Source organism: Wenyingzhuangia gilva (assembly GCF_030519655.1).
Classification (GTDB): Bacteria; Bacteroidota; Bacteroidia; order Flavobacteriales; family Flavobacteriaceae; genus Wenyingzhuangia; species Wenyingzhuangia gilva.
The window spans coordinates 749,729-807,399 of record NZ_JAUMIT010000001.1 but is presented as its reverse complement, the minus strand read 5'-3'; the positions used below and the strand labels follow the sequence as shown (position 1 = coordinate 807,399).

The 57,671-nt window shown below is 32.1% G+C and carries 54 protein-coding genes and 1 tRNA gene (2 of these 55 running past the window's edge); 31 read left to right on the top strand and 24 right to left on the bottom strand.

Annotated elements, in window-relative coordinates:
* The 6 genes from QVZ41_RS03745 to QVZ41_RS03720 form a co-directional block, all read left to right on the top strand.
* Nucleotides 1-382: the end of an alpha/beta fold hydrolase gene (locus QVZ41_RS03745; protein WP_302883207.1), read on the top strand. 407 nt of this gene lie to the left of the window's left edge; 382 of the gene's 789 nt are visible here — the last part of the coding sequence; the start codon falls outside the window, past its left edge; the stop codon is at nucleotides 380-382.
* A 126-nt stretch (nucleotides 383-508) separates the two neighbouring features.
* Entirely contained in the window at nucleotides 509-1,774 is a 1,266-nt protein-coding gene (locus tag QVZ41_RS03740; protein ID WP_302883206.1) for an ATP-binding cassette domain-containing protein, read from the top strand.
* A gap of 129 nt (nucleotides 1,775-1,903) precedes the next feature.
* Nucleotides 1,904-3,559 carry a UxaA family hydrolase gene (locus QVZ41_RS03735; protein WP_302883205.1) on the top strand — a complete coding sequence of 552 codons (1,656 nt, stop codon included), beginning with the start codon at nucleotides 1,904-1,906 and terminating at the stop codon, nucleotides 3,557-3,559.
* A 12-nt stretch (nucleotides 3,560-3,571) separates the two neighbouring features.
* The gene (locus QVZ41_RS03730) at nucleotides 3,572-4,351 is read left to right on the top strand and encodes an SDR family NAD(P)-dependent oxidoreductase (protein ID WP_302883204.1); all 780 of its coding nucleotides are present in this window, start codon (nucleotides 3,572-3,574) and stop codon (nucleotides 4,349-4,351) included.
* 20 nt (nucleotides 4,352-4,371) lie between these two features.
* On the top strand, nucleotides 4,372-5,232 hold the full coding sequence (locus QVZ41_RS03725) for a fumarylacetoacetate hydrolase family protein (protein ID WP_302883203.1): 861 nt from the start codon (nucleotides 4,372-4,374) through the stop codon (nucleotides 5,230-5,232).
* A 35-nt stretch (nucleotides 5,233-5,267) separates the two neighbouring features.
* On the top strand, nucleotides 5,268-6,416 hold the full coding sequence (locus QVZ41_RS03720; protein WP_302883202.1) for an alpha-hydroxy acid oxidase: 1,149 nt from the start codon (nucleotides 5,268-5,270) through the stop codon (nucleotides 6,414-6,416).
* 48 nt (nucleotides 6,417-6,464) lie between these two features.
* On the opposite strand, the gene QVZ41_RS03715 is transcribed toward QVZ41_RS03720, so the two are convergent.
* Nucleotides 6,465-6,803, bottom strand: coding sequence for a single-stranded DNA-binding protein (locus QVZ41_RS03715; protein ID WP_302883201.1), 339 nt, complete (start codon nucleotides 6,801-6,803; stop codon nucleotides 6,465-6,467).
* Nucleotides 6,804-6,973: 170 nt separating this feature from the next.
* On the opposite strand from QVZ41_RS03715, the gene QVZ41_RS03710 reads away from it, so the two are divergent.
* Nucleotides 6,974-7,321 (top strand): hypothetical protein, encoded by a 348-nt coding sequence (locus QVZ41_RS03710; RefSeq protein ID WP_302883200.1) that lies wholly within the window; start codon nucleotides 6,974-6,976, stop codon nucleotides 7,319-7,321.
* A 2-nt stretch (nucleotides 7,322-7,323) separates the two neighbouring features.
* Here QVZ41_RS03710 and QVZ41_RS03705 read toward each other — a convergent pair whose 3' ends face one another.
* The 3 genes from QVZ41_RS03705 to QVZ41_RS03695 are packed head-to-tail and all read right to left on the bottom strand — an operon-like array spanning nucleotide 7,324 to nucleotide 9,945.
* Entirely contained in the window at nucleotides 7,324-7,803 is a 480-nt protein-coding gene (locus QVZ41_RS03705; RefSeq protein ID WP_302883199.1) for a threonine/serine exporter family protein, read from the bottom strand.
* A 3-nt stretch (nucleotides 7,804-7,806) separates the two neighbouring features.
* Nucleotides 7,807-8,583 carry a threonine/serine exporter family protein gene (locus tag QVZ41_RS03700; RefSeq protein WP_302883198.1) on the bottom strand — a complete coding sequence of 259 codons (777 nt, stop codon included), beginning with the start codon at nucleotides 8,581-8,583 and terminating at the stop codon, nucleotides 7,807-7,809.
* A 3-nt stretch (nucleotides 8,584-8,586) separates the two neighbouring features.
* On the bottom strand, nucleotides 8,587-9,945 hold the full coding sequence (locus tag QVZ41_RS03695; protein ID WP_302883197.1) for a serine hydrolase domain-containing protein: 1,359 nt from the start codon (nucleotides 9,943-9,945) through the stop codon (nucleotides 8,587-8,589).
* A 120-nt stretch (nucleotides 9,946-10,065) separates the two neighbouring features.
* On the opposite strand from QVZ41_RS03695, the gene QVZ41_RS03690 reads away from it, so the two are divergent.
* The 3 genes from QVZ41_RS03690 to QVZ41_RS03680 are packed head-to-tail and all read left to right on the top strand — an operon-like array spanning nucleotide 10,066 to nucleotide 12,753.
* Nucleotides 10,066-11,280: an aminotransferase class V-fold PLP-dependent enzyme gene (locus QVZ41_RS03690; RefSeq protein WP_302883196.1), complete on the top strand. Its 1,215-nt coding sequence runs from the start codon at nucleotides 10,066-10,068 to the stop codon at nucleotides 11,278-11,280.
* Between the two features lie 36 nt (nucleotides 11,281-11,316).
* Nucleotides 11,317-11,775, top strand: a complete 459-nt coding sequence (locus tag QVZ41_RS03685; protein ID WP_302883195.1) for a DUF1569 domain-containing protein — start codon at nucleotides 11,317-11,319, stop codon at nucleotides 11,773-11,775.
* Nucleotides 11,776-11,826: 51 nt separating this feature from the next.
* Nucleotides 11,827-12,753 carry a methylenetetrahydrofolate reductase gene (locus QVZ41_RS03680; protein WP_302883194.1) on the top strand — a complete coding sequence of 309 codons (927 nt, stop codon included), beginning with the start codon at nucleotides 11,827-11,829 and terminating at the stop codon, nucleotides 12,751-12,753.
* An 89-nt stretch (nucleotides 12,754-12,842) separates the two neighbouring features.
* On the opposite strand, the gene QVZ41_RS03675 is transcribed toward QVZ41_RS03680, so the two are convergent.
* On the bottom strand, nucleotides 12,843-13,838 hold the full coding sequence (locus QVZ41_RS03675) for an aspartate-semialdehyde dehydrogenase (protein WP_302883193.1): 996 nt from the start codon (nucleotides 13,836-13,838) through the stop codon (nucleotides 12,843-12,845).
* Between the two features lie 289 nt (nucleotides 13,839-14,127).
* Between QVZ41_RS03675 and QVZ41_RS03670 the strand changes: the two genes are divergently transcribed.
* The 6 genes from QVZ41_RS03670 (at nucleotide 14,128) to QVZ41_RS03645 (ending at nucleotide 19,921) form a co-directional block, all read left to right on the top strand.
* Complete coding sequence (locus QVZ41_RS03670) at nucleotides 14,128-14,988, top strand: AraC family transcriptional regulator (RefSeq protein WP_302883192.1); 861 nt, start codon at nucleotides 14,128-14,130, stop codon at nucleotides 14,986-14,988.
* 185 nt (nucleotides 14,989-15,173) lie between these two features.
* Entirely contained in the window at nucleotides 15,174-15,833 is a 660-nt protein-coding gene (locus QVZ41_RS03665) for a succinate dehydrogenase cytochrome b subunit (RefSeq protein ID WP_302883191.1), read from the top strand.
* A gap of 12 nt (nucleotides 15,834-15,845) precedes the next feature.
* Entirely contained in the window at nucleotides 15,846-17,861 is a 2,016-nt protein-coding gene (locus QVZ41_RS03660) for a fumarate reductase/succinate dehydrogenase flavoprotein subunit (protein WP_302883190.1), read from the top strand.
* An 8-nt stretch (nucleotides 17,862-17,869) separates the two neighbouring features.
* The gene (locus QVZ41_RS03655) at nucleotides 17,870-18,610 is read left to right on the top strand and encodes a succinate dehydrogenase/fumarate reductase iron-sulfur subunit (protein WP_302883189.1); all 741 of its coding nucleotides are present in this window, start codon (nucleotides 17,870-17,872) and stop codon (nucleotides 18,608-18,610) included.
* An 80-nt stretch (nucleotides 18,611-18,690) separates the two neighbouring features.
* Nucleotides 18,691-19,395 (top strand): 2-phosphosulfolactate phosphatase, encoded by a 705-nt coding sequence (locus QVZ41_RS03650; RefSeq protein WP_302883188.1) that lies wholly within the window; start codon nucleotides 18,691-18,693, stop codon nucleotides 19,393-19,395.
* A 19-nt stretch (nucleotides 19,396-19,414) separates the two neighbouring features.
* Nucleotides 19,415-19,921, top strand: coding sequence for a GNAT family N-acetyltransferase (locus tag QVZ41_RS03645; protein WP_302883187.1), 507 nt, complete (start codon nucleotides 19,415-19,417; stop codon nucleotides 19,919-19,921).
* Here QVZ41_RS03645 and QVZ41_RS03640 read toward each other — a convergent pair whose 3' ends face one another.
* On the bottom strand, nucleotides 19,922-20,689 hold the full coding sequence (locus QVZ41_RS03640) for a TatD family hydrolase (protein ID WP_302883186.1): 768 nt from the start codon (nucleotides 20,687-20,689) through the stop codon (nucleotides 19,922-19,924).
* A 104-nt stretch (nucleotides 20,690-20,793) separates the two neighbouring features.
* Between QVZ41_RS03640 and QVZ41_RS03635 the strand changes: the two genes are divergently transcribed.
* Together QVZ41_RS03635 and QVZ41_RS03630 are read left to right on the top strand one after the other, a co-directional pair.
* Nucleotides 20,794-22,707: a DUF3857 domain-containing protein gene (locus tag QVZ41_RS03635; protein ID WP_302883185.1), complete on the top strand. Its 1,914-nt coding sequence runs from the start codon at nucleotides 20,794-20,796 to the stop codon at nucleotides 22,705-22,707.
* On the top strand, nucleotides 22,704-24,680 hold the full coding sequence (locus QVZ41_RS03630) for a transglutaminase family protein (protein WP_302883184.1): 1,977 nt from the start codon (nucleotides 22,704-22,706) through the stop codon (nucleotides 24,678-24,680). The genes QVZ41_RS03635 and QVZ41_RS03630 overlap by 4 nt, the downstream gene beginning before the upstream one ends.
* A gap of 16 nt (nucleotides 24,681-24,696) precedes the next feature.
* Here the strand turns inward: QVZ41_RS03630 and QVZ41_RS03625 are convergent, their stop codons facing one another.
* The 7 genes from QVZ41_RS03625 to QVZ41_RS03595 form a co-directional block, all read right to left on the bottom strand.
* A complete protein-coding gene (locus QVZ41_RS03625) occupies nucleotides 24,697-25,989 on the bottom strand; it encodes a voltage-gated chloride channel family protein (RefSeq protein WP_302883183.1) in 1,293 nt (430 codons plus the stop codon).
* 6 nt (nucleotides 25,990-25,995) lie between these two features.
* Nucleotides 25,996-26,493, bottom strand: a complete 498-nt coding sequence (locus tag QVZ41_RS03620) for a DUF3575 domain-containing protein (protein ID WP_302883182.1) — start codon at nucleotides 26,491-26,493, stop codon at nucleotides 25,996-25,998.
* A 56-nt stretch (nucleotides 26,494-26,549) separates the two neighbouring features.
* The gene (locus QVZ41_RS03615) at nucleotides 26,550-29,861 is read right to left on the bottom strand and encodes a hypothetical protein (protein ID WP_302883181.1); all 3,312 of its coding nucleotides are present in this window, start codon (nucleotides 29,859-29,861) and stop codon (nucleotides 26,550-26,552) included.
* Nucleotides 29,862-30,017: 156 nt separating this feature from the next.
* Nucleotides 30,018-30,995 (bottom strand): polyprenyl synthetase family protein, encoded by a 978-nt coding sequence (locus tag QVZ41_RS03610; RefSeq protein WP_302883180.1) that lies wholly within the window; start codon nucleotides 30,993-30,995, stop codon nucleotides 30,018-30,020.
* Nucleotides 30,996-31,038: 43 nt separating this feature from the next.
* Complete coding sequence (gene purE / locus QVZ41_RS03605; protein WP_302883179.1) at nucleotides 31,039-31,536, bottom strand: 5-(carboxyamino)imidazole ribonucleotide mutase; 498 nt, start codon at nucleotides 31,534-31,536, stop codon at nucleotides 31,039-31,041.
* A gap of 151 nt (nucleotides 31,537-31,687) precedes the next feature.
* Nucleotides 31,688-32,836: a 5-(carboxyamino)imidazole ribonucleotide synthase gene (locus QVZ41_RS03600; RefSeq protein ID WP_302883178.1), complete on the bottom strand. Its 1,149-nt coding sequence runs from the start codon at nucleotides 32,834-32,836 to the stop codon at nucleotides 31,688-31,690.
* A gap of 47 nt (nucleotides 32,837-32,883) precedes the next feature.
* A complete protein-coding gene (locus QVZ41_RS03595; RefSeq protein ID WP_302883177.1) occupies nucleotides 32,884-33,327 on the bottom strand; it encodes a hypothetical protein in 444 nt (147 codons plus the stop codon).
* A gap of 119 nt (nucleotides 33,328-33,446) precedes the next feature.
* Between QVZ41_RS03595 and greA the strand changes: the two genes are divergently transcribed.
* Both greA and QVZ41_RS03585 read left to right on the top strand, forming a co-directional pair.
* Nucleotides 33,447-33,920 carry a transcription elongation factor GreA gene (gene greA, locus QVZ41_RS03590; protein ID WP_302883176.1) on the top strand — a complete coding sequence of 158 codons (474 nt, stop codon included), beginning with the start codon at nucleotides 33,447-33,449 and terminating at the stop codon, nucleotides 33,918-33,920.
* Between the two features lie 63 nt (nucleotides 33,921-33,983).
* Entirely contained in the window at nucleotides 33,984-34,370 is a 387-nt protein-coding gene (locus tag QVZ41_RS03585; protein ID WP_302883175.1) for an HIT family protein, read from the top strand.
* Between the two features lie 51 nt (nucleotides 34,371-34,421).
* Here the strand turns inward: QVZ41_RS03585 and QVZ41_RS03580 are convergent, their stop codons facing one another.
* Nucleotides 34,422-35,333, bottom strand: coding sequence for a hypothetical protein (locus QVZ41_RS03580; protein WP_302883174.1), 912 nt, complete (start codon nucleotides 35,331-35,333; stop codon nucleotides 34,422-34,424).
* Between the two features lie 346 nt (nucleotides 35,334-35,679).
* On the opposite strand from QVZ41_RS03580, the gene QVZ41_RS03575 reads away from it, so the two are divergent.
* Nucleotides 35,680-37,692, top strand: a complete 2,013-nt coding sequence (locus QVZ41_RS03575) for a beta-N-acetylhexosaminidase (protein ID WP_302883173.1) — start codon at nucleotides 35,680-35,682, stop codon at nucleotides 37,690-37,692.
* Between the two features lie 3 nt (nucleotides 37,693-37,695).
* Here QVZ41_RS03575 and QVZ41_RS03570 read toward each other — a convergent pair whose 3' ends face one another.
* Genes QVZ41_RS03570 through mutS form a run of 4 tightly spaced genes read right to left on the bottom strand, consistent with a single transcriptional unit; the run spans nucleotide 37,696 to nucleotide 42,509 of the window.
* Entirely contained in the window at nucleotides 37,696-38,841 is a 1,146-nt protein-coding gene (locus QVZ41_RS03570; RefSeq protein ID WP_302883172.1) for a sensor histidine kinase, read from the bottom strand.
* A 7-nt stretch (nucleotides 38,842-38,848) separates the two neighbouring features.
* Complete coding sequence (locus QVZ41_RS03565) at nucleotides 38,849-39,310, bottom strand: RNA methyltransferase (protein ID WP_302883171.1); 462 nt, start codon at nucleotides 39,308-39,310, stop codon at nucleotides 38,849-38,851.
* A 4-nt stretch (nucleotides 39,311-39,314) separates the two neighbouring features.
* Complete coding sequence (locus tag QVZ41_RS03560) at nucleotides 39,315-39,929, bottom strand: trimeric intracellular cation channel family protein (protein ID WP_302883170.1); 615 nt, start codon at nucleotides 39,927-39,929, stop codon at nucleotides 39,315-39,317.
* A 3-nt stretch (nucleotides 39,930-39,932) separates the two neighbouring features.
* Nucleotides 39,933-42,509, bottom strand: coding sequence for a DNA mismatch repair protein MutS (gene mutS, locus QVZ41_RS03555; RefSeq protein ID WP_420896120.1), 2,577 nt, complete (start codon nucleotides 42,507-42,509; stop codon nucleotides 39,933-39,935).
* 183 nt (nucleotides 42,510-42,692) lie between these two features.
* Here mutS and QVZ41_RS03550 point away from each other — a divergent pair, with 183 nt between their 5' ends.
* Together QVZ41_RS03550 and QVZ41_RS03545 are read left to right on the top strand one after the other, a co-directional pair.
* On the top strand, nucleotides 42,693-43,223 hold the full coding sequence (locus QVZ41_RS03550; protein ID WP_302883168.1) for an RNA methyltransferase: 531 nt from the start codon (nucleotides 42,693-42,695) through the stop codon (nucleotides 43,221-43,223).
* 32 nt (nucleotides 43,224-43,255) lie between these two features.
* Nucleotides 43,256-43,993: an SGNH/GDSL hydrolase family protein gene (locus tag QVZ41_RS03545; protein ID WP_302883167.1), complete on the top strand. Its 738-nt coding sequence runs from the start codon at nucleotides 43,256-43,258 to the stop codon at nucleotides 43,991-43,993.
* On the opposite strand, the gene QVZ41_RS03540 is transcribed toward QVZ41_RS03545, so the two are convergent.
* The 4 genes from QVZ41_RS03540 to QVZ41_RS03525 all read right to left on the bottom strand — a co-directional run bounded on the left by QVZ41_RS03540 (nucleotide 43,990) and on the right by QVZ41_RS03525 (nucleotide 46,997).
* Nucleotides 43,990-45,294: a porin family protein gene (locus tag QVZ41_RS03540; protein WP_302883166.1), complete on the bottom strand. Its 1,305-nt coding sequence runs from the start codon at nucleotides 45,292-45,294 to the stop codon at nucleotides 43,990-43,992. The two genes, QVZ41_RS03545 and QVZ41_RS03540, sit on opposite strands and share 4 nt — an antisense overlap.
* Nucleotides 45,295-45,296: 2 nt before the next feature.
* Nucleotides 45,297-45,836, bottom strand: coding sequence for an RNA polymerase sigma factor (locus QVZ41_RS03535; protein ID WP_302883165.1), 540 nt, complete (start codon nucleotides 45,834-45,836; stop codon nucleotides 45,297-45,299).
* 27 nt (nucleotides 45,837-45,863) lie between these two features.
* A complete protein-coding gene (locus tag QVZ41_RS03530; protein ID WP_302883164.1) occupies nucleotides 45,864-46,289 on the bottom strand; it encodes a hypothetical protein in 426 nt (141 codons plus the stop codon).
* Between the two features lie 231 nt (nucleotides 46,290-46,520).
* Nucleotides 46,521-46,997 (bottom strand): hypothetical protein, encoded by a 477-nt coding sequence (locus QVZ41_RS03525; RefSeq protein ID WP_302883163.1) that lies wholly within the window; start codon nucleotides 46,995-46,997, stop codon nucleotides 46,521-46,523.
* Nucleotides 46,998-47,073: 76 nt separating this feature from the next.
* Between QVZ41_RS03525 and QVZ41_RS03520 the strand changes: the two genes are divergently transcribed.
* The 3 genes from QVZ41_RS03520 (at nucleotide 47,074) to QVZ41_RS03510 (ending at nucleotide 52,279) form a co-directional block, all read left to right on the top strand.
* Nucleotides 47,074-47,571 carry a DUF456 domain-containing protein gene (locus tag QVZ41_RS03520; RefSeq protein ID WP_302883162.1) on the top strand — a complete coding sequence of 166 codons (498 nt, stop codon included), beginning with the start codon at nucleotides 47,074-47,076 and terminating at the stop codon, nucleotides 47,569-47,571.
* 273 nt (nucleotides 47,572-47,844) lie between these two features.
* Nucleotides 47,845-49,548 (top strand): lysine--tRNA ligase, encoded by a 1,704-nt coding sequence (lysS, locus tag QVZ41_RS03515; protein WP_302883161.1) that lies wholly within the window; start codon nucleotides 47,845-47,847, stop codon nucleotides 49,546-49,548.
* A 151-nt stretch (nucleotides 49,549-49,699) separates the two neighbouring features.
* A complete protein-coding gene (locus QVZ41_RS03510) occupies nucleotides 49,700-52,279 on the top strand; it encodes an AsmA family protein (RefSeq protein WP_302883160.1) in 2,580 nt (859 codons plus the stop codon).
* 74 nt (nucleotides 52,280-52,353) lie between these two features.
* Here the strand turns inward: QVZ41_RS03510 and trxA are convergent, their stop codons facing one another.
* Entirely contained in the window at nucleotides 52,354-52,713 is a 360-nt protein-coding gene (gene trxA, locus QVZ41_RS03505) for a thioredoxin (RefSeq protein ID WP_420896112.1), read from the bottom strand.
* A 225-nt stretch (nucleotides 52,714-52,938) separates the two neighbouring features.
* On the opposite strand from trxA, the gene QVZ41_RS03500 reads away from it, so the two are divergent.
* Nucleotides 52,939-53,337, top strand: a complete 399-nt coding sequence (locus tag QVZ41_RS03500; RefSeq protein ID WP_302883158.1) for a hypothetical protein — start codon at nucleotides 52,939-52,941, stop codon at nucleotides 53,335-53,337.
* Nucleotides 53,338-53,395: 58 nt separating this feature from the next.
* Here QVZ41_RS03500 and QVZ41_RS03495 read toward each other — a convergent pair whose 3' ends face one another.
* Nucleotides 53,396-55,486, bottom strand: coding sequence for a glutamine--tRNA ligase/YqeY domain fusion protein (locus QVZ41_RS03495; RefSeq protein ID WP_302883157.1), 2,091 nt, complete (start codon nucleotides 55,484-55,486; stop codon nucleotides 53,396-53,398).
* Nucleotides 55,487-55,686: 200 nt separating this feature from the next.
* On the opposite strand from QVZ41_RS03495, the gene folB reads away from it, so the two are divergent.
* From folB to QVZ41_RS03475, 4 genes are all read left to right on the top strand, one after another.
* A complete protein-coding gene (gene folB / locus QVZ41_RS03490; RefSeq protein ID WP_302883156.1) occupies nucleotides 55,687-56,052 on the top strand; it encodes a dihydroneopterin aldolase in 366 nt (121 codons plus the stop codon).
* Nucleotides 56,053-56,110: 58 nt separating this feature from the next.
* A tRNA-Cys gene (locus QVZ41_RS03485) sits at nucleotides 56,111-56,184 on the top strand.
* 404 nt (nucleotides 56,185-56,588) lie between these two features.
* The gene (locus QVZ41_RS03480) at nucleotides 56,589-57,383 is read left to right on the top strand and encodes an HAD-IIB family hydrolase (protein ID WP_302883155.1); all 795 of its coding nucleotides are present in this window, start codon (nucleotides 56,589-56,591) and stop codon (nucleotides 57,381-57,383) included.
* Nucleotides 57,376-57,671: the 5' end (the start) of a glycerate kinase type-2 family protein gene (locus QVZ41_RS03475; RefSeq protein ID WP_302883154.1), read on the top strand. 856 nt of this gene lie beyond the right edge of the window; 296 of the gene's 1,152 nt are visible here — the first part of the coding sequence; it begins with the start codon at nucleotides 57,376-57,378; the stop codon falls past the right edge of the window. The genes QVZ41_RS03480 and QVZ41_RS03475 overlap by 8 nt, the downstream gene beginning before the upstream one ends.

Here is a 57,671-nt window from a genome sequence, read left to right as displayed (position 1 = left end):
TGCTGTGGTAAAAGAAAATCATAAATCGTTTATCAGAACTTCTATTCCTATGTTGTTTCGTTCTAAGTGTAGAAAAATTTACGCTGATGATATTGCCAAGGTTAAAAAGGAAGCTTTAAAAACCCCAAGACAGGGAATTATTGCGGCTTTAGAGGGAATGAAAATTAGATTGGATAGAGAAGTATTGTTGCATTTTGGACCGTATCCATCTTTAATGATTTTAGGTAAAAAAGATCCTGTTCTAAAATATGAAGATTTAATAGAACAAACCAAAGATGCCAATACTGAGGTAGTAGAGCTTGAAAATGGTCACATGAGTTTGATTGAAGACAAAGAAGGAGCAGAACAAGCTATTTTAGCATTTGTGAAAAAACATACATAATAAAATCGGTTTTTGTGTGTGTAAATAATTTTCATGCACAAGTTTGTTAACATATTTGTGTACATTGTTAATAACGTATACAAAAAAATGTATTTTTAAGTGTACATAAAATTAAGATTTTAATTTATGAACCATATTGCCATTTTTAATAAATCAACAGCACAAACTAATTTTATCAATCATTTATTGGTAGGAAATGAACAAAATTTATTTCCTGAATTTAATGATAAAAAAGGAGCTTTGTTCAGTACTTCGGTGTTAGAAAAATTCATTACAGAAGAATTAAATCATGATGTTTTTACTTTAACAAAACATTGTGTTGATGGCAATGGAAATATCAGAAGTTTAACCTCTTATTCTAGCGGTCAACAAAAAAAGTTGTTGTTACAGTTTTTAGAAAAACAAAAGTTTGATTTTTTGATTTTAGACAAGCCCTATGATTGTTTGGATATTGCGATTCAGGAATCTTTGGCTAAAGATTTAATCGAAATAGCAAAACATACCATTCTGGTTCAGGTCTTTAAAATAAGAGATGAAGTCTTGCCTTTTATCAAAAAAATCTATTTGATTGAAAATGATAAAATTGAATTTTATGGATCTCCAAAAGAGTACGATAAGACATTTTATCAGCAGTTAAAACCTTATGAGTTTAAAGGGGATTTACCAGAAGCTTTTCAAAAAATAGAAGTAGAGAATCCGTTGGTGAAATTTACCGATGTCAATATTTTTTATGAAGAAACAAGACAGATTGTAAACAATATTAATTGGACCATAAACAAAGGAGAATTTTGGCATTTAAAAGGACCAAATGGAGCAGGTAAAACCAGCTTGTTAACCATGATTACTGGAGATAATGCCAAGGCTTTTGGTGAAGATATTATGCTGTTTGGTCGTAAAAAAGGAAGTGGTGAAACAGTTTGGGAACTCAAAAAAAAGATTGGTTATTTTTCGCCTAGTTTAACCCAATTTTTCGGCAAATTATTTACGGTGCAACACATGGTCTTGTCGGGGTTTTATGATTCTATTGGTTTATATGAAAATCCTACTGGACAACAAATTCATGAGGCTGATAAATGGCTAGATTTGGTAGGTTTAAAAGATAAAAAACAAATGTATTTTGTTCGTTTGTCACAAGAAATGCAACGAATTATACTAATTATTCGTGCCATGGTAAAACACCCTCCGTTGCTTATTTTAGATGAACCTACCAATGAATTGGATGATTATGCAACTTCTATGTTAACAGCTTTCATCAATAAAATTCATCAAGAAACAGATACAACTATTTTATATGTTTCTCATAGAATGTTACAGGGTTTACATCCCGATAAAGTATATCAACTAACGCCTACCAAAAATGGTTCTGTTGGTACTGTAGAATCGATTAAATAAAATACTTAAATTCTTTATTAAGGAGGTTTTCAAAGGATTTCTGCAAAAAAAGTATTGATTTTGGGCTTAATATTTGATTTTTAGCAAGTGGGGCTGCCCTAAATTTGTAACGATATTAAATCGTTAAATATGTCTCAAAAAAATTCGGTGTTAAGAATACACGCAAAAGACAATGTAATTGTTGCTTTAACTGACCTTGGTAAAGGGGATGTTATTTCTTATGAAGGAAATGAATATGTGTTAAAAACAGATGTTCCAGCAAAACATAAGTTTGTGTCTGTAGACTTAAAAAAAGGAGATTTAATTTATATGTATGGAGTGTTGGTTGGAGCGGCTACACAAACTATTTTAAAAGGAGAACTTATTCATACGCATAATGTAATCCATAAAGCGGAGGAATATTCGGTTCAAAAAAATGAGAAAGAAACTTGGAAAGCTCCAGATATTTCAAAATTTAAAGGCAAAACATTTCAAGGTTATCATAGAGCTGATGGTAAAGTAGGAACGCAAAACAATTGGTTGGTCATTCCTTTGGTTTTTTGTGAAAACAGAAATGTTACGGTGATAGAAAAAGCCATTGTTGATCAATTAGGATTTAATCAAAAAGAAGAATCAGGTTTTGCTGTTGATAAACTGGTAAATGTTTACAAGCAAGGAGCTTCTGAAGATGAAGTTTTGAGTACTTCTATTCAAACAAATAAAGAAGAAATCAAGACTAATAAATTATTTCCTAATGTAGATGGAATTCACTTCTTAAGACACGATGGTGGTTGTGGAGGATCAACTCCAGATTCAGTTGCGTTATGCCATTTATTAGCAGGTTACATCAACAATCCAAATGTAGCTGGAGCAACAGTATTGAGTTTAGGATGCCAACATGCACAAGCAAAAATTTTAGAAGATGCTTTAAATAGTTTTTCTAAAGAAAATAAAAAGCCTTTGTATGTGTTAACCCAGCAAGACAGTACTTCGGAAAGAGATTTTATTGAAGAAGCTATTAAAAAAACTTTTGTGGGTTTAATAAAAGCTAATAAATTTGAAAGAGAGCCTGCGGATTTAAGTAAGTTAACTATTGGTTTGGAATGTGGAGGATCTGATGGGTTTTCTGGTATTTCTGCCAATCCTACTCTAGGGTATGTGTCTGATTTAATTGTTGGTTTAGGAGGGACTACCGTGTTGGCCGAGTTTCCTGAATTAAATGGAGTAGAGCAAGAGTTAATTAATAGATGTAATTCTAAGGAAAATGCAGATAAATTTTCTAATATTATGTCTACCTATAATGCTAAGGCGGAATTGTTAGGAGGAGGTTTTCATGCCAATCCATCACCAGGAAATATTAAAGATGGTTTAATTACCGATGCTATTAAATCTGCTGGAGCAGCAAAAAAAGGAGGGAGTTCTCCTATAACTGATGTGCTAGATTATACAGAACAAATTACCAAAACAGGATTGAATTTGTTGTGTACTCCTGGAAATGATGTAGAATCTACCACTGGATTGGCGGGATCGGGATGTAATATTATTTTATTTACTACTGGGCTAGGAACCCCAACAGGAAACCCTGTAGTGCCAGTCATAAAAGTGTCTAGTAACACCAAACTTTTTAATAAGATGAATGATATCATCGATTTTAATACAGGTGGAGTGATTGAAGGAGATACTTTATCATCTAAAGGAGAAGAATTATTAGAATATGTAATTAAAGTGGCTAGTGGAGAAAAAACCAAAGCCATGAAATTAGGTCAAAACGATTTTATTCCTTGGAAAAGAGGGATGTCATTATAAAAAAAGAAAAATATGTCAGTATTTAATTTAACAGGAAAATGTGCTGTGGTTACTGGTGGAGGTAGCGGAATTGGTGAAGCGATCTCTAAAGCTTTGGCTGGAGCTGGAGCATTGGTAAATATTTTAGATTTAACTGTAGAAGGTGCTCAAAGAGTAGCCGATGAAATTATTGCCAAAGGAGGAAAAGCAACCGTTTATCAAGCAAATGTTGCCAATCACGAAGAGGTAAAAACCGTGATGAAATCTATCAATGAAAAACAGGTAATAAATATTTTAGTAAACAATGCAGGAATTGCACATGTGGGTAATATCGAAGCTTGTGGGCCTGAAGATTTAGATAGATTGTACAATGTAAATATCAAAGGTGTTTATAATTCTTTATATGCCGTAGTACCTTTTATGAAACAAAATGGAGGTGGAGCTATTATCAACATGGCTTCTATCGCTTCTTCTGTGGGAATTGATGATCGTTTTGCGTATTCTATGACCAAAGGAGCAGTTTTAACCATGACGTATTCTATTGCAAAAGATTATGTAAAAGATGGAATTCGTTGCAATTGTATTTCGCCAGCAAGAGTACATACACCTTTTGTTGATGGATTTATTTCTAAAAACTACCCAGGAAAAGAAGCGGAAATGTTTGAGAAATTATCGGCAACACAACCTATGGGTAGAATGGCTAAACCAGAAGAAATTGGTAATTTAGCATTGTATCTGGTTTCTGATGAGGCTTCTTTTATCACAGGAACAGATTACCCAATAGATGGAGGATTTATAAAATTAAACGGATAATATTTAAAAAATAATTTAAGATGAAATTAATAAGATTTGGAGCAGAAGGTGCTGAAAAACCAGGAGTCATTACTACATCAGGAAAAAAGATTGATGTTTCTGCTTTTGGAGATGATTATAACGAACAGTTTTTTGGAGGTGATGGAATAGAAAGATTATCAGCTTGGTTAAAAGAAAATGAAGCATCTTGCCCAGAAATTAGTGAAGACGTTCGTTTAGGAGCACCATTAACAAGACCATCAAAAATAGTTTGTGTAGGGTTAAACTACGCTAAACATGCAGAGGAGGCAGGAATGAAAGTACCAACTGAACCTGTATTGTTTTTTAAATCTACCACCGCAATGTGTGGTCCTAATGATGAGGTCATCATTCCTAAAAATTCTGAAAAAACAGATTGGGAAGTAGAGTTGGCTATTGTAATAGGAAAAAAAGCTTCTTATGTTGAGTTAGAAGATGCTGAAGACCATATTGCAGGATATGTATTGCACAATGATATTTCTGAAAGAGCTTTTCAAATTGAAAAAGAAGGTCAGTGGTGTAAAGGAAAAGGATGTGATACTTTTGCTCCTGTTGGGCCTTTTATTGCAACTAAAGATGAAATTAAAGATCCTAACAATTTAGAATTGTGGTTAGAAGTGAATGGAGAACGTTTACAACATTCATCTACCAACGATTTTATTTTTAATGTACAAGAAGTAGTGTCTTATATCAGTCAATATATGACGTTGTTACCTGGAGATATTATTTCTACAGGAACACCTTTTGGAGTAGGTTTAGGATTCAATCCACCAAAGTATTTAAAACCAGGTGATGTTATGGAATTAGGTATTGAAGGTTTGGGAACTTCTAAGCAGGTTTGTAAAGGATACTCAAAAAAATAAAGAGTGTTATATTTACCGCAAAATTTTAATTTAAGATGGAAATAAAAATCAATACCAAGTATCCTTCTATGGATGACTTAAGAAAAAGAGCGATGGTGAAAATGCCAAAATTCGCTTTTGAGTATTTAGATGGAGGATGTAATGAAGATATCAATCTTGATAAAAACAGAACGGATCTTCAAAAAATAGAGTTGATGCCTCAGTATTTATCTAAGTTTGATAAATCAAGCATGGAAACTGAGTTGTTTGGAAAAACATATTCAGCTCCTTTTGGTATTGCCCCGGTTGGATTGCAAGGATTGATGTGGCCAAACGCTCCAGAAATTTTAGCAAAGGCAGCAGTGGATCACAATATTCCTTTTATTTTAAGTACGGTAACCACCACCAGTATAGAACGTATTTCAGAAATTACCGAAGGAAACTTTTGGTTCCAATTGTATCATCCAACCAAAGAAGATATCAAACGTGATGTGATAGACAGAGCGGCAAAAGCAGGTTGTGATGTATTGGTTATTTTGGCAGATGTACCAACGTTTGGAGTAAGACCTAGAGATACTCGTAATGGTTTAGGAATGCCACCAAGAATGACTTTAAAGAACATTATTGAGGTGTTAAAGCACCCACATTGGGCAGCGTTAACATTAAAACATGGTCAACCAAACTTTGAAACCATGGCTCAGTACATGCCTAAAGGGATGAACTTACAACAACTTGCTCAGTTTATGGATGCTACTTTTACAGGTAGATTAAATGAAGAAAGAATTGCTTCTATCCGTGAACAATGGAAAGGAAAGTTGGTGATAAAAGGTGTGGTGAGTGAAGAAGATACTGAAAAAGCCATTAAATTAGGTGTTGATGGATTGATTGTTTCTAACCACGGTGGACGTCAATTAGATGCAGGACAGTCTTCTATTGTGCCAATGACCAATTTGGCTGAGAAATATGGAGATCAAATTAAAATTATGGTTGACTCTGGATTAAGAGGAGGTCCAGACATTGCTAGAGCCATGGCTAGTGGAGCAGAATTCACTTTTATGGGTCGTAGTTTTATGTATGGTGTTGGTGCTTTAGGAAAAGAAGGAGGAAATCATACCATTTCTTTAATGAAAAGAGAATTACAACAAGTAATGGAGCAAATCTGCTGTCAAAATACAGGAGCATTTAAACCACACTTGATTAAATAAATAAGAAAAAAACCTCAGCAATTGCTGAGGTTTTTTTATAAAGAGTTGTTAGGCTTTACTTCCTAACATCATCAATTCGTTTACTATAATTCGGGTGGTATATTTTTTATTTCCTTCTTTGTCTTCCCAACTATCGTTGGTTAATTTCCCTTCAATAGCAATATGACTCCCTTTGTCTAAATATTTTTCTACAATATCTGCTGTTTTGTTCCAGCAAACTAAATTGTGCCATTGTGTATCTGTAACTCTTTCACCCTCATTATTATAATAAGTGTCTGTAGTCGCAATAGAAAAATTAGCTACTTTTTTGTCTTTTCCAAATGCTTTAACAATTGGGGTTGCTCCTAAATGTCCGATTAACTGTACTTTGTTTCTTAAATTGTTCATAACGTAAATTTTTAAAGATGATTAATTTTTTGTTGTCGTTGTTTGACAAGGCAAAGATGCAATGCTTTAAAAGTTTTACTCGGTTGCTAAATATTTGCTTTCGTATATAAACGGTTGTAATCGTTTACAAACGTTTTTGTTATATTTGAATATCTTTAAAATAAAATGTGATGGAAGAAAAATTTTGTCAAGAATGTGGAGAAAAGGTCGTAGGAAGATCTGATAAAAAATTTTGTAACGATCAATGTAGAAATGCTTTTAACAATAAGTTAGAGGTTGGAAACAAAAGTTTGGTTAGAAATATTAATAACGCGCTAAAAAAGAATTACAAAATTTTGTGCGAGTTAAATACCACGGGAAAAACCAAAGTGCCTAAAAGTATGATGGAAGAAAAAGGGTTTAATTTTAACCTTTACACAAACATTTATGAAACCAAAACTGGAAATAGATATAATTACTGTTATGATGAGGGATATTTGTTGTTAGAAGCTGAGCAAGTGCTTTTGGTTAAAAAATAAGACTAGATTTTAATTTCTTTCGCCGATTCTTTCCTACTTATTAACATCGGAAATGAAACTCCAGCGGTTAAAGCAAAAATAATGAAAACAGCCTTTAGACCATTGTTTACTGTTTCGTCTAAGGCTATTTGGTATGATTCAAGAGAAATGTCTCCAGTTAGTTTTATAAATCCTAGCATGGCTTTATAAGCAAACGCTCCAGGAATCATAGGAATGACTGCTGGAATAGAAAAAACTAAAGGAGGAGCATGTTTTCCGTGTGCAGCGGGAATGCTTAACAATCCAATAAGTGTGGCTCCAACCATTGATCCTATAATAATATGACCGCCATAATGCATTAAAATCAGTTTAGAAGAACCTCCTAAGGCTGCAAGAATGGCAATAATAATTAAAGTACGTTTAGGCACGTTAAACAAAACAGCAAATCCTATAGCTGCTATGGCTAGCCAAAAAGCCAATTCTATATGTAGTAATATATCCATTTTTTAAAAGTTAAAAATTAGCATGGTAACCAACATTCCTAAAGAAATACAAAATGCAATCACCATGGCATGAGTTCCTCTTACCATTCCGTTCATTACATGTCCATCCATAATATCAGAAAAAGAATTGATGAGTGGAATTCCTGGAACTAAAAATAAAACCGCTGTTGCAAAAGCCAAATCAGGATGGTTTCCAATGCTGTACATTCTTGCAAAACTCGTAATAAAACAAGCGGTAAAAGAAGCGAAAATGACACTTAGATATCCGTTAAAATTTAGTTTAGTAGCGTAGTGTTTTACGGTAAATGCCGTAAAAGTAGCTACAAAAGCAGTACCTAAATCAATATATTCTCCGCCAAATAATCTACAAAAACCTGCATCAGCAAGGCTTACAAATATCATCGTAATAAGTAGTGGGTAGCGAGGGATTTTTTTTAATCTATCAATTTCTTCTTTTACTTGTTTTAAAGTCCAATTGTTTTCAAATGCATGCCAACTCATTTTACTAATTCCAGATACCAAGGTAAAATTAGCTCCATGAGGAGGTGTTTTTTTAAAACTATTGTATATTTCATTTGTTTGACTGTCTTTTACAATAACAAAAATTGTTCTATGTGTGGTTAACGTTTCTGTTTCGTAACCCAAACCATCGGCAATACGCTCCATAGTAACTCGTATTCTATTGGTACTTGCTCCAGATGCCATTAGTAAACAACCAATTTCTAATAGACAATCAGCTGTTTCTTGTAAAGAAGTATTAATGTGTGAAGATGTATTCATAAATTATTGGATGCTTTTGCAAATGGTTCCTAATAAATGATCAAACATACTGTAAAAACCAACTCTTTTTAATTCGGTTACGCCAAAACGAACCACTACCAAATCTTTAGATGGAATGACAAAAATTCGTTGACCTTGAAAACCATCCGCATAAAAACAATCTTTAGGAACGTTAGGCATGTAATTTCCGTCATTTAGCCACCAATGTCCACCGTATTCTCCCATAGAAGTTTTATTAGGTGTTTTAATGTAATCAACCCAATTTTTAGTAACTATTTGTTCGTTGTTCCACTTTCCGTTGTCTAGCATTAACTGTCCAAATTTAGCCCAGTCTCTTGTGGTCGCCCAACTATATGAGGAGGCTACATAATTACCCATAATATCGGTTTCCATAATCATAGAATGCATTCCAATTTTATCAATAAACTCTCTGTAAGGAAAATCTAAATACTCCTGATGCGTTTTAAATTGTTTTCTTAATAAGGCTGATAAAATATTACTGGTACCAGAAGAATAGTTGAATTCAGTTTCTGCGGGTTGACTTTGCTTTTTAGACAAAGGTCTTTTTGTTAAATCGCTATCTTCAAACAACATTCTTGTGGCATCACAAATGGTTGAATAGTTTTCCTCCCATTCTAATCCACTTTCCATTCTTAGTAAATGATTGGTGGTGATGTTTTTTCTATCATCTCTTAACCATTCTGGAAAAGCTGTGATGGGCTTATAAATATCAAATTTATTTTCTTTTTCTAAAACTCCAAAACAGGTGGTTAATAAACTTTTGGTGATGGACCAACCTTGTAATAATGAGTTTTCATCAAAACCATTGGCATATTTTTCTGCGATGATTTTTCCTTTGTATAATACCAATACAGAACGGGTGTTTTTAATATGATGATCGTGATTTTCGGTAAAACAGTTATCAATCACTTTGTTTATTAATTGATAATTAACATTATTAAAAACGGAATCTTTTGGAGCTAAGTTTCCATATGGATATGGAACTTTAATAGGGGTAAAATCTCTTTTGGGTCTTAAATAATTATCACCAAGAAGAGTGTCTTTGTTAATTAAAATAGCTCCAATCCCTTCACGATAAACAGCTGTTTCCTTAGCAAATCCAAAAACAGTAGAAAAAGCGGTTTTATTTTTTTTATCAATATTGCTGCTAGCAAGTTTTGTTAATGGACCATGATTATCTGTTTTATTAGTTACATCTACAGATCTGTGTGCGATAAAATAACTACTAGCAAGGTTTTTAGCTGCAAAACCAGAGATTAATTTTAGTTTGGGAGCGTTTAAAACAACCAATACAATTATGATAAAAAGTAGCGAGAAGCCTATCATTTTAAAGAGTTTCATGAGGTAAAATTTGTTTTTAACAAGGTACTAATTTTTTGATTGTAAAGATTGAAAAGAGTTTGGTTAAGCTTTTTAGATTTTAAGCTTAAAGAAGTACCTTTGTAACAAAGATTTATATCTATGATCAATATCGATAAAGTAAGAGCAGATTTCCCTATTTTAAAGCAACAAGTAAATGGAAAACCTTTGGTGTATTTTGACAATGCAGCCACAAGTCAAAAACCACAAGTGGTAATTGATGCGATTACAAATTACTATACTACTATAAATGCGAATGTTCACAGAGGAGTACATACTTTAAGTCAGGTTGCTACAGATGCGTTTGAAGCAACTAGGAAAAAATTAAAAGCTCACTTTAATCCTAAACACGAGCACGAAATTATTTTTACTCGTGGAACAACCGAATCCATCAATTTGGTAGCAACTACTTTAACTTCATTGATAAAAAGTACAGATGAAATTATTATTTCTGCCTTAGAACATCATTCTAATATTGTGCCTTGGCAAATGTTGTGCGAAAGAACGGGAGCTACGTTAAAAGTAATTCCAATGAATGATGAGGGAGAATTGTTGATGGAGGTATATGATGAGTTGTTAACAGAAAACACTAAAATAGTAGCTGTTAATCATATTTCTAATGCTTTAGGAACCATTAACCCTGTAGAAGAAATGATTGAAAAAGCACATAAAGTTGGTGCTTGGGTATTGATAGATGGAGCGCAATCTACGCCGCATATGAAGGTAGATTTACAAGCGTTAGATTGTGATTTTTATACTTGTTCTGCTCATAAAATGTTTGGTCCTACAGGGATTGGATTTTTATATGGAAAAGAAGCCATTTTAAATGAGTTACCACCGTATCATGGAGGAGGAGAAATGATTAAGGATTGTACGTTTGAAAAAACGACCTATGCTGAGTTGCCTCATAAGTTTGAAGCGGGAACACCAAATATTGCAGATGTGATTGCTTTTGGAACCGCGGTAGATTATATAAATTCCATTGGTATAGAAAATATAGAAGCTGCTGAACATGAGTTGTTGGTTTATGGAACAGCACAATTGAATAAAATTTCGGGATTAAAAATTTACGGAACGTCTAAAAATAAAGCGAGTGTTATTTCTTTTAACATTGGAGAAATTCATCCTTTTGACATAGGGACTATTGTGGATAAATTGGGGGTTGCAGTAAGAACCGGTCATCATTGTACACAGCCTATTATGGCTCGTTTTAACATTCCAGGAACGGTAAGGGCTTCTTTTGCGTTTTACAATACCAAAGAAGAAATTGATGTTTTGGTGGCTGCCTTAGAAAAAGCAACCATGATGTTGTCTTAAAGAAGGTTATATTTACAACAAAAAACAACTTCAGTCATGTCATATCCAAGTATTTTTGAAGCAGATACGCTTGTTCAAAACAAAGCTCGTTTAGATTTGTTAAGTAAAGAAAAACAACCTTTGTGGGGAAAAATGAATGTAGCTCAAATGATTGCTCATTTAAATGTTTCTTATGATGTTTCTCAGGGAAAAACAAAAGTAAATATCAATCCTGTGATGCGTTTCTTTTTAAAAACCTTTGTTAAAAAAGCTGTTGTTGGAGATAGACCTTATGCTAAAAATGGAAGAACAGCTCCTTATTTTTTAATGGTTGATGAAAAGGATTTTGAAAATGAAAAAAAACGATTGTTAGCCAATATGCAATGGGTTTTTGAGAAAGGAGAGACTTATTTTGAAGGTAGGCCAACCGGGTCTTTTGGAAAATTAACTTCAAAAGAATGGAGCAATTTATTTCAAAAACATTTAGATCATCATTTTAAACAATTTGGGGTTTAATATTGGGTGTTCGGGCGGAGCCGAAAACAAAGTAATTCGATAGAAGAAATTATGAATTCACAAGAATTAAAGAAAAAAATAGAAAATAAAGAAGGAGGGTATTTATTTTACGGGTTAACTCCTCCTAAAACTTCTACAGAGAAAGAGAAGATTCAAGGAATTGCACAACGTCAAATGGATCGTTTGGCAGGGTTAGATATTGATGGGTTGATTTTATACGACATACAAGATGAGTCCTCTAGAAATAACAATCCAAGACCTTTTCCTTTTATGTCTACTTGGGCACCTGATGAATATGCTAATACTTATTTAAAGGATTTAAAAGTTCCTAAAATTATTTATAAAAGTGTCGGAAAATTTACAGAAGAATCTTTAAAGCAATGGTTGATTGACAATGAAGATAAAATAGACTTAACCGTGTTTGTTGGAAATCCATCAAAAAATCAACCGGCTAATTTGTCTTTACAAGATGCTTATAGAATTAAAAAAGAATCGGCATCTACCATAAAGTTAGGAGGCGTAACCATTCCTGAGAGACATTTTGTAAAAGGAGATGAACATATCCGTTTGACCAATAAAATTGTAAATGGTTGTTCTTTTTTTGTGTCTCAGTGTGTGTATAATTTAGACAATGCAAAAGATATGTTGTCTGATTATTATTTTTATACTCAGGAAAAAAACATCAAACCGATGCCTATTATTTTTACACTAACCCCAATAGGATCTTTAAAAACTTTAGAGTTTACAAAATGGTTGGGAATTGATATTCAGAAGTGGTTAGAAAACGAATTAAAGGTGTCTCCAGATATTTTGAATGCTTCGATTGGAATTTGTAAGTATATTGCCAATGATTTGATAAAATTTGCAAAAGAAAAAAACATGCCTATTGGTTTTAATATAGAATCTGTAGCCATTAGAAAAGCAGAAATAGATGCTTCTATAGAATTGGTAAAAACCATTAAAGAAATGATGGATTAATTATGAAATCATATAAAATAAAAAAACCTCATCATTTGATGAGGTTTTTTTATGTAAAAATATTTGGTGGTTTTAACCAAAATTCATGATTATCCTAACAATCCTTGAGCTACTAAATACTCAGCAATTTGTACGGTATTAGTCGCGGCACCTTTACGTAAGTTATCGGCAACAATCCACATATTTAAAGTATTTGGTAAGGACTCATCTCTACGGATACGTCCAACAAAAACTTCATCTTTATCGTTTGCAAACATTGGCATCGGATATACGTTGTTGTCTAAATCATCTTGTACAATTACTCCAGGAGTTGCAGATAAGATAGCACGAACTTCAGTCAAATCAAAATCGTTAGCAAACTCTACGTTTACGGCTTCAGAGTGACCTCCTGCGGTTGGAATACGAACTGCTGTTGCAGTAACAGCAAAAGAATCATCACCTAAAATTTTCTTAGGCTCTTTCACCAATTTCATTTCCTCTTTGGTGTATCCATTTTCTAGAAAAACATCACAATGAGGAATTGCATTACGGTTAATTGGGTAATTGTACGCCATTTCTTCGTTGGTAATTCCGTTTTGTTCGTTTTCTAATTGTTGAACCGCTTTTACTCCTGTACCAGAAACAGATTGGTAAGTAGAAATAATTAAACGTTTCATTTTATATTTTTTGTGTAACGGAGCTAAAGCCATTACCAATTGAATAGTAGAACAGTTAGGGTTTGCAATAATTTTATCTTCAGCTGTTAATACACTTCCGTTGATTTCAGGAACTACTAATTTTTTAGTAGGATCCATTCTCCAAGCAGATGAGTTGTCTACTACAGTCGTTCCAACTTCAGCAAATTTAGGAGCCCATTCTAAAGAAGTGTCTCCTCCAGCTGAAAATAAAGCTACATCTGGAGCCATTTTAACAGCATCTTCTAAAGTAACTACAGTGTAGTTTTGTCCTTTATATTCTAATTGTTTCCCAGCAGAACGAGCCGATGCAACAGGAATTAATTCTGTTACAGGAAAATTTCTTTCTGCCAATACTTTTAACATTACCGTACCTACCATTCCGGTAGCTCCTACTACTGCTACTTTCATATGATTATTTTTTTAGTTTCTAGTTGTTTTGTTTTTTTTAAGAGTGCAAATATGCTAAAAATGTGTGTTGTAAAATAGTGCTACGGTTAAAATATACACGATTTGTTGAATTTTTATCTAATTTAAATGTTTTACATAATAATTAAACCTAAAATACTTTTTAATTATTTGTTTTATAGATGTTTACAAAGTCAGTAAAGATTAATCTTTTTAAATCTTTATTAGTACTATTTTTGCATTTTATTTGCTTATTAAAACCAATTTGTTAATTTTAATAAAAAATATTCTCTTGAAACCAAAGTACCTCGACAGAACCCCAGCCCACAGTTGTTTTAATGTTCAAACCAATAAAGAAAACCATTTTTTAAAAGTATGGCATTTTCATAAAGAATTAGAGTTAGACTTTATTAGTTCTAGTTCAGGAACCTTATTCGCAGGTGATTTTATTGGAAAGTTCTCTGAAGGAAATTTAGTGTTGCTAGGCAAAAATTTACCTCATATGTGGGTTAATAGTGAAGAGTATTTTGTTGAAGGTAATGATTTATTTGCCGAGGCATCCGTAGTTCATTTTACCGAAGAGTTTTTGGGAGAGGAGTTTTTAAAACAGCCAGAAATGGTAGAAATAAAAAACTTGTTTGTAAAAGCTAGAAGGGGAATTGTTTTTAAAGGAGATACTTCTCTCATTAATAAAAGAATCCAGTCTTTAAATAAATATGCTGGATTTAATAGAGTAATAGAATTACTAAAAATATTAAATCTTTTAGCCAAATGGGAAGCATATAGCTTATTGTCTAGTCAAGATTTTGTACAAAGTTTTTCTGATAACAAGCTTAAAAAATTAGAAGTGGTTTATGAATATATATACAATCATTTTAATACAGATATTTCTTTAGAAAAGGTGGCAGAAGTTGCTTGTATGAATCCCTCTGCGTTTAGTAGGTATTTTAAAAAAGCACATGGGAAAAATTTTATTAAATACGTAAATGAACTACGTGTTAATTATGCTTGTAAATTAATTTTAGACAATAAATACGCCATTATTGATGTTTGTTTTGAATGTGGATTTAACAACTTATCTAATTTTAATAGACAGTTTAAAATCATTACAGGGTCTGCTCCCTCAAATTACTTAAAAGAGCAAAAAAGATGATCAAATACGTAGAAAACCTTCTTTTTTCTTGTTAAAAATTTAAATCAAAAGCAAAGATTTGATAATTCTTTAAATTCTAGCTTGTAATCTATCTAAATAAAGAACGAAATAAGGGAATAGCACCTAATAATAAATCAAATCGTTTAAATTTGTATTCGGTTATTAACAAATTAATTTTAAAACTAATGAGTGGAGTTTTATCTTCTTCGATAGGAAGGAAAGTAGCGATGGCTGCTTCTGCTTTCTTCTTAATGTTTTTCTTGTTGCAACATTTTGCAATCAATTTAACATCAATTTTTAGTGCAGATGCATTTAACGAGTTGTCACATTTTATGGGAACCAACCCGGCAGTTCAGTTTGCGCTACAACCAATTTTAATTTTTGGAGTTGTTTTTCACTTCGTTATGGGGTTTGTTTTAGAAATTAGAAACAAAGCTGCTCGTAATGTTAAATACGTAAAAAACAATGGTGCTGCCAATGCTTCTTGGGCTAGTAGAAACATGATTTATTCAGGTTTGGCAATCTTAGCTTTTATTGTATTGCATTTTATTGATTTTTGGTTTCCAGAAATCAATCACAAATACATTGCGATGCTTCCAGAAGATCCAAATAGATATTATGGTGAGTTGGTACACAAGTTTCACAGTCCAGTAAGAACTGGTGCTTATGTAGCAGCATTTGCGTTTTTAGCATTGCACTTATTACACGGATTTAAATCTGCATTCCAATCTAGCGGAATGAGTGCTAAACGTGCTGCCAAATTAGAGACCATTTCAAAAATTTATGCAATTGGTATTCCTGTAGGATTTATCATCATTGCTTTGTTTCACCATTTCAATCAATAAAATATAAAGACTATGGCAGTTTTAGATTCTAAAGTACCAAAAGGTCCTATCGCAGAGAAATGGACTAGTTATAAAAATCATATCGACTTAGTAAACCCAGCAAACAAACGTAATATTGACGTTATTGTAGTTGGAACTGGTTTGGCAGGAGGTTCTGCAGCAGCAACTTTGGCTGAGTTAGGATATAATGTAAAAGCATTTGCTTATCAAGATTCACCTCGTAGAGCCCACTCAATTGCAGCTCAAGGGGGAATTAACGCAGCAAAAAATTACCAAGGAGATGGAGATTCTACTTACAGATTGTTTTATGATACTGTAAAAGGAGGAGATTACCGTGCTCGTGAAGCAAACGTATATCGTTTGGCAGAAGTATCGGCAAATATTATTGACCAATGTGTGGCTCAAGGAGTACCTTTTGCACGTGATTATGGTGGATTGCTAGATAACCGTTCTTTTGGAGGGGTATTAGTATCTCGTACTTTTTACGCTAAAGGACAAACAGGACAACAATTATTATTAGGAGCTTATTCTGCAATGAACCGTCAAATTGGACGTGGAAAAATACAAATGTACAACCGTCATGAAATGATGGATGTTGTTTTGGTTGACGGAAAAGCAAGAGGAATTATTACTCGTAACTTGGTTACAGGAGAAATAGAAAGACATTCAGCACATGCTGTAGTAATTGCATCAGGAGGTTACGGAAACGTATTTTTCTTATCAACAAATGCAATGGGTTCTAATGTTTCTGCTTCATGGAAAATCCATAAAAAAGGAGCTTTCTTTGCAAACCCATGTTACACGCAAATTCACCCAACATGTATTCCAGTTTCTGGAGATCATCAGTCTAAATTAACATTGATGTCTGAGTCTTTACGTAACGATGGACGTATTTGGGTTCCTGCAAAATTAGAAGATGCAAAAGCGATTAGAGAAGGAAAGAAAAAACCGACTGATTTGTCTGAAGCAGAAAGAGATTATTACTTAGAAAGAAGATATCCTGCTTTTGGAAACTTAGTACCACGTGATGTTGCATCGAGAGCTGCAAAAGAACGTTGTGATGCTGGTTTTGGAGTAAATGCAACAGGAGAGGCAGTTTATTTAGATTTTGCTGCTGCCATAGAGCGTTACGGAAGAGAACAAGCATTGATTCATGGAGATCACAATCCTAGTGCTGAAAAAATAGATAAATTAGGAAAAGAAATCGTAAAAGCTAAATACGGTAACTTATTCCAAATGTATGAGAAAATTGTAGACGAAGATCCTTACAATACACCAATGATGATATATCCTGCAGTACACTATACTATGGGAGGTGTTTGGGTTGATTATAACTTAATGACAACCATTCCTGGATGTTACTGTATTGGTGAGGCAAACTTCTCAGATCATGGAGCTAACCGTTTAGGAGCATCTGCATTAATGCAAGGATTGGCTGATGGATATTTTGTGTTACCATATACTATTGGAGATTATTTATCTAACGATATTAGAACAGGAAAAATATCAACAGACTTACCAGAGTTTGAAGAAGCTGAAAAATCTGTGAAAGAACAAATCAATTTCTTCGTTAACAACAATGGAACAAAATCTGTAGACCATTTCCACAAACGTTTAGGTAAAATTATGTGGAACAAAGTAGGTATGGCTCGTAATGCTAAAGGATTGACTGAGGCAATGGCTGAAATTAAAGCTTTACGTGAGGAGTTCTGGAAAGAAGTAAAAGTACCAGGATCTGCTGATACTTATAACGAAGAGTTAGCAAAAGCAGGACGTGTAGCAGATTTCTTAGAATTAGGAGAGTTGTTTGCAAAAGATGCTTTGGTAAGAGAAGAGTCCTGTGGAGGTCACTTCCGTGAAGAATCTGCTGAAACTGAAGGACCACAACAAGGAGAAGCAAAACGTGATGATGTAAACTTTGCATTTGTTTCGGCTTGGGAATATAAAGGAGAGCCTGCTGATGCAGTGCTACATAAAGAACAATTAGAGTTTAACGATATCGAGTTGAAAACGAGATCATACAAATAAGAAAGAATATGAAACTTACTTTAAAAATTTGGCGTCAAAAAGATGCTAACGATAAGGGTCAAATGGTTGATTATAAGATTAATGATGTTTCACCAGATATGTCTTTCTTAGAAATGTTAGATGTATTAAACGAACAAATTATCAATGAAGGTGGTGAGCCTGTAGCATTTGATCACGACTGTAGAGAAGGAATTTGTGGAATGTGTTCGTTATTTATTAATGGAGAAGCACATGGGCCAGATAGAGGAATTACTACTTGTCAGTTACACATGAGAAAGTTTAAGGATGGAGACACTATTTATATAGAGCCTTTCCGTGCAAAAGCATTCCCAGTAATTAAAGATTTAGTGGTAGACCGTTCTGCTTTTGATAGAATCCAACACCAAGGAGGATTTATTTCTGTAAATACTTCAGGAAATACTCAAGATGCAAACTCATTACCAATTTCTAAACATGCTGCTGATGAAGCGATGGATGCTGCAACTTGTATTGGTTGTGGTGCTTGTGTAGCTACTTGTAAAAACTCGTCTGCAATGTTATTTGTAGGAGCTAAAGTATCTCAATATGCATTGTTACCTCAAGGACAAGTAGAAGCTGCTGACCGTGTACGTAACATGGTTGCGCAAATGGATGCTGAAGGTTTTGGTAACTGTACAAACACAGGAGCTTGTGAGGTTGAATGTCCTAAAGGAATTTCTTTAGACAACATTGCTCGTATGAATCGTGAATTCTTTAAAGCAAATATTTAAGATTTAAAACCTTAGAATATATACAATCCCCTTTGATATTTTTCAAAGGGGATTTTTATTTTTGATAGATAAATAAAAAAATGAAAAACATAGAAGTAGTAGTAGCTCCAGAAATCACTCCAAATTATGAAGTGGAAGGTAAGTTGGTGGTGATCATAGATATTTTTAGAGCCACAACAACCATTGTTACTGCCATGGCAAATGGTGTAAAGGAAGTAAAAACTTGTTTAGAAGTAGAAGATTGCATTGCCTTAAAAAAGCAAGGTTTCATAGTGGGTGGTGAAAGAGATGGTGTAAAGGTTGATGGAATGGATGTAGACAATTCTCCCTTGTCTTTTTTAGATGGAACATATGCCCATCAAAAGTTTGCTATTTCTACAACCAACGGAACCAAAGCTATAGACATGTCTTTAAAGGCAAAAGAAATCATTATAGGAACGTTTGCTAATTTATCTGCCATAAATGAATATATCAACCTATCAGATTTAGATGTTTTATTGGTATGCGCTGGTTGGAAAGGCAAAATGAGTACAGAAGATTTCATGTTTGCTGGGGCTGTAATAGCAAGTTTGCCAGAGCAATATTGTTCCGCAGATAGTGCAGATATTGCTAAGAGTTATTTTTTAAAATATGTATCAAATTACAAAGAGAAATTAGATACTTGTGAGCATGCTTTCCGTTTAAAAAAATTAGGCAAACAGGATAATATAGATTTTTGCGTTCAGAAAGATTTATATAAAATTGTTCCAAAATACAATACAATCACTAAAACTTTTGTGCTGTAAAATTAAATGAGAATTATAAATGAAGAATCAGTTTAGAAAAGCTACGTTGGATGATGTGATTGCTATATGGGATATTTTAAAACAAGCCATAGAAAGAAGAAAGCAAGAAGGAAGTAATCAGTGGCAAGATGGATATCCAAATCTAGAAGTCATTAAAAAAGATATTGAGAAGCATGTTGGTTTTGTTTTAACAGAAAATGAAACAATTGTTGGTTATGCAGCGGTGTTAATAAACGATGAACCTGAATATGAAAATATAAAGGGCAAATGGTTAACAGATGATGATTTTGTAGTCTTTCATAGGGTTGCGATTTCAGAAAATCATTTAGGAAAAGGATTGGCTAAAAAAATGATGAGTTGCATTGAACAATATGCTCTAGACAATGATATATATAGTATAAAAGCCGATACCAATTTTGATAATGTGGCCATGCTTGGTATTTTTAAAAAATTGGGATATGCCTATTGTGGTAAAGTTTATTTTAGAAATAGTCCAAGAGAGGCATATGAAAAAAGTTTAAAATAACTAAATCCCATAAATATCAATACTATTTTGTGTTGTAATGGCTGCAATTTCTTTTAAACTTTTTTGATAAATAGTAGCAAGTTTTTCGGCAACATTTATCACGTATACAGACTCATTTCTTTTTCCTCTAAAAGGAGTAGGGGCTAAATAAGGAGCATCAGTTTCTAATACAATATGTTCTAAAGGAATTTCTGATAAAAACTGATCTATTTTTCCGTTTTTAAAAGTGGCTACTCCACCAATTCCTAGCTTTAAATTATATTCGATGGCTTTTTTGGCATCTTCTAAGGTTCCTGTAAAACAATGGAAAATTCCGAATAATTTGTCGGATTTTTCTTCTTCTAAAATCTCAAAAACTTCTTTAAAAGCATTTCTACAGTGAATGTTTATAGGAAGTCCTAACTCTTTTGCCCATTGTATTTGGGTTTTAAAGGCTTGCTTTTGTTGATTGATGTAAGTATCATCCCAATACAAATCAATTCCAATTTCTCCAACAGCCACAAACTTTCCAGTTTCTAACCACTCACGAGCAATGGCCAATTCTTCTTTATAATTTTCTTTAATATGGGTAGGATGAACCCCCATCATTAAATGCACGTTGTTAGGGAAAGTTTCTGCAACATTAAACATGCTTTGAGTGTAATTTGAATCTACAGAAGGAATAAACAAACGTTTTACACCAGCTTTAATGGCACGCTGAATCATTTCATTTCTATCTTCATCAAATTGTTCGCTGTTTAAGTGTGTGTGGGTATCTGTAAAAATCATTGGAAAAGCTTTTGGCAAAAATAAATGTTTAAGATTAAAATAAGCATCAATTTCAATTTTGTATAAATCAAAAAAAGACTATTTTGTGCAAAAAAATATAAGCTATGAATTTGATACATAAAGTTGCGACACTATTATTGTGTTCGCCAATACTTTTATTTGGTCAAAAAAAAGATTATTCCATCACTTCAATTCCTAAAGACTTAAAAGAAAATGCTGATGCTATTATACGGTTGTCTAAGTATAATATTCTTATAAAAGACGAAAAAAGCATGGTGGTGTCTTATACAAAGGCTGTTACCGTTCTTAATTCTGATGGAAATAAACACGTAGACTATTATCAAACATATAGTGACGATTCTAAAATATCGGACATTTCTGCGGTAGAGTACAATGCTTTTGGAGTAGAAACCAGAGAGTATTCTAAAAAGCAATTTCAAGACAGAAGTGCTGTTTCTGGTTTTTACTCGGACACAAGAGTGAAATTTTTAGATTTTACCCCAAGAACGTATCCTTACACGTTAGAATTTCAATACGAGTTTAAAACAAAAACAACAGCATTTATACCTGATTGGTTTCCTATTGAAGGTTATAATGTAAGTGTAGAAAAGAGTGAGTTCATATTGAATAATCCTGAGAATTTTACCCTTCTAAAAAAAGAAAAAAACATAGTAGGTAGTCAGGTTCAAAATTTATCAAAAGATGGAGTTATTCACTATTTATTGGAAAATGAGAAAGCTGTAAAAAGAGAAAGTTATGCTTTGGGTTTAGAGGAAGTTTTACCAGGTGTAAATATTGGTTTAACTAATTTTTCATTAAAAGGTTTTACTGCATCTGGCGTTAATAACTGGTCTCAATTTGGAAAGTGGTTAAGAGAAAATTTATACAATTCTCAAATTGAGTTAGAGGAAGCTACAAAAGTTGAGATTCAAAATTTAGTAAAAGACGAACCAGATACACTAAAAAAAGCAAAGCTAGTTTATGAATATATGCAAAATAAAACAAGATATGTTTTTGTTGGAATTGGAGTAGGAGGTTGGCAACCTACCCCTGCAAGTGATGTGGATAGATTGGGTTATGGAGACTGTAAAGGATTATCAAACTATACAAAAGCGTTGTTGAATGCGGTTGGAATAGAATCAAATTGGGTATTGGTCTATGCTAAAAATAGAAGAGATTTTGATAAAGAATTTATAGGTATTCAAGGAAATCATATGATTTTAAATATTCCCAAAATAAATCACGGAAAAGATGTTTGGTTAGAATGTACCAGTCAAACCATTCCTTTTGGTTTTTTGGGTGATTTTACCGATGATAGAGATGTACTTGTATTAGAAAAAGACGGTGGAGTTATTAAGCACACGCCAAAATATAAAGATACAAATAACACTCAAGTATCTAATGTTGTTGTCAATTTAGATAGTTTAGGAAATATAAAAGCTGATTTAAATATTGTTTCTAAAGGAATTCAGTACAGCGATAAATATCATCATGAAACTGAAACAGAAAGGGATTTAAATAAGTATTATAAATCATCAAGATGGAGTTATGATAATAATCTGTCTCTTAACAATTATGAATTTGTAAATAACAAGGATAGCTTAGAATTTACTGAAAAACTAAAGGTTGATATTCAAAAATTCGCTCCTTTTATGGGTGAGGAAATGATGTTAAGAATGAATGTTTTTAACATGTATAGAAGATCTCCAAAAAAACAGAAAGACAGAAAACAGCCTTTTCAAATTAATACGGGCTTTGTAGATGTTGATACCACATTGGTAAACCTTCCAAAAAACTTTATAACAGATGGCATTCCTCCAAATAAGACTATTAAAAATAAATTTGGAAACTATAATGTGTCTATTGTAAAAGTTGATGAGCATACATTAAAATATACAAGATCCTTTTATTTAAAAGAAGGAAGGTATCCTAAAGAAGAGTATAGTGCCTATTGTGAATTTATTGAAACTATTAGAAAACACGATAATTTAAAAATTGTATTAAAAAGAGAAAAATGAAAAAACTAGTATTACTAACAATTTCGGTTTTAAGTTTTGCCAATGTAGGAGCTCAAGACCGAAGATTCGGAAAAATAACCAAAGAAGAATTAAAAGAAGAAGTTTGCTCTATAGATTCTATTGCAGAAGCTGCTTATTTGTACAAAACCAAAGAGGTAACCTTTGAGTATGATAAAGATAAAGGATTTCAGAAAATTGTAAAAGTTCATCATATTATCAAAATATACAATGAAGATGGCTTTGATTATGGGAATCAATCCATTAGATTTTATGCAAAAAGCAATAGAACTGAAGATAAATTAAGTAGAATTAAAGCTACCACGTACAATTTAGTGAATGGTAAAATTGAAGAGACTGATGTAGAAAAAAAAGAAATGTACACAGATGAAAACAATGAATACTATAGCTACAAAAAAATTGCTTTTCCGAATGTAAAAAAAGGAAGTATTGTTGAGTTGTCATATGAATTAAGATCTGTTTTTTGGGATATTGATGACTTTAAAATTCAGGAAGAAATTCCTATTAAATTTATTTATCACAGTACAAGAATTCCAGAATATTTTGGGTTTAAAAAAAGTTCTAAAGGATATATGTCGTTGTCTCCTAAGGTTGAAAATAAGTATAATAGAATTTTATTTGGAACAGGGGTAGAACAATCAAGAGTTGATTATACTGAAGAGGAAACTGTTTTTAAAGGCGAAAATATATTGGCTCTTAAAGATGATGAGCCTTTTACAGCAAGTTATAAAGATTATGTAGGAACTATTGGTTATGAATTGTCTTATGTAGATTTTCCTAATTCTATTATAGAACACTACTCAACTTCTTGGGAGTCTGTTTGCGAAAAATTATATGACTATAGTAGTTTTGGGTCTCAATTAAAAAAGCACTCTTATTTTTCAGATGATTTAGAAAAAGTAATTGCTGGTAAAGAAACAGAAGAGGAAATTATTCCGGCTATTTTTAATTTTGTGAAATCAAAAGTTACTTGGGATGGATATACAGGTATTTATACACATGAAGGAGTTGTAGATGCTTATAAAAAAGGAACGGGAAGTATTGCAGATATCAATTTAATGTTGGTGGCCATGTTAAGAGAAGCAGGAATAAATGCAAATCCTGTTTTGTCAAGTACCAAGGGACATGGAACACCATTATATCCTACACTAGAAGGTTTAAATTATGTAATGGCAGCAGTTGAAAGTAAACAAGGAGTTAGGGTTTTATTAGATGCCAGTGATCCTTATCACGCTATTAATTTTTTACCTTCAAGAGCTATGAATTGGGAAGGTAGGCTTTTGTATAAAAGAGGGCAAACGTTTAGTGTTCCTTTAACCAACGCAAAAAAATCTCAAGAAAATTTTATTCTCAATGCTGTCTTTGATGAAAACTTTAATTTAAAATGTAGTTTACAAAGTAAAATTACAGATAGAGAAGCTTTTAGTTTTAGAAAAAAATACAACCGATTAAGTGATGAAAAATTTAAAGAGAAATTAAAAAGTGATTATCACATGAATGTGGTGTCTTATGAAATTAAGAACAAACATAATTTATCAAAACCTATTATGTTTAAAGCCGAAGTTGAAGGGAGTAATTTTTGTGAAACCATTAATGGTAAAAAGTATATCAATCCTATGTTGTTTTTTAAAGAAACAGAAAATCCATTTACTTTAGAAACTAGAAAATATCCTGTTGATTTGGTTGCTCCTTATGCTGAAACAAGATCTATTAATATTACCATTCCAAAAGGTTATAAGGTGGTTTCTATCCCTAAAGGATTATATGCTAAAATGAGTGATAATAAAGGAAGTTATAAGTATTTAATTCAGCAAATGGGTGATAAAATTATTTTAATGTCTGTAAAAGAATTTAATACGGGTATAATTTTACCAACCCAATATGCAGAGTTAAAAGAACTTTATTCTGGAATGATAGCTAAAAATAAAGAGCAAATTGTGTTAGAGAAAATATAAAATATAATGCGAGGTGTTATTTTCTATCAATTTCATGGATTTTAACACCTTCTTCTTTTGAATATTTATCAGTTTTGGCAACCCCAACTATTTGAGAACTATAGATTCCTGTATGTCCAGAAAAAATATAAGCAGTTACACAGGCAATGGCAATATAAACACCACCTTCCATACCAAACAATTCAATTCCCATTAAAGTACAAGCAATAGGGGTGTTGGTAGCTCCAGAAAAAACAGCTACAAATCCCATTCCTGCTAATAAGCCAATAGGCAAGGGAACAAACATAGAAAGTGCACTACCCAAAGTGGCTCCAATAAAAAACAAAGGGGTTACTTCTCCACCTTTAAATCCAAAGGCAATACAAAAAGTGGTTAAAATAATTTTAATGGCAAAATCGTAACTATTCATCGTGGTGTTAAACGATTCTAAAATGGTAGGAATTCCTAATCCTATATATTTAGTACCTATAAAATAAATTAAAATAGCCATGGCTGTTCCACCAATAACTGGTCGTAGTGGTGGATATTTAATGTATTTTGAAAATTGTCCAAAGAATTTTACACCTTTAGAAAAAAAAGTACTCACAATTCCGAATAAAATTCCTGCAAAAATGCACCAAAAAAAGTTCAAGGTATTTAATTTAGGAACCACATCAATATGATAATGAGTATGGGGAACGTGTAAATAATGTGACACTTCTCTAGAAACATAATTAGAAACTACAGCGACCAATAAACAAGGTAAAATGGCATTGTATTTTATTTTTCCAATTAATAAAACTTCTAAAGCAAATACAGCTCCTGCCAAAGGGGTTCCAAACAATCCAGCAAAACCACTACTAATTCCCATTAGGATAATAATTCGTCTGTCGTGTTTATTCATTTTAAACCATCCTGAAAACTGATCAGCAATAGCACCACCAATTTGTACAGCAGTTCCCTCTCGACCTACAGAAGCTCCAAATAAATGAGAGACCACCGTTCCTAAAAAAATAAGCGGAGCCATTTTAAAAGGAATAATGTCTTTAGGTGTGTTTAACTCTTCTAAAAGTTGATTATTTCCCTTGGCTACAGATTGACCGTAATAATGGTACAAAAGCCCTACAAACAATCCTCCAATAGGTAATAACCAAATAATTACTTTGTTTGCTTCACGGTAATGAGTAGCCCAATTTAAAGATACTAATAAAGCTGCTGAAGCAATACCAACCAACGAACCAATCACTAGTGAAAACCCTAACCATTTAATGAATTCTTTGGTAATGGATGGATAATCAGAAATAGTGTATTGTTTTCGAAATCGGTTCATGATTTTTTAGAATTGTTTACCTACACTTATTCCAAATCTAGGAACAAATTGCCTAGAAACACTAGAGTTAAATAAGTTTCTACCAATTCCAGCATTAATTTCAAAAATATATCCATTTCTAGAAACATGTTTGGCTCCTGCTCCTAGACCCAATGCAAAATCAGAGTAATTTTTAGTATCTCCAAATTCATCTTCTTCAGTTTCTGCAAAATTTAAAGTTCCAAATAGTTCACCAAAAACATCAAACCCTCCTGTATCAGTTAAAAATTGACGAAAATATGGCGTGATTTGAAAATCTTCGTTATATCTAAAATCATTGCTTTTAGGCTCGAAGTTGATGAATAAAGAAAGTCCCATAGAAGCTTCATCATTTAATTGATGCTCATAAGAAACATCCAAAGTTCTTAAGACTAAAATATCTAAAAGGTCAACTTTAATTTCGCTGTTTTGTGCAGAAATATTTAGTGTACACAACAAAACATACAGAAATAATACTTTTTTCATGGGTAAATTTTTATAATTCAAAAATAGGTCATTTTTATGAGGTCGCCTAATTCCTTTTAAAAGTTAGCCCTTAATTGTATGCTACCAGTATGAATGGCGTTACTTGCGATGTTTTTTCGTCCATTGTAGCTAATACTAAGGTCTAACAGTTGGGTTAGTTTTTTTTGTACAATTAATGACCAGGTATAGTTTCTATTGGGTTGTAGTCCTTCTAAAATTCTATACGAGGCCGGCGTGTTAATAGGTCCGTTGTAGTTGTTTTCAATCAAATTAATCGTGGCTATTACAGACCCTTTACTGGCATTGTTATAATTGTATTCTAAACCAAAATCATGACTTTTTAACGATTCTAATCCTAAATTATTATACTCATCTCTATAAGTATATTTGGTTTCAATGGTAGAAAATTCATCTTTTAAAAAACTAATTGATTGGTTGATTTCTTTAGAAAGAATGTTAAAATTTCTACTATTAAAACTAGTGCTTGTATTGTTGTTAATTTCCGTATTTGCTGTAGTGACAATAATCCATGAACCTAAAATATTGTGTTGAAAATTAAGTTCGTGTATCTTTTGAGTAGCGGTTTGAAAATCGCTGCTGATGTTTTGCGTGTTTTTGTTATTCTGAAATGTATATGTAGTGCTGTAATTTTGTAACCCTCTATTAAAAAACAAGCTGGTTCTTATGTTTTGTTGCAAGCCTATTACCTGTTCATTTTTGATGTCAAAAGGATTGATGTTGAATTTTTTTCCATCTTTTAGCTGGTCTTTATTGATGATCATACTAGACTGATTGGAAAAATGAGATAGGGTTTTTAACCACTTGGATGTTTTGTTCTTAAACTGAATAAAATTGATAAATACAGATTGACTTAACTTGGCTTTTTGTGTAGCCACCCTGTTGATATTAGGTAACATTACACGTAAATAATTGGCTTGATCGGTAAATTGTGCCACTTCAAATTCATCAAAATCTTTAATTCCGTTGTTGTTTAAATCCCCTAAATAAGTATAATATCCTTGTCCTGGTTCTACCTCTATATAGGTAAAGTTTTGTTGGGGAGTGCTTCCCGAAGTGGTTTCGTAAACGGTTGCCCAACGTAAAATATTCTTAAAAAATTGTTGGGTATATTGGGCTCTTCCATTAAAAACATCTATATCATCTGTATAAAAGTGTTGTACTTTTCGGTAGTTGATAAACGTTTTTAAAGAAGTTTGTTCCGTTTTAATTAATTGACTTTCGATGGAATAATTCTTTGCCTTTTGAACTTTTACAGATTTGTTTGTCCTTACGCTGTCTATTTGAGTGATGTCAAAACCAAATTTAGAATACACTTTGGTAGAATCTCCAACACCGAGAACCAATCCTGTTTTTATCAGTTTTTGATTGTTGATGTTTAAAGTATTTGTTTGTGTGTTTTCTTGTTGATTGTCCTCGTAATTCAACAGTCCTGTTATCCATGCTTTTTTAAGTTGATATTTTAAAGTAGAGATGTTTCTAGTAAAATATCCTTGTTCACTTCCATTGGTACTTTTTAAATAACTGGTTTGAGTGTTTAAAATGGCTTTTCCAAAATGGTTATAAGAGTTTAATCCAGCTTTATAACCTGTGAAAATATTACCTAGTTTTAAATAATCAGTGTTGAAAGTAATTTTATGTTGATTGGTGTTTTTGGTAACCAAAGCGTTTCTAATATAGGTTTGATTTCCTAAAAAGTTTGGCGTTAAATTCACATTAATATTCCAATCTCTGTTAAATTCTGCGTTATAAATACGTTCAATGTTTTTAAAATATTTTTGTACAAAATCTACTTCTAATAAGTTATGAGTTTTCCATTTTTGCTCACTTATTTGCTGTTGCCAAGTTAAGGTGGTTGCCAATCCATGGTTTTGATTGTCATCTTTTGATGAAAATAAATTACGATCATTATTACTGTAAGCAACTTCAGAATTGATAAAAGAGTTGTTGTTGATTTGATAACCTGCTTTTACCACTGCTATTTGTAGTTTGGTAGGGGCAATCAACAATGTTACAGGTGAATAATCTCCTAAGTTTGCACCCACATATTCATAAATAGTTCCTGTTGCGGTGGTTTGGCTAATAGCATAATCTCCATTGTTAGTTCCTACATAACTAAACAGAACGTTAAATAAATTGGCATTTTCATCAGTGCTAAACTCAAAATTCCCTGTATTATTTTTAATGTATTGAATCCTGTTTTCATCGTAGTCTGTGGCTACAGCACTATTGGCAATCATTTGAGAGGGATCGTTTCCGGCTTGTTGTAAAACTAGTTTTTGTTCATCACTTAAATTTTGTTGCAAAGGTTGACTTTTAACATCGTTTTCGTTGTAAAAATAAGTTCCAATCGTAAATTTTTCATTTTGATAAGTAGCTCCATCGTGGGTGACAAAACGATTGTAATTTCTATCACTATACTGAAAATCAATAATAATTCTTTGCGAAGCGTTGATAGGAAAAGTAGATGTAAAAGTAATTTCGGCAGTGTTATAATCAATGGTGTAATCGTGTTGTTCACCTCTTTTGAGGGTAATTCCATTTACATAAATGGTTTCACTACCAGAAATTACTACAATATTTTGTTCTCCGTTACTTCCAAATAATTTATAAGGTCCTTGATTTCCTTCTACAGCACTAATGTTTTGTGTAGTAAACTTTCCTTTTACCAAAGCTCCAGAAGCGGTGATAAACGTTTTTTGATCTCCATCATCTAAAACAACATCAACCTTTGCTCCATTAATTTTTTTAGTGAAATTTAAAAAGTAACTATCCTTATTTGATAAATCAACATCTCCAGCTTTAATGTTCCAGATGTCGGTAAATAGTTCAATAAAAACTCTATCAAATTCATTAATACTCTGTGATATTCCGTTTTCTTGAATGGGTAAATTAGAGTCTTTAATACTGGCTCTAATTTTTAAGTTTTCTGATAAATTTCCGGTAATTTGTAAATCTAATCCTGAGTTTAACACCGATCCTTGATTGTTTCCTACCGTAATTCCTCTAGTGATGTTTCCATAAGTATTTAAATCTCCAAAAAAATCACTTTTATCATAAGTTTTTCCCAAAGAGTAAGTGTTTGCTGAGGGAGTCGCTTTTGGAATGATTAAATTTTTATCAAACGGACTGTAAGTTTGTGTTAAAAAGGAGGGGTAATTAAAGTAGCTAACTTTTATTTTTTGAGGCGTTTTATTGTAAAAATAAAGTTGTCCTTTTTGTGGGTTTAAATAGTATTGGGTTGATGGAATAATGTTTCCATTAAGGTCTTTTACTTCAAAATTTACAGGACTAATGGCAACGTTTTCTAGTGTAATGGTATCTTGACTAGTAGTAAGATTTTTAGTCACACGGTTTTTGTTTACTATTTGCCCAAAAGAGCTATAGCAGAGGAAATAGAAGAAAATAAATTTGAATACTTTCATTAATTAACAAACGTCTGTAGAACTAATTTAGTGAACTATTTGTCAAAAAACGATTTTGAGATTTTGAGGTATAAAAATGATTTATTTTTTACGTTCCACCACGTAATCAATCATAGTTAGCAAAGATTCTTTGTACTCAGTATCTGGATACGTATTTAAAATGTCCAAGGCTTTGTTTTTGTAATCGTGCATTTTGTTAGTGGTATAAGTTAACCCATCATTGTCTTTAACAAACTGAATCACTTCTTTTACTCTCTTTTTGTCGGTATTATGATTTTTTACAGAGTTAATTAACCACTTACGTTCTTTATCACTACAAATATTTAAGGTGTGAATTAAAGGCAAAGTCATTTTTTGTTCTTTGATATCAATTCCAGTAGGTTTTCCTATTTGTTCATCAGAATAATCAAATAAATCATCTTTTATCTGAAAAGCAATACCGATGTATTCTCCAAACAAACGCATTTTATCAACCTCTTCTTTATTCGCTCCTACGGAGGCTGCTCCAATTCCGCAACAAGCAGCAATTAAAGTGGCTGTTTTTTGCCTGATGATTTCAAAATAAACATCCTCAGTAATGTCTAAACGTCTGGCTTTTTCTATTTGTAACAATTCTCCTTCACTCATTTCTCGCACCGCAATAGAAATTAGTTTAAGAATGTCAAAATCATCATTGTCAATGCTTAGTAACAATCCTTTGGAAAGTAAAAAATCACCTACCAAAACGGCAATTTTATTTTTCCATAAAGCATTGATAGAAAAGAAACCTCTACGTTTGTTGCTATCATCCACCACATCATCGTGAACCAAGGTTGCGGTGTGAATTAATTCAATTACAGCAGCTCCACGATAGGTTCTTTCGTTAAAGTTTCCGTTGGAGACCATTTTAGCAACAAGAAACACAAACATTGGTCGCATTTGTTTCCCTTTTCTACGAACAATGTAGTGGGTAATACGATTTAACAACGGTACTTTGGTAGCCATGGCTTCTTTGAATTTGTCTTCAAAGGCGGCCATTTCTTTATAAATAGGTTGTTGAATGCGTTCTGTTATTTTCATTCCGTGAGGATGCGTTGTTAAGGTATAAACTTATGAAAAAGTTTTATTTTTCTTGTTGAGAAGATTTTACTCTTTCTGCAGCTTCAATTACTTTGGTTTTTAATCCTTCTTTATAAGCGACTATGCTGTCTAAAACAGTACTGTTACTTGCTCCAATAATTTGAGCGGCTAAAATTCCAGCGTTTTTTGCTCCGTTTAAAGCAACGGTTGCTACAGGAACGCCTCCAGGCATTTGTAAAATAGACAATACAGAATCCCAACCATCAATAGAATTGCTAGATTTTACTGGTACTCCAATTACAGGTAATGGACTCATACTAGCCACCATTCCTGGTAAATGTGCAGCTCCACCTGCTCCTGCAATAATTACAGAAACGCCTCTTTTGTGAGCATTGGTAGAAAAATCGAATAATTTTTCTGGGGTTCTGTGTGCAGAAACAATATCTACTTCTGTTTCTATTTCAAATTCTTTTAAAATATCAATGGCTTCTTGCATTACTGGTAAATCTGAATCAGACCCCATTACGATTGCTACTTTCATTGTTTTTAGTTTTTAAAGTTGAATAGTTTATAAAGTTAAAAAGTAGTTGTTTATATAAAACTTTTTAATCTTGTAGTAACTATTACTGATTTTGTTCTGAAAGTAAGTTTTGTACAACTTTACAAACTTTTAACTTTCTAACTTTTATTACTTATTTTGATATTACTTTAACTGTATTTTTAACCAACTCAGCTGTTTTACGAGCAATGTTGATGTCTTTATTTACAATGGTTACATGTCCCATTTTACGGAAAGGTTTGGTTGTTTTTTTTCCATAAATATGTGGCGTTACACCGTCTATTTTTAAAATATCGGTAATGTTTTCATATACTACATTTCCTTCGTAACCTTCAGCACCTACCAAGTTCACCATAATTCCGGCTAATTTACTGTCTGTATTTCCTAACGGTAAATTTAAAATGGTACGTAAATGTTGCTCAAACTGACTGGTGTGTGAAGCTTCAATACTATAATGTCCACTATTGTGGGTTCTTGGAGCTACTTCGTTAATAATGATGTCATCATTTTCTGTTTGAAACATTTCTACGGCTAATAAACCAACATGTTTAAAAGCATTGGCAACATCCATAGCAACCCTACGTGCTTTGGCGGCTACTTCATCACTAATACGAGCAGGACAAATAACATATTCTACTTGGTTAGCTTCTGGATGGAATTCCATTTCTACCACTGGATATGTTTTTACTTTACCATCGGCATTTCTGGCAACAATAACTGCTAATTCGTTTTTAAAAGGAATTAAATCTTCGGTAATACATTCCGTATCAGGTAAATTGTTGATGTCATCAACAGAACGAACTATCTTCACGCCCATTCCATCATATCCAAATTGAGCAGATTTCCATACAAATGGGAATTCAGTCAAATTAGCTGCTTTTAACTCTGCTAAAGAATTAAAACGCTGATGGGGAGAAGTAGGAATATTTTTTTCTTTATAAAAGTCCTTTTGTTTTCCTTTGTGTTGAATGGTTTCTATGACTCTTGGTTGCGGATATACTTTAACCCCTTCTTCTTCAAGTTTGTATAAAGCCTGAATATTTACGTGCTCAATTTCTATGGTAAGTACATCTACTTTTTTACCAAAACGATATACGTCGTTATAGTCTAGTAGGTTACCTATAAAAAATTCATTGCAATAAGGTGCGCAAGGAGCATCTTTAGAGCTGTCTAAAATACAGGTATGAACATCAAATTTTTGAGTTTCTGCTAAAAGCATACGCCCCAATTGACCTCCGCCAAGAACTCCTAATTTAAAGTCAGAAGAAAAATAATTTTCCATGAAATAATATTTGGTCGCAAAAGTACGAATAATGAAGGAATTTCTGTTTAAAAATTGGTGATTCTCACCACGCCACCCTCAAGATATGCATTATATTCTCTTAAATAATACTCTGTTTCTCCAATGGTAACTCCATTTATGTATTGGGTAAACCTAATATCATCATCACCACAACCAGCACAAGACATTTCTCCCGTGGCTTCATCAACGTCCATAGGAATATTGCACTCACTAGGTTTTGTGTAAGGACAACCTAAGTCGAAAGCTCTATAGGTGTTGTTTCCATCAAAATTAAAAACAATAATTCCCTGAGATCCTTGTCCTGATATAATAACATGCTGTCCTACAATACTTATAAAATCAGTATTAACATATGTATTTACATTTACATAAGGAACTAAAGTGTTGCGCTGATTAAAATCGTTTTTTATACAAGAGGTTAAAACCAAGAAAAAACTAAATAAAATAACTTTTTTAACTAAGAGATTCATCTTTAAAATAATTATGCAGTAAAGATACAGCAATTTTTTAGCTTCCGATTATTTCCATATATTTGTGTATGTCTCATTTCCAAATGGTAATGAGATTTTTTTGTTAAAATATAAAGACGATGAGTGAAGTATCATACTATTCTGAAGAAGGATTTAAGAAATTAAAACAAGAATTAGAATTTTTAGAGCAAACAGAACGCCCTAGAGTTTCTAATGAAATTGCGGAAGCTAGAGATAAGGGAGATTTGAGTGAAAATGCAGAGTATCATGCTGCAAAGGAGGAACAATCTTTATTAGAACTAAAAATAGCAAAACTAAAAAATGTAGTAGCCAATGCTCGTATTTTAGATGAATCGCAAATAGACACTTCTAAAATATTAGTGCATTCTAAAGTAAAAATTAAGAATGTGGCTAATGGAATGGAATTTAACTATCAGTTGGTGGCAGATTCTGAAACGGATATTCGTAATGGAAAATTATCTGTAAATTCTCCTATTGGTAAAGGTTTGTTAGGTCATAAGCAAGGAGAAATTGCCGAAATTAAAGCCCCAAACGGAGTGATGAAATTCGAAATTGTTGAAATTTCTAGATAGTTTTTTAATACAAAGTACATAGTAATATGTATTCGGTTAGTTATTAATTATTAAACATTAAAAATGAGCATTTTTACAAAAATCATTAAAGGCGAAATTCCATCATACAAAATTGCAGAAAATGATGACTTTTTTGTTTTTCTAGATATCAATCCTAATGCAGCTGGACATACGTTGGTAGTGCCTAAAAAAGAAGTAGATAAACTTTTTGATTTAGAGGATGAATTGTACACCAAATTATTTCAGTATTCTAAAACCATTGCTGCTGCTGTTGAAAAAGCAGTGCCTTGTAAAAGAGTGGGGCTATCTGTAATTGGTTTAGAGGTGCCCCATGTACATGTACATTTAATTCCGTTGAATCAAATGGCAGATGCTACGTTTGGTAAAAAAGAAAAATTAACCGAAGCAGAGTTTAAGGCCATGGCAGAAAAAATTGCGAGTTTTTTGTAAAAAAAATAAGAGATTAAAAAAGCCTCCCAGATAATTATCTAGGAGGCTTTTTTAATTTTTAGCAATTGGTTTGTACTGATTTTTAGGGATAAAAAAAGCATCATTATCTAGTTTTATATATTTTAGAATGCTGGGTCTTTCGGGAACAATAATGTTTCGTTCTATTTCAAAAAATAAAACTTCTTTAAAAGGAAAATAATCTGAAGTGAAAATGTCAAGGTAATCTATCCAATTTAATCTCTCAAATTTCTTATGACTACATAGTGAAAAAGGATTGATGTATATATAAACAAGTTTGTAATGTGTGTTGTTATATATGTGGTGTTTAGTTTTAGAATCGTATTTTATCTTTTTGTTAAAATCAATATAATTTTTTTTAGAGTAAAAGGTTCCTTTAGTTAGGTCTTGGTAAACTTCATTTTCAAGTAAACTATTGTTATAGGTAAGCGTACTTTTTTCTTTTTTATATTGAGCATGTAGTGTTTTGATATTTGAATTTTCATCTAGAAGAATTTCAAATGCTAGTTTTTCTTTTTTTGATTGATATTTAAGTTGCTTTAAATTATTGTTTTTACCAAAATCTATTTCAAAAGAAGATTTAAGATTTCCCTTTTTATCAAAACTATTTAATGATGCTTTTCCTGTATAGTATCCGTTTTTGTAATAAGCAATGTATTTTTCAGTTTTATAAGGAAGTTCTAAAGTTTTTGTCCAGAGACCATTTCTTTTATTGTTTATAAAATTTCCCTTGATGGTTATTTTTGTTTTTTTGTTTAAAGTTTCGTTATAGGTAAAGGGACCGTTGTAAATGTGTTTTCCATCTTTGTTTTCTAGATATGAGTATGTAATATATCCATTATGATACGCTCCTTTATATGTTTTGTGAAACTGAGCATTAGCTATGAAGTGGAATAGAGCAAAGGTGCCGAGAAATATTTTTTTTAGTAAGTAAATCGTTTTCATTTTTTTTCTTTAAAAATATGAAAAAAACAAATATAAGTTTTTGTTTTTCAGGTGGTTGTGTTTTTTTGGTTTTCTGAAAAAATATCTCTTTGTTTAGGAAATTCATAATTATTTTATCACATAGTTATGGCTCTTGCTATGTAAAATACCAGATATGGAAATTCTTAGAAGTTAATTTTTCATTTTTTTATTAGAATAGTTGTTTTCCATATTCATTTTTATGCTATTAGTCTAAAATAATCAGCAGTAGGTTTTTTGTGCTTTATTTTAACGGAATATTAAAAAAAATTAAAAGAACTTGATATCATTTTTAGCCCTAAAGATGATATTATTTTAAAGAAATCATATGAAAAAAATAATCATCATTGTGTGTTGTTTTATCACATTAACAGGATACAGCCAGCAATCCTCAGATTTAAATTTGATGCCTTGGCCTGAGCATATTCGGCTAACAGGTCAGAAGTTTGTTATTGATAAAAATTTTAAAGTTTCTATCAATAGTAATAAGGGAGTTGCTTTAAAATCAACTACAAACTTTATTAGAAGAATCACTAATAAATCAGGGGTATTTATAGAAGAAGGATTTTCGGATGTCAATAATAATGAAGCACAATTACTGGTTAACTTTAATAAAATTTCTAACCTAGAACTATCTAATGATGAATCTTATTCTTTGGAGGTAAAAGAACATCAAATAATTATTAATGCTAAAACAGATGTTGGAGCTTCTTATGCTCTAGAAACTTTAATACAACTGTTAAGTTTTAACGATGAATACTTTTATTTTCCTACTTTAACAATAAAAGATACTCCAAGATTTAAATGGAGAGGTTTGTTGATTGATACAGCTCGTCATTTTCAACCTGTTGAGGTGTTGAAAAGAAATTTAAGAGCCATGGCAGCAGTGAAAATGAATGTTTTTCATTGGCATTTAACCGACGATCAAGGGTTTAGAATTGAGACAAAAAAATTACCTAAATTAAATGAATTAGGATCTGATGGGTTGTTTTACACCCAAGAGCAAATAAAAGAGGTGGTACAATATGCTGCCGATTTAGGAATTCGCGTGTTGCCAGAAATTGATGTGCCCGGTCATGCTTCTTCAATTTTAGCAGCTTATCCTGAAATAGGGAGTAAAAAACAAGCGTATAGTATTGAAAGATTTTCGGGTGTTTTTAATCCTACATTAGATCCTACAAATGAACAAACCTATGTTTTTTTAGATACTTTAATTAGTGAAGTAGCTCCTTTGTTTAAAGATGTATATTTTCATATTGGTGGTGATGAAAATGAAGGAAAACACTGGGATGAGAATCAAAAAATACAGGGTTTTAAAAAGTTAAATAATTTAAAAACCAATCACGATTTACAAACTTATTTTAATATTCGTTTAGAAAAAATATTAGAAAAATACGGTAAAAAATTAATGGGTTGGGATGAGATTTTAACTCCAGAAATTCCAAAATCTGCGTTGATTCATTCTTGGAGAGGTGTAAATGAAGGTTTGCCAAAAGGTGGAACTTTGATAAAAGCGGCAAAAGCAGGATATCAAACTGTATTGTCTACCGGTTTTTATATAGATAGAATGGAATCTGTGGTAAAACATTATCAGACAGAGCCTATTGGAAATGCAGTTTTAACTCCTGAGGAAAGAGCTAGAATTTTAGGAGGTGAAGCAACCATGTGGGCAGAGTTAGCAACACCAACAACTATAGATTCTAGAATATGGCCAAGAACCGCAGCCATTGCAGAAAGATTATGGTCTCCAAAAGAGGTGAACGATGTTGGTTTTATGTTAAAAAGACTTCCTGCGGTTAGTGTTGGTTTAGAAGATTTAGGCTTGACTCACATTAAAAATAGAGATTTAATTTTAAGAAATATAGCGAAGAGTGAATCTATACAATCCTTAAAATTATTGGCAGATTTAAGTGAGCCTTTAAAGATTTATTCAAGAAATAAAGATGGAATAGAGTATAAAACTTTTTCTCCTTTTATGTTGTTTGCTGATGCTTGTGTAGCCGATGCTAGTGAAGCTGCGTATTTTAATTATTTGGTTCAAAATTATTTAAAAAATCCAACGGAAGAGTGTAAAAGTAAGATTATAAATCAATTCAAAGTTTGGCAATTAGGATTTGTAGATTTTTCTAAGTTGAAAATGAATCCAAATTTAATGAGCTTACAAGAGCAATATAAACATGTTTCTAAAGTAGCTGTTTATGGTGTATCTTTTTTAAATGGAGACAAGAAAACTTTATCAAAAAAAGAATTAAAACAATTGTTAAAAGAGTTAAAAAAACCTTGTGTAGATACTGAGTTGATGATTGTTGATGGTTTGTATAGTTTGTTTAATATTGAATAGTATTTACTTAGGGATGTTAATTTGAAAGGTACTTCCCGTATGTTTTTGTGACTGTTTTACAAATATTTTTCCTTTGTGGTATTTGTTGATGATTCTTTTGGTTAAAGAAAGTCCTAATCCCCAACCCCTTGTTTTAGTGGTAAAACCTGGTTCAAATATTTTTTTATGAAGATTTTTAGGAATTCCTTTACCAGTGTCTGTAATTAATATTTGAATCCCAGAATTATTGTTGATTAATTGAATATCAATATTTCCTTTACCTTGCATGGCATCAATAGCATTTTTTATGATGTTTTCAAGCACCCATCCAAAAAGGTCTTTGTTAAGCATAATTTTAACTTCTTCAAAAGGTTTGTTGTAGTTAAACACAATGTTTTTAGAAGTACGTATTTTAAAATACTTAATGGTGTTTTCTATAATTTCTGATGGGTCGTGAAGTTCAAGCTTAGGTTTAGAACCTATTTTAGAAAAACGATTGGCAATAATATTTAGATGTTCTACATCCTTTTCAATTTCACTAACATAAGTAGGATTCACATTTTCAGTTCGTAAAATTTCTACCCATCCTAACAAAGAAGATAAAGGAGTTCCTATTTGATGAGCAGTTTCTTTAGCCATACCACTCCATAGTTTGTTTTTTTCTGAGATAGAAGAAGCGTTAAATACGGCATAAATAATAAATAAAAACACAATAAAAATAAGAACCAATGCTAATGGATAAAACCTAAGTTTATTTAATACTTCGGAATGAGAATAGTATATATATTGACTTTTAGTTTCCGAAATATTTATTTCTATAGGAGGGTGTAAACTTTTCATCTCCTTTAGCTTTTCTTTTAAAACTTGATTTTTTTCTTCTGTTTCGTAGTAGATGTTTTGATCTAAAAGAATATTTTCTTTATCATCTGTTACAAGCATAGGGATAGAGGTGTTGTTCTCTATGATTTTTACCAATAAACTAATATCATCCTCTGGTTTTGCCTTGTTAAATTGAAAATAAGCATCTGCTAAAATCTCCATTTTAACAATTTCTTGTCTTTGAAATTCTTTAAAAAACTTAAAAGTATTCCATAAAATAATACCTACAATACCGATGGCGAGTAAAAGTAATATTTGTTTGGCCTTTATAAAACGGAGAATAGAGTTCATTTAGTTATTATAGGTTTATGGGGGTTTTAGCTCCTCTGTCATACATAACAATACTGCCTGCAACCGCAACGTTTAAGCTTAAGGTAGATTTAAATTTCACTAAAAAGTGAGACTTCTCAATAGCTTCATTTGACAAACCGTGATCCTCCGCTCCCAATAAATATACACATCTTTTTGGATGTTGAAAAGTTTCTAGAGGAATTGCTTTATCATCTAATTCAACCCCTACCAATACTGCGCTTTTAGGTAGATGTTTGTAAAACTCTTCGAAACTATCATAATGAAAATAGGGCATTGCTCCTACAGCTTTATGTGTATCACAGGCTTGCTTAGCATATCGGTTTCCTATGGTGTAAATAAAACTAGCTCCCATATTTTGGGCAGATCTCCAAAGAACTCCTAAGTTTTCAGGAGTTTTTCCGTTGTAAATACCAATTCCAAAATAGCCTTGTTCTAAATTATTAACCATGTTTTTAAATCTGTCTTTTATAAATGGATGGAAGTGAAATATTAAAGAATACAGCAGTTAAACGTATCATAATGATAAAAAGTATAGGAACAATTTGTGAATAAGGATTTGGCACATTTAATTTTAGTAAAACTAAATACAAGAAGCCACCCAATATACTAGCAGTAGCATAGATTTCTTTTTTAAAAACTACTGGAATTCTATTCACTACAACATCTCTTAAAACCCCTCCAAACACACCTGTAACGGTTCCTAGTAAAATACAAATAGAAGAGCTTAAGTCTGCTTCTAGTCCTATTTGAACTCCTGTAATAGAAAACAATCCAAGACCTAAAGCATCATAAAAAAAGATGGGCTTGGTAAAAAAGTTCATCTTAGATTTAAAAATCATTGCAACTGTTGCTCCAATAAGTACTGAGTAAATAATAGAGTTGTTGTAGAGCCAAAAAACCTGTCTGTCTATCAAAATATCTCTAAGGGTTCCTCCACCCACAGCCGTAATAAAGGCAACAATTAAAACTCCAAATGGATCTAGTCTTTTTTTCATGGCAATTAAAGCTCCCGAAACGGCAAAAACAAAAGAACCAGAAATGTTAATGTATTCTATAATTGTATCCATAATTTATTTACCCATTAACATTCTTTTAATTTCATTTAACTTCATCAATGCTTCTACGGGTGTAAGATTGTCAATGTTCGTCGCTAAAATTTCTTCTTTTATTCCTTCTAATAAAGGATCGTCTAGTTGAAAAAAACTCAACTGATAATCATCTTCTTTTCCTACGGATTCGATCTTGGCTTTGTTGTTTTCTAATCCATGACTTTTTTCTAGCTGAGTTAACATTTTGTTCGCTCTGTGAATTACAGCTTGTGGCATTCCAGCCAATTTTGCTACATGTATACCAAAACTATGTTCGCTACCACCAGCAGTAAGTTTACGCAAAAAGATAACCTTATCTTTTAATTCTTTTACAGATACATTAAAGTTCTTGATACGATTAAAAGTGCTGGCCATATCATTCAATTCGTGATAATGAGTAGCAAATAATGTTTTTGCTTGACTAGGATGTTCATGTAAATATTCTGCAATAGCCCAAGCAATAGAAATTCCATCATAGGTACTGGTACCACGTCCAATTTCATCTAATAAAATCAAACTGCGTTCTGATACGTTGTTCAAAATACTAGCCGTTTCATTCATTTCTACCATAAAAGTAGATTCTCCCATAGAAATGTTATCACTAGCTCCAACTCGTGTAAATATTTTATCTACAACTCCAATTCTAGCTTGTTGTGCAGGTACATAACTTCCCATTTGAGCCAACAAAACAATTAATGCTGTTTGTCTTAAAATGGCAGATTTACCCGACATGTTTGGTCCGGTAATCATAATAATTTGTTGTTGATTTCGGTTTAGAATAATATCATTAGCAATATATTCTTCACCAAAAGCCAATTGTTTCTCAATTACAGGATGACGACCGTTTTTAATTTCAATTTCGGTGCTCTCATCAATGCTTGGTCTTACGTAGCTATTTTGTATGGCCAAAGTGGCAAAACCACATAAACAATCTAACTGAGCAATTAAGTTTGCGTTTAGCTGTATTGGTTGAATATAATCTATTAAAAACTGAATTAATTGATTAAAAATTTGTTGTTCTAATAAGGCTATTTTCTCTTCAGCTCCTAAAATTTTGGTTTCGTATTCTTTTAATTCTTCGGTAATATAACGCTCTGCATTTACCAAAGTTTGTTTGCGAATCCAATTTTCTGGAACCTTGTCTTTATGAGTGTTTCTAACTTCAATATAATATCCAAAAACATTGTTAAAGGCTATTTTTAATGAAGAAATTCCAGTTTTTTCTGTTTCTCTTTTTACAAGATTGTCTAAGTATTCTTTACCAGAATTAGAAATGTTTCTTAAATCGTCTAATTCTTCAGAAACTCCTGTAGCAATCGCATTTCCTTTGTTGATGTTTACGGGAGCATCATTTACCAAAATAGTGGCAATTTTTTCTCTTAATAAACTACAGTCCTGCAACTGTTCTCCAATGGTTTTTAAGGTGATGTTATCACTTTCTTCAGCAGCTTTTTTAATGGGAATAATAGCATCTAAAGACTGTTTTAAATAAACCACTTCTCTGGGATTGATTTTCCCTGTAGCTACTTTAGAAATCAAACGTTCAATATCACTAATTTGTTTGATTTGATATTGTGTGGTTTGGTAAAAATCATCATGATTCATAAAGTAATTCACTACTTCATGTCTTTTGATAATTTGATTGGGTTCTTTCAAAGGTAAAGCCAGCCATCTTTTTAACAAACGACTTCCCATCGGGGAATTGGTTTGATCGATAATACTTAATAAAGTAACGGCATTTTCGTTAGTAGAATGATATAATTCTAGATTACGAACCGTAAATCTGTCCATCCAAACATATTCATTTTCGTGAACACGCTGAATGGCAGTAATATGGGTTAATTGGTTGTGTTGTGTTTCAGATAAATAATATAAAATAGCCCCAGAAGAAATAATTCCTTCAGGTAAATTTTCTACTCCATATCCTTTTAAAGAATTTACTTTAAAGTGATTTAATAAACTTTCTGTGGCAAATTCTATTTGAAAAACCCAATCATCTAAATAAAAAGTGTGAAATCGCTCCCCAAAAGTTTCGTTAAATAAAACCTTATTTTTCTTTTCCACCAACACTTCACTGGGGGAAAAGTTTTGTAATAGTTTATCTATGTAAGCAGCATCTCCTTGAGCGGCTAAAAATTCTCCAGTAGAAATATCTAAAAAGGATACTCCTAAATTTTTCTTTCCAAAATGTACAGCAGCTAAAAAGTTGTTGTTTTTAGATTGTAGTACTTCATCATTTAAGGCAACCCCAGGAGTAACCAATTCTGTAACGCCACGTTTTACAATCGTTTTGGTCATTTTAGGATCTTCTAACTGATCACAAATGGCCACACGTAACCCAGATTTTACCAATTTTGGTAAATACGTATTTAAAGAATGATGAGGAAATCCTGCCAAAGCTGTTTCAGAATCGCTACCTGCACCACGTTTGGTTAAAGTAATATTTAAAACTTTAGCAGCTTTAATGGCATCGGTACCAAAAGTCTCGTAAAAATCTCCTACTCTAAACAATAACATCGCATCAGGATACTTTGCCTTAATACCGTTGTATTGTTTCATTAAAGGAGTTTCTTTTTTTGCTTTGGTTTTAGCCACTAGTTTGATTTTTTTAGATTCTTAGCGAAATTAAATTTTTTAAGGAAAAGGAAGAAAGATAAGTCAAAAAGTTATCAAGGTTCTATTGACAATTTCATCAGTTTTGGCATAAATACGCTAATTTTGACACTTCTTAAATTCAAAACAATGCGTAAACTAAAAAACAAAGAATTAAATAGGTTGGATGTGGATGCTTTTAAAGCGACAGATAAAACTCCTTTAATTGTAGTTTTAGACAACATTAGAAGTTTAAACAATATTGGTTCTGTGTTTAGAACAAGTGATGCATTTGTGATTGAAAAAATTTATTTGTGTGGAATTACAGCCACACCTCCAAACAAAGAAATTCACAAAACAGCTTTGGGAGCAACAGATTCTGTAGATTGGGAATATGTAGAAGATACTTTGACTTTGGTTGAAAAATTAAAAAGCGAAAATGTAAAGGTTTGTGCTATTGAACAGGCAGAAAACAGTGTAAAATTACAAGACTTTGCAGTTGAATCAAGTCAAAAATACGCTATTGTGATGGGGAATGAGGTAAAAGGGGTTCAACAAGAAGTCATCAATCATTCTGATTTTTGTATTGAAATTCCTCAATATGGAACCAAACATTCTTTAAATATTTCTGTTACTACGGGAATCGTGCTTTGGGATTTGTTTAAAAAATTTAAGTTTTAAAACCATTTTAATTTTTTCATCGTAAGTAAAGTATGAGAAAGTTAGTAATTATATTTTTAGGAGTTTTGTTTTGTGTCATTGGATGTGGTAGTGAATCTATTACTTCTGATGAAATTGTTTATAATCCTATAGATGGTGATGTTGAAAGTGATAGTTTAGGTTTAAATAGTCACTATAAAATTTTAGCTTTAGGAGATAGTTATACCATTGGTCAAAGCGTTTGTAATACTTGTAGTTTTCCGGAGCAATTAAAACAAAAATTATTGAGTAATTTTTTTGAAATAAAAACCATCGATTTAAAAATTGTCGCTAAAACAGGTTGGAGAACCAATAATTTAATAAACTCTTTGGAGGCTCAAGAAATAGATGAAAATTATAATTTCGTAACACTGTTGATTGGAGTAAACAACCAGTTTCAAGGAGCTTCTTTTGGGGTGTATGAAAGAGAGTTTCCAGAATTGGTTAACAAAGCAATTACGTATGCAAATAACAATGCTAATCATTTAGTAGTATTGTCTATTCCAGATTATACCTACACCCCTTATGGAAGTAATTTTCCTGCTTCTGAAGAAATAGCAGCTTATAATAAATTTGCCAGAGATTATTGTATTAACAAAGGAGTATCGTTTTTAAATATTACAGATATTACGGAACAAGGTTTAGAGCATCCGGAATTAGTAGCGGACGATGATTTACATCCGTCTGCTTTTGCTTATGAGAAATTTGTAAAAAGATTACTGCCTTTGTTTGTAGAAAAAATGACCAATTAAAACTTGTAATTAAGCCCTGTAGAAACGCCTAGTAAATAGGGTTTGTTGTTGGTGTTACTAAAAGTTTGTGTTTGCATTTTTAACATAGGAGACAAATTAAAAAACCAACTGTTAGAAAAATGATATTCTACAGCAGTTCCAAGGTTAAAACTAAAGTTAACTTCGTTTAAATTGGTGGCTTCTCCGTCTGAATAAGAATAATTTGGGTTTTCAATTTGTAAGTTATTGTTAGTTAAGAAAAGACTACTTAAGCCACCTACTAAGTGGAATTGTAATTTGTTGGTTTCAAACAATTGATAGTTGACTTCAATAGGAATTTCTATATATCCAAAACTTTGTCTTAATTGATTGTTACTGTTGTTTAGTTGTCTTAACTCATTGTCTGTTGATGGTAAGTTCGTTAAAGTGATTTCGTTACTACTGTTATTGATAGTAGGAGAACTTAATGCTTGACTAGAATTTGTAAAAGAAGAATTTCTGCTAATGCTTGCTACAGCTACATTTTTAGTGGTTTGTGCCATGCTTATTTGATGTATTCCTGTTTGAATTCTCCATTTTTTAGAAGCTTGATACGCTATTTTTAATCCGAAAGAAGTTGAGCTTTCTCCGTTTTTAGCAGCATTGTCCAAACGACTGTCTACAGGAGATTTGTTAGAAAGTGTATTGTAAAATAATTCTGAAACCACAGGGGCAATGCTCCAGTGTTTTTTGTGATTTGTAATGTTTGGAGTTTCTTTTTTTACCACAGCAGCCAAATCTTGTTTTTTAGCAATATCTATCAAAGGTCTTTTTTGACTTGTATTATTGGATGAAGTATTTACATTTTTGTTTGCTTTTATATTTTCGGTAGCTGCAATGGCAGTGTTTGATGGAGTGTTTTTAAACGCTGTATTTTTTGTTCTTTTATCAGTATTGGTAGCAACATAAATAGGTGTCTTTTTTTTAGGAGAAACAGTATTTATATTCTTGGTATTTTCTTTTTTGTTAATGTTGTTATTGTTCGCAACAGTTGGTGTTACATCTTTTTTAAAGTTGTCTTTGGTGGTGAAGGTACTATCAACCTCTTTTTTAATTTTCTTTTTAAATGCTACTTCGGGATGTTTATCAGTATTGTTAAAAAGGAAAAAACTTAATACTAATAATGCAGCAACAGAACCTGAAAACAGCCAAATAAATCTTTTTCTAGATTTTTTTGGAGTTGTCATAGATTGTTTAATTTTATTCCATACCGCAGGGTTTGGAGTCATTTCCAAGTCCTTTAGTTTTTCCTGAAACAATCTTTCTATGTCTTTTGGTTCCATCATTATATTGTGTCCAGATTTTGTTGCTGATTATTTTCTAATGCTTTTTTTAAAATCATTTTGGCTCTTGATAAATTTGATTTAGAGGTTCCTTCAGAAATTTCTAGCATTTTAGCAATTTCTTTGTGAGAATATCCATCTAACACATAAAGGTTAAAAACCAATCTGTATCTATTAGGTAGTTTTTGAATACAAGCTAACAACTCATCAATACTAGTGTTTTCTTCATCAATTTCTACCTCAACTTCATCTTCAATTTCTTCGGAAATTAAAGGAAAAACTTTTTCTTTTCTATATTTTTCAAGAGCCGTGTTGATTATAATTCTTTTCATCCAGCCTTCAAAAGATCCTTTGTATTGAAATTGATTTATTTTTTTTAAAATGGTAATAAACCCATCATGTAAAGTATCTTCAGCTTCTGCTTGATTGCGTGAATATTTATAACAAACCGCATAAAGTTTAGGAGCAAACAACTCATATAGCTTAGATTGCGATTGAGTTTTGTTTTGCTGACATTCTTTAATGAGTTTTTTAATATCCATACATTAAATTACTATACTAAGATAGTTTTAATTTTGACTAGGATCTACTACTGGAACTGTAATGGTTTCGTAAATATCTTCATCATTCTCGTCTTTACCTTTCCAAATTTTAAAGATGTATTCATCTTTTTGAGAAGCTGTTAATTTAAAGGTGTAATCTTTGTTAATCACAGGTCCTGTCGCAGCTACATCTTCATTTACATAAGTGACCACGGCCACAATTCTTTCTTTGTTGTTGTGTTCAAAATACAATTGATAAAAGGTATGAGAACTGTCTGGTAAATTGTAGTTAATAGTAAGATCGTAAACTTCGTTTAATTCAAAAGAATCGGGTAAGTCTATTGATTCTACTGGAATGGTATCAAAATGATAATTAGGATTGTAATCATCATCGTCATTTAAACAAGATGTTAAAAAAAGCGCGAAAATTGAAATGAATAATAAACGTTTCATAAGTTTCATAATTTTTTTATTTAGGGTTATTAGTAGTTAGATGTTTAAGTTTGTAAAGGGTTGCGTTAAAAACATCCAAATAATATAAAATGTGGATAAGGGCTAACATAAAAATCAATCGAATCATAAAGTTTTGTTTTTAAAATCTATATAATAGATGTAAAACTTTACAATTGGTTGCGTGCTGTTAAATCATACAAATAATGAATGTTTAACTAATAAGAGAAAAAATTATTTGGTTTTGATTACCAAGGGAATGGTGTAAGTAGAAGAGACAGGAATTCCTCTTTTTTGAGCAGGATTGATTGCTGGTAAAGTCTGAATAATTTTCTGAATTTCTGAAGACAAATTAGGTAGTTTGATGTTTAGAGAATCTTTAGCTATGATTTTATTACATAAAAATTGTCCGTTTTTGTCTATGGTAAACTGAATTTGTAAAGTGTCTGTAATGTTGTCTTTCGTAATCAATTTTAACTGCTGAATTCTGTTGTTTATTTCGTTGTGAATCGTTTGTTCAAAGCAAGTTTTACTCTCTTCAAAACTTAACATTTCATCACAGTCTTTAAATTGTGGAAACTGATCTATTTGCGTAAAATCTATATATTCCACTTTTTTAGGATTCCCTTTGCATAAAATAGAGGTCACCGAACAAATCTTTTCGCAAGAGAAAAGAGTCAATGCTAAAATAATGGCAATCAGTTTGTTCATGTGTGGCTTCTCAGTTGGTTCAAAAATACATTTTTTTAAGAAGATTGCTGTATATTGCTTTAAAAGAAAGGCTGTTATGGATTATATATTGCTGTTTTTTGGTTTTTTTCTGGTTATTGGTGGAATTATTGGTTCTTTTTTACCCATTATTCCAGGTCCGCCAACAGGATGGTTGGGCTTATTATTGTTAAATTTAACCTCAAAAGTAATAACCGATTGGACTTTTTTAGGGGTTACTTTGGCTATTGCTATTCTGGTAGTCATTGCAGATTATATAATCCCAGTCTTGGGAACTAAAAAGTTTGGGGGTAGTAAATATGGAATTTGGGGATCTACGATTGGATTAATTATTGGTTTGCTTTTTACAGCTGTTGGAATGATATTAGGATTGTTTTTGGGAGCTTTAGCAGGAGAATTGGTACATGATTCTAAAAACATGCAAAAGGCAATTAAAGCCGCTTTAGGTTCTGTAATCGGATTCTTTTTTTCTACGGGAATTAAACTAATAGTAGGAATTGTATTCTTGGTGTATTTTGTTAGAATATTGATAGAAAACAAAGATGCTTTCTTTTAACAAAATGGCCGTAAATAAAAAAAGCAACCCATAAAAGGGAAGCTTTCCATTGGTAATTAAACCCTAAAACTACTTTCGTAGTTCTACAACAACAAGACAAATGTAGTTTTTTTGATGGACTATGCATAATAGCAGGTAGTTTATTTTTAGGATGTTGAGGGAAATTCGATATATCTATATTAAATTCTCAATACTCGATACTCAGTACTCGGTACTAAATACTTATCTTTGCCAGCTAAGAATTAACGCATTATACATTAAAAAAGTACTAGCATGCAATTATCAGAACAAGAAATTGTAAGAAGAGAAAAGCTTGACAAATTAAGAGCTTTAGGAATTAACCCTTATCCTGCAGATTTATTTCCTGTAGATATCTATTCAAAAGATATTAAGAAAAATTACGAAGAAGGTAAAAAAGTAGTGATTGCTGGACGTTTAATGCGAAAGAAGATTCAAGGAAAAGCTTCGTTTGCTGAATTACAAGATGCAGAAGGAAGAATTCAGATTTACTTTAATCGTGATGAAATTTGTACAGGGGAAGACAAAACTTTGTACAACGATGTGTTTAAGAAATTATTAGACTTAGGAGATTTTATTGGAGTTGAAGGGGAGTTATTTAAAACGCAAGTTGGAGAAATTTCTGTAATGGTTCGCGATTTTAAATTGTTGAGTAAAGCGTTAAAACCTTTGCCACTACCAAAAACTGATGCCGAAGGAAAAACGTATGATGAGTTTAACGATCCAGAATTGCGTTATCGTCAGCGTTATGCAGATTTGGTGGTAAATCCACATGTAAAAGAAGTGTTTGTAAAAAGAACAAAACTGTTCAATGCCATGCGTTCTTTTTTTAACGAAGCAGGATATTTTGAAGTAGAAACACCGGTTTTACAACCTATTGCAGGAGGTGCATCAGCAAGACCTTTTATGACACATCATAATTCTTTAGACATTCCTTTGTACATGCGTATTGCGAATGAATTATACCTAAAACGTTTGATCGTGGGTGGTTTTGATGGCGTGTACGAGTTTTCTAAAAACTTCCGTAACGAAGGAATGGATAGAACTCACAACCCAGAGTTTACGGCTATGGAAATTTACGTGGCTTACAAAGATTACAATTGGATGATGACGTTTACCGAAAACTTGTTAGAGCATTGTGCTATGGCGGTGAACGGGACGACTGATGTTGTTTTCGGAGAACACCAAGTAAGTTTTAAAGCTCCGTTTGCAAGAGTAACCATGGCAGATGCTATCAAACATTTTACTGGTTTTGATATTACTGGTAAAAATGAAGATGAGTTAAGAGCTGCTGCTAAAGATATGGGAATTGAGGTAGATGATACCATGGGGAAAGGAAAGTTGATTGATGAAATGTTTGGTGAAAAATGTGAAGGAAATTACATTCAGCCAACATTTATTACAGATTATCCTAAAGAAATGTCTCCATTGTGTAAAGAGCACAGAGACAATCCTGAATTAACAGAACGTTTTGAGTTGATGATTTGTGGTAAAGAAGTAGCGAATGCTTATTCTGAATTAAATGATCCTATTGACCAAAGAGAACGTTTTGAAGCACAGTTAAAATTAGCAGAAAGAGGAGATGACGAAGCATCAAACTTTATAGATGAAGATTTCTTACGTGCTTTAGAATACGGAATGCCACCAACGTCTGGTTTAGGAATTGGAATGGATCGTTTGGTTATGTATTTAACCAACAACCAATCTATTCAAGAAGTATTGTTCTTCCCTCAAATGAGACCAGAGAAAAAGAAAATTGCAGTAGAATTAACCGATAACGAAAAAGCAATTTTAGACATTTTACAAAAAGAAGCTAAAATGGATATTGCAGCGTTAAAAAATGCAGCCGGATTAAGTGGTAAAGGTTGGGACAAAGGAATGAAAGGTCTTAGCAAGCACAACTTAATTAAAGTAGAGGTTGAAGGAGATGTTAAAAATGTAGTGTTACAAGAAGTGTAACCCATTATAATAAATTATAAAAAGTCCTGTTATTTCTTAACAGGACTTTTTTTGTGCTTAAAGAATGTTAACATTTTGTGTAATGAGTGTTTAAAATTTGTTGAACCCTCACAAGTGTACTATCTTTAATACATTATAAAAACAGAAATTTATGTTAAAGAAAATATTAAAAGGATTGGCCATTTTTATTGGAGTAATTTTTATTTTGCTGCTTATCATTCCTTTTGCATTCAAAGGAAAAATCACCAAAATAGCCAAAGAACAAATTAATAATAGCGTAAATGCAACTATTGATTTTCAGGATTTATCCATTTCGTTAATTAGGAGTTTCCCAAATGTTTCGGTGGATTTACAAAACTTATCAGTAATTAATAAAGCTCCTTTTGAGGGCGATACTTTGGCGGCTGTGGGACATACCTACATCAACATTAACCTAAAAAGTTTGTTGGGCGATGTGCCTCAAATCAACAGTATTCAGCTGGCAGATGCTTACATCAATGTAAAAGTAAATAAAGATAGTATTGCCAATTATGACATTGCATTACCATCAGATGAAACTACTGTAGAAACTGAAGAATCAGCTCCTTTTTCTTTGGCTATTCAAGAATATAGCATGGAAAACATCAATCTAAATTATTTGGATGAGGTAAGTAATATGAGTGCAAAAGTGGTGAATTTTAATCACAAAGGAAGTGGAGATTTATCTCAAAACAAAGTCGATTTAGATACTCACACCACAGCAGATGCGATTTCTTTTATGATGGATGATGTTGCTTACTTAAAAGATTTAAAATTAAATTATGATGCTGTAATTGATGTTGATTATGCCAGCGATTTAAAGTTGACATTTAAAAACAATATGGCTCAAATCAACGATTTAAACTTGGCTTTTGATGGGGTTTTTGTGATGTTAGAAGAAGCGTATGATTTAGATTTTACGTTTAAATCAGACAAATCAGAATTTAAAAGTTTGTTGTCTTTAATCCCTAATGCTTACACAGCAGATTTTCCAAATGTACAAACTACGGGAGCATTAGATTTTAGTGGAAAAATAAAAGGACAATATTCTGATACCACTATTCCAACTTTAGATATTGTGTTAAAAACAGACAACGCAAGTTTAAAATATCCTGATTTGCCTAATCGCATAGAAAACATCAATGTAGATGCTAAAGTAACCAACACCACAGGAATCATGGATGATGTAGTGGTTGAGGTAAAAAACTTTGGGTTTAAAATTGCCAAAGATGTGTTTACGGCCAATGCTTTGATCACCAAACCGATTTCTAATCCAACGGTAAAAGCAACAGTAAATGGTCAAGTAGATTTAGGAAATCTAAAAAATGCGTATCCAATTCCACCATTAGACTACGATTTAAAAGGAATTGTAAAAGCCAATATTTCTACTGCTTTTGATATGGAAGCGATAGACAAAGAGCAATTCCATAAAATTGATAGCAAAGGTAGTATAGAATTGCAAGGCGTAACGGTAGGTTCTGATTACACACCTAAACCAATTTTTGTGAAAAAAGCGGCCATGGTGTTTAATACCAAAAATGTAAGTTTACAAGAAGCATCTATTACTACAGGAGATTCTGATGTTCAGGTAAAAGGAACTTTAGACAATATTTATGGATATGCGTTTTCAAACGGAATTTTAAAAGGAAACATATCGGCAACCTCTAACCTTTTTAAAGTAGGAGATTTTTACGAAAGTGATACGACAACTGTGGTAACTACCGACACTATTAATAGCGAACAGTTTAAAATTCCAGAAAATATTGTGATGAATGCAACGGTGGATGCCAATAAGGTGATGTATGATGATATTGTATTGACTAATTTTAAAGGTGGGGCATTGATCAACGATCAGAAAATAACATTTAAAAATGCTACCGCCAATATGTTTCAAGGTGGCATTGCCTTAGATGGTTTTGTAGATACCAAGCCAAGTACCACCAAGTATGATTTTGTGATGAAATTAAAGCAATTAGATATTGCAAGTGCGTTTAATAGCATGGGAATGTTGCAAAAAATAGCTCCAATTATTAGCGCTTTTAGTGGTCGTTTTGATACTGATTTGGATATAAAAGGAGCTTTAGGAAATGATTTTATGCCAGATTTGTCTCAGTTAACGGGTGATGCTTTTGCTAACTTACAAGTAGATAAAGTAGATACTAGTAAGAATAAGTTTTTGAGCTTGGCAGAAAGTAAAATGAGTTTCTTAGATTTAGAGAAAACGGATTTAAAAGATTTAAAAACCAAAGTAACGTTTAAAGATAGTAAAGTAAATGTGCAGCCGTTTACCATGAAAGTAAAAGGAATTCCAGTAACCATTGGCGGAAGTCATAGCTTTGATAATCAAATAGATTATGACTTAAAATTTGATTTGCCAGCCAAGTATTTAGGGGAAGAAGCTGCAAGTTTGGTGAGTAAGTTAAGTGGAGCGGATCAAGAAAATATGACAGTTCCTTTGGCTGTAAAAGTAGGAGGAACCGTAACCAAACCAACCGTTTTACCAGGGATGAAAGATGCGGTGAGTGCTTTAACAGCAAAAGTTGTTGATAACCAAAAAGAAAAGGTAAAAGACAAAGTAAAAGAAGAAGCTTCTAAAAAAATAAACGAGTTATTGGGAGTTAAGAAAGACACTACAGGAACGCAACAAGAATCAGCAGGAGAGAAAGTTAAAGAAGCTGGTAAAAAAATATTAAAAGGATTGTTTGGGAAATAAGTCAATCAGAAAAATAGATAGATAAAAAAAGCACCCAATTGGGTGCTTTTTTGTTTTTGATAAAAAGAGCTTTTTTACTTCTCTACTTTTAAAATATCTTTAATCAATTCTTCAAATTGTTGTTTTGGTAATGCTCCTTGAGCCATTTGTGGTTTTTCTCCTTTTGGGCAAAATAATAAAGAAGGAATTGAACGAATTCCAAAAGCACCCGCCAATTCTTGTTCAGCTTCAGTATCTACTTTATAGATGTTTATTTTTCCGTTGTATTCTTTCTGTAATTCTTCTAATAATGGGGCTAAAGCCTTACAAGGTCCACACCAGTCAGCATAAAAATCTATAATTGCAGGAACCTCTCCAGCAAAATCCCATTCTTGAGATTTTTCAAAATTAAATACTTTGTCTAAAAAATCTTGTTTGGTTATTGTTTGTACCATTCTGTTGTTGTTTTGGGTTTTATTCTCAAATATATTATTTACTAAGTCGAAAATAAGTAACATTTATTACACAAAATAATATTATGGTAGTAGTTATAATTTTTAATTCTAGTTGAGTTTTGTACAAAATGTTAAAAGCTGAAAAAGAAAGGGTAACAATAAGTATGATTTAAAAGTTAAATTAATATAGTTAACAACTAAGTTGACTTGTTAATAAATATAATTATGTTTAAATTAAGTAAAGAGAAAGAAGTTCAGTTAGAAAAAATGGTGTTTTTAGAAATTCGAAACAAACAATTTTTAAGGTTTCCTGACAAAGAGTATTATGAAGGCTTGTCACTTTTAAGTGATGAAGAAAAAAATGTGTTTTATAGAAAGTTTTGTGATGAAATTCATGAAATATGGACGTTTATAAATTCGAATAAAGGAAGAGTTCATAATGTACACTCTGTAAAAGAGTATGATGAGTTTGTTAGTCCTGTAAATAGAATTATATTAAGAATTTCTATAAAATATGGATTTACTCTAAAAAGGATATTGCCTAATGGGTTCAAAGAAGGACTTAAAATATTTAAAGGAGAAGAAGGTGCTTGTCATTTTATGGACAATATTAATCAGTCTTAAAGGGAGTTGTCAGTTTTATTTAAAAAAAGGAGAGACACTATATCTCTCCTTTTTTATGTTATAATATTGCTTTTTCTATAATTTCTTTGATAAAAGGACTTTTTTCATCAGCTAAAATAGCTTCTAATGTTGTTTTGTTGTCTGTTAGCAAATCATCATTAGCAACTACAATGTTAATGGCTTCTAACTTAATAGCTCCATTTTTCATTGTTAAAGATTTACTGATAAAAAATTTTTCTTCAGCTGAATTTACCCCAATAAACTTAAGCGTTAACAAACCAGCCAATACATCTTTGTTAGCAATAGCATCGTTTAGTTTTGTTGCTAAATTTCCTTTGTTTACTTTGTTTGCCAAAGGTTCAATTTCGTTTAAAAGGGCATCTCTTTCTTCGTTAGAACGCGCTTTTAAATATTTACCAGCCAAAGCAATAACTGCATCGTAAGAAGCATCATTGGCAGGAGTAGCGGTTTTCTTTTCTTCTTTTGCCCAAGAATCTGTCAATCCAACTGTACGGTTAAAAATCAATTGATTAGAAGTGCTATCAACATCTGCACAGAAATATCCTTTACGTTGGAATTGGAATCTGTCTCCAGGTTTAGAAGTCAATAAACTTGGTTCTACCAAAGCAGTAATTACCTCTAAAGAATTTGGATTGATGAATTGTTTAAAATCGATGTCTTTATGACTGTCTGGAGCTTCATCTTTAAACAAACGATCATATAAATTAACTTGAGTTTTTACAGCGTGTTTTTTAGAAACCCAGTGAATGGTTCCTTTTACTCTACGCTTACTTGCTTCGGTTCCAGAACCTGAACGAGAATCTAAATCGGCAGTACAGTGAATTAAGGTAATGTTTCCGTTTTCGTCTTTTTCTACAGAATCGGCCTTAATAATGTAAGCGTTTTTTAAACGAACTTCTCCACCAATTTTTAATCTAAAGAATTTTTTATTGGCTTGTTCTCTAAAATCTTCTCTTTCTATGTATAATTCTTTTGCAAAAGGAACTTCTCTTTCTCCAGCAGATTCATCTTCTGGATTGTTCTCTGCAATTAAAATTTCTTCTTTATCAGTAGGATAATTGTCAATCACTAATTTAATAGGATCTAAAACAGCCATCACACGTGGAGCTGTTTTATTCAATTCATCTTTAATACAGAATTCTAACAAAGCTACATCGGTTACATTGTCTCTTTTTGAAATTCCTGCAATTTCACTAAATTTTCTAATAGAATTTGGTGTGTATCCTCTACGTCTTAAACCAGAAATGGTTGGCATACGAGGATCGTCCCAACCTGCAACATGATTTTCTTGTACCAATTGTAACAATTTACGTTTACTCATGACTGTATAACTAATGTTTCTACGAGCAAATTCACGTTGTTTTGGTTGAATTTTGTTTGGGTCTGCTACTTGAGCCAAATACCATTCATATAAATCTCTATGACTTTTAAATTCTAAAGTACATAAAGAGTGGGTGATAGATTCTAAATAATCAGATTCACCATGAGTCCAATCATACATAGGGTAAATTACCCAATCATTTCCTGTTCTGTGGTGATGTTTTTTTAACACACGGTACATAATAGGATCACGCATGTGCATATTATTGTGCTGCATGTCAATTTTTGCACGTAAAATAGCTTCTCCTTCTCCAAATTCTCCATTCTTCATTTTTTCAAATAAAGTCAAGTTTTCTTCCACAGAAGTGTTTCTATATGGACTGTCTGTTCCTGGAGAAGTAGGGGTTCCTTTTTGTGCAGCAATTTCTTCAGAAGACTGCATATCAACGTATGCATTTCCTGCTTTGATGATGTCAATCGTCCAATCGTATAATTGTTGAAAATAATCAGAAGAGTATAATTCTTTGTCCCATTTAAATCCTAACCATGCTACATCACGTTTAATGGCATCTACATATTCCTGTTCCTCTTTAGCAGGATTGGTATCGTCAAAACGCAAGTTTACTGGGGCATTATATTTTTCTCCTAGCCCAAAGTTTAAACAAATAGAAGCCGCATGCCCGATGTGTAAATATCCATTAGGTTCTGGTGGAAAACGGAATCTAAGATTTTTTGGATCTAATCCATTTGCCAAATCTTCTTCAATAATTTGTTCTATAAAGTTCAATGATTTTTTGTCTTCTGCCATGTTCTTTAGTTGTGTGCACGCAATAATAAGCGGCAAAATTACGAATTAAAAATTACGAATTATCAGTTATGAATTAGGAATTAAATACAAAGGTTTATTTTAGCATATTGTTAAGAATGCGTATTCATGAGCAACAGTGTTTTGATAAATTAATTTTGAAACAAACAGTTAAACAAATCAACGATTAAACAAGATAAAAGATGGGGATTATTAGAGTACAAAATATTAGAATTTATAGCAATCACGGATGTTTAGAAGAAGAGGCAAAAATTGGTTCTCATTACAGAGTAGATGTTGAGGTAAAAGCAAATTTAAAAAAATCGGCCCTTTCTGATAAGTTGGTAGATACTGTGGATTATGTACATATTAATAAAGTAGTTGAGGAAGAAGTTTTACAACGTTCGGAATTATTAGAACATGTAGTAGAGAGAATTTTAGTGAGAATGATGAATGAAATTCCAATGATTAAAAAAGCAAAAGTTGCACTTTCTAAACTAAATCCCCCGATTGGTGGAGATGTAGAAGCAGTTACGATTGAAATGACAAAAAAAAGAAGAGAATTGTAAAATCTTAAAAAGATAGTTGCGAAACACAATATTTTATATAAATTTGCATTCGCGTTTTGGCCTTGTGGCCGAGTGGCTAGGCAGCGGTCTGCAAAACCGTCTACAGCGGTTCGAATCCGCTCGAGGCCTCCAAAACAAACCCATCAATTATTATTGGTGGGTTTTTTTATTATATATAATTCGTCTAAAGCGGTTCTCCCGAAGCCTTGGTGAGCTCTAGACTATTAAAGTAACTTCACCCATTTTTATTATAGGTTTTTATGTTTTGAACTTTTTAAATCTAAAGTGTTTTTTAGTTTTTTTAATTGGCTGAAATACTTATGTTTAAGTTTACTAAATAGCCCAATCTTGTCCTGCTTATAAGGTTGGTTTACACAAATCTCATTTCATCACCTGTTTTTTAGCAGGCTAAATTGTTTCATAAAGTTTTAACTTTAGACTTTAAGTCATATCAAAAAACACTTTCTTGTTTTTTATAAAGTCTAGTCATATGGTTCTTAAACCGCTAGTGCTTTTTTAATGTATTAATGATCAGTATGGATACAATTATATTTACAGATTTAGATGGAACTTTTTTAAACCATGATGATTATTCTTTTGAAGCATCAAAAGAAGCACGACTGGCAATTTTAAAAAAAGAGATTCCCTTAGTTTTTACCACAAGTAAAACAAAAATAGAGGTAGAATTGCTCCAGAAAAAGGTGGGAATAAAAGAGCCTTTCATTGTAGAGAATGGGGCTGCTCTTTTTGTGCCTAAAAATTACAAAGGTTTTGATTTCTCTTTTCTAAAAGAATATCAAGATTACTATATACTTCAACTAGGCGTTCCATATGATCAAATAATGCTTTTTTACAATGCTTATAAAAGTGAGTTTGAAATGTTTGGTTTTAGTGATATGACAGATGAAGAAGTAATGCAATATACAGGGCTTCCGTTAGAAAGTGCCAAAAGATCTAAAGAACGAGGGTTTACAGAGCCATTTGTGATGAAAGATGAATTTAAGGTGGAAGAATTAGAGAGGTTGGCAAAAGAATATCATCTTAAAATTACCAAAGGAGGAAGGTTTTATCACTTAATAGGAGAAAATCAAGACAAAGGAAAAGCCGTGGAAAAGTGTGTGGATCTTTTTCAAAAAATGTATCAAGAAAAAATTACTTCTATTGGTTTGGGAGATGGCGAAAATGATATTCCATTATTAGCAAGTGTAGATATTCCTATTGCGATAAAAAATCATGAAGGAAGTTATGTTAATCTGCCAACTAATAAATTGCAAAGGTCAAGTTACAAAGGAGCAAAAGGTTGGAACGAAATGATATTAAAAAATGTATAGAAAAGAACTAGAGAGTATATATTACAAAGCTTTAAACAAGGTAAAAGCAACGTCTTTAATAAAAGATAATATTTCTATTAAAGAAGAAGTGTTAACCATTGTTGGAATGGATTATCCGCTTAAAAATCATGACAATGTTTTTGTGTTTGGTGTAGGAAAAGCTGCTTATGCCATGGCCAAAGAATGTGAAGTTATTTTAGGGGATAAAATTGCTGGGGGATTTGTGATTTCTACATCAGAAGGAGATTTAAAATATACAAAGCATTACACGTCTACACATCCATTGGT

Bases quoted from the DNA above. Each gene is read 5' to 3' on its own strand.
- QVZ41_RS03740 (WP_302883206.1), top strand. From the start codon at position 509: ATGAACCATATTGCCATTTTTAATAAATCAACAGCACAAACTAATTTT.
- QVZ41_RS03735 (WP_302883205.1), top strand. From the start codon at position 1,904: ATGTCTCAAAAAAATTCGGTGTTAAGAATACACGCAAAAGACAATGTA.
- QVZ41_RS03730 (WP_302883204.1), top strand. From the start codon at position 3,572: ATGTCAGTATTTAATTTAACAGGAAAATGTGCTGTGGTTACTGGTGGA.
- QVZ41_RS03725 (WP_302883203.1), top strand. From the start codon at position 4,372: ATGAAATTAATAAGATTTGGAGCAGAAGGTGCTGAAAAACCAGGAGTC.
- QVZ41_RS03720 (WP_302883202.1), top strand. From the start codon at position 5,268: ATGGAAATAAAAATCAATACCAAGTATCCTTCTATGGATGACTTAAGA.
- QVZ41_RS03715 (WP_302883201.1), bottom strand. From the start codon at position 6,803: ATGAACAATTTAAGAAACAAAGTACAGTTAATCGGACATTTAGGAGCA.
- QVZ41_RS03710 (WP_302883200.1), top strand. From the start codon at position 6,974: ATGGAAGAAAAATTTTGTCAAGAATGTGGAGAAAAGGTCGTAGGAAGA.
- QVZ41_RS03705 (WP_302883199.1), bottom strand. From the start codon at position 7,803: ATGGATATATTACTACATATAGAATTGGCTTTTTGGCTAGCCATAGCA.
- QVZ41_RS03700 (WP_302883198.1), bottom strand. From the start codon at position 8,583: ATGAATACATCTTCACACATTAATACTTCTTTACAAGAAACAGCTGAT.
- QVZ41_RS03695 (WP_302883197.1), bottom strand. From the start codon at position 9,945: ATGAAACTCTTTAAAATGATAGGCTTCTCGCTACTTTTTATCATAATT.
- QVZ41_RS03690 (WP_302883196.1), top strand. From the start codon at position 10,066: ATGATCAATATCGATAAAGTAAGAGCAGATTTCCCTATTTTAAAGCAA.
- QVZ41_RS03685 (WP_302883195.1), top strand. From the start codon at position 11,317: ATGTCATATCCAAGTATTTTTGAAGCAGATACGCTTGTTCAAAACAAA.
- QVZ41_RS03680 (WP_302883194.1), top strand. From the start codon at position 11,827: ATGAATTCACAAGAATTAAAGAAAAAAATAGAAAATAAAGAAGGAGGG.
- QVZ41_RS03675 (WP_302883193.1), bottom strand. From the start codon at position 13,838: ATGAAAGTAGCAGTAGTAGGAGCTACCGGAATGGTAGGTACGGTAATG.
- QVZ41_RS03665 (WP_302883191.1), top strand. From the start codon at position 15,174: ATGAGTGGAGTTTTATCTTCTTCGATAGGAAGGAAAGTAGCGATGGCT.
- QVZ41_RS03660 (WP_302883190.1), top strand. From the start codon at position 15,846: ATGGCAGTTTTAGATTCTAAAGTACCAAAAGGTCCTATCGCAGAGAAA.
- QVZ41_RS03655 (WP_302883189.1), top strand. From the start codon at position 17,870: ATGAAACTTACTTTAAAAATTTGGCGTCAAAAAGATGCTAACGATAAG.
- QVZ41_RS03650 (WP_302883188.1), top strand. From the start codon at position 18,691: ATGAAAAACATAGAAGTAGTAGTAGCTCCAGAAATCACTCCAAATTAT.
- QVZ41_RS03645 (WP_302883187.1), top strand. From the start codon at position 19,415: ATGAAGAATCAGTTTAGAAAAGCTACGTTGGATGATGTGATTGCTATA.
- QVZ41_RS03640 (WP_302883186.1), bottom strand. From the start codon at position 20,689: ATGATTTTTACAGATACCCACACACACTTAAACAGCGAACAATTTGAT.
- QVZ41_RS03635 (WP_302883185.1), top strand. From the start codon at position 20,794: ATGAATTTGATACATAAAGTTGCGACACTATTATTGTGTTCGCCAATA.
- QVZ41_RS03630 (WP_302883184.1), top strand. From the start codon at position 22,704: ATGAAAAAACTAGTATTACTAACAATTTCGGTTTTAAGTTTTGCCAAT.
- QVZ41_RS03625 (WP_302883183.1), bottom strand. From the start codon at position 25,989: ATGAACCGATTTCGAAAACAATACACTATTTCTGATTATCCATCCATT.
- QVZ41_RS03620 (WP_302883182.1), bottom strand. From the start codon at position 26,493: ATGAAAAAAGTATTATTTCTGTATGTTTTGTTGTGTACACTAAATATT.
- QVZ41_RS03610 (WP_302883180.1), bottom strand. From the start codon at position 30,995: ATGAAAATAACAGAACGCATTCAACAACCTATTTATAAAGAAATGGCC.
- purE (WP_302883179.1), bottom strand. From the start codon at position 31,536: ATGAAAGTAGCAATCGTAATGGGGTCTGATTCAGATTTACCAGTAATG.
- QVZ41_RS03600 (WP_302883178.1), bottom strand. From the start codon at position 32,836: ATGGAAAATTATTTTTCTTCTGACTTTAAATTAGGAGTTCTTGGCGGA.
- QVZ41_RS03595 (WP_302883177.1), bottom strand. From the start codon at position 33,327: ATGAATCTCTTAGTTAAAAAAGTTATTTTATTTAGTTTTTTCTTGGTT.
- greA (WP_302883176.1), top strand. From the start codon at position 33,447: ATGAGTGAAGTATCATACTATTCTGAAGAAGGATTTAAGAAATTAAAA.
- QVZ41_RS03585 (WP_302883175.1), top strand. From the start codon at position 33,984: ATGAGCATTTTTACAAAAATCATTAAAGGCGAAATTCCATCATACAAA.
- QVZ41_RS03580 (WP_302883174.1), bottom strand. From the start codon at position 35,333: ATGAAAACGATTTACTTACTAAAAAAAATATTTCTCGGCACCTTTGCT.
- QVZ41_RS03575 (WP_302883173.1), top strand. From the start codon at position 35,680: ATGAAAAAAATAATCATCATTGTGTGTTGTTTTATCACATTAACAGGA.
- QVZ41_RS03570 (WP_302883172.1), bottom strand. From the start codon at position 38,841: ATGAACTCTATTCTCCGTTTTATAAAGGCCAAACAAATATTACTTTTA.
- QVZ41_RS03565 (WP_302883171.1), bottom strand. From the start codon at position 39,310: ATGGTTAATAATTTAGAACAAGGCTATTTTGGAATTGGTATTTACAAC.
- QVZ41_RS03560 (WP_302883170.1), bottom strand. From the start codon at position 39,929: ATGGATACAATTATAGAATACATTAACATTTCTGGTTCTTTTGTTTTT.
- mutS (WP_420896120.1), bottom strand. From the start codon at position 42,509: ATGAAACAATACAACGGTATTAAGGCAAAGTATCCTGATGCGATGTTA.
- QVZ41_RS03550 (WP_302883168.1), top strand. From the start codon at position 42,693: ATGCGTAAACTAAAAAACAAAGAATTAAATAGGTTGGATGTGGATGCT.
- QVZ41_RS03545 (WP_302883167.1), top strand. From the start codon at position 43,256: ATGAGAAAGTTAGTAATTATATTTTTAGGAGTTTTGTTTTGTGTCATT.
- QVZ41_RS03540 (WP_302883166.1), bottom strand. From the start codon at position 45,294: ATGGAACCAAAAGACATAGAAAGATTGTTTCAGGAAAAACTAAAGGAC.
- QVZ41_RS03535 (WP_302883165.1), bottom strand. From the start codon at position 45,836: ATGGATATTAAAAAACTCATTAAAGAATGTCAGCAAAACAAAACTCAA.
- QVZ41_RS03530 (WP_302883164.1), bottom strand. From the start codon at position 46,289: ATGAAACGTTTATTATTCATTTCAATTTTCGCGCTTTTTTTAACATCT.
- QVZ41_RS03525 (WP_302883163.1), bottom strand. From the start codon at position 46,997: ATGAACAAACTGATTGCCATTATTTTAGCATTGACTCTTTTCTCTTGC.
- QVZ41_RS03520 (WP_302883162.1), top strand. From the start codon at position 47,074: ATGGATTATATATTGCTGTTTTTTGGTTTTTTTCTGGTTATTGGTGGA.
- lysS (WP_302883161.1), top strand. From the start codon at position 47,845: ATGCAATTATCAGAACAAGAAATTGTAAGAAGAGAAAAGCTTGACAAA.
- QVZ41_RS03510 (WP_302883160.1), top strand. From the start codon at position 49,700: ATGTTAAAGAAAATATTAAAAGGATTGGCCATTTTTATTGGAGTAATT.
- trxA (WP_420896112.1), bottom strand. From the start codon at position 52,713: ATGGTACAAACAATAACCAAACAAGATTTTTTAGACAAAGTATTTAAT.
- QVZ41_RS03500 (WP_302883158.1), top strand. From the start codon at position 52,939: ATGTTTAAATTAAGTAAAGAGAAAGAAGTTCAGTTAGAAAAAATGGTG.
- QVZ41_RS03495 (WP_302883157.1), bottom strand. From the start codon at position 55,486: ATGGCAGAAGACAAAAAATCATTGAACTTTATAGAACAAATTATTGAA.
- folB (WP_302883156.1), top strand. From the start codon at position 55,687: ATGGGGATTATTAGAGTACAAAATATTAGAATTTATAGCAATCACGGA.
- QVZ41_RS03480 (WP_302883155.1), top strand. From the start codon at position 56,589: ATGGATACAATTATATTTACAGATTTAGATGGAACTTTTTTAAACCAT.